Annotated in this window: 44 protein-coding genes (2 of these 44 running past the window's edge); 11 read left to right on the top strand and 33 right to left on the bottom strand. The window is 71.4% G+C overall.

The genetic code is table 11. The annotated features are described in order from the left end of the window. From DFR41_RS06295 to DFR41_RS06285, 3 genes are all read right to left on the bottom strand, one after another. Positions 1-784, bottom strand: partial view of an anthranilate synthase component I family protein gene (locus tag DFR41_RS06295; RefSeq protein ID WP_017760477.1) — the 5' portion only. 728 nt of this gene lie to the left of the window's left edge; 784 of the gene's 1,512 nt are visible here — the first part of the coding sequence; its start codon is at positions 782-784; its stop codon lies beyond the left edge, outside the window. 246 nt (positions 785-1,030) lie between these two features. After that, positions 1,031-1,726 (bottom strand): phosphoglycolate phosphatase, encoded by a 696-nt coding sequence (gph, locus tag DFR41_RS06290; RefSeq protein WP_017760476.1) that lies wholly within the window; start codon positions 1,724-1,726, stop codon positions 1,031-1,033. 61 nt (positions 1,727-1,787) lie between these two features. Further along, positions 1,788-2,462 (bottom strand): LuxR C-terminal-related transcriptional regulator, encoded by a 675-nt coding sequence (locus DFR41_RS06285; protein WP_017760475.1) that lies wholly within the window; start codon positions 2,460-2,462, stop codon positions 1,788-1,790. A 243-nt stretch (positions 2,463-2,705) separates the two neighbouring features. Here DFR41_RS06285 and DFR41_RS06280 point away from each other — a divergent pair, with 243 nt between their 5' ends. Together DFR41_RS06280 and DFR41_RS06275 are read left to right on the top strand one after the other, a co-directional pair. Then, positions 2,706-3,323 carry a DotU family type IV/VI secretion system protein gene (locus DFR41_RS06280; protein ID WP_114802062.1) on the top strand — a complete coding sequence of 206 codons (618 nt, stop codon included), beginning with the start codon at positions 2,706-2,708 and terminating at the stop codon, positions 3,321-3,323. 2 nt (positions 3,324-3,325) lie between these two features. After that, entirely contained in the window at positions 3,326-4,318 is a 993-nt protein-coding gene (locus DFR41_RS06275) for a type VI secretion system protein (RefSeq protein WP_170159319.1), read from the top strand. A 26-nt stretch (positions 4,319-4,344) separates the two neighbouring features. Here DFR41_RS06275 and tssJ read toward each other — a convergent pair whose 3' ends face one another. Further along, positions 4,345-4,878 carry a type VI secretion system lipoprotein TssJ gene (tssJ, locus tag DFR41_RS06270; RefSeq protein ID WP_114802060.1) on the bottom strand — a complete coding sequence of 178 codons (534 nt, stop codon included), beginning with the start codon at positions 4,876-4,878 and terminating at the stop codon, positions 4,345-4,347. A gap of 71 nt (positions 4,879-4,949) precedes the next feature. On the opposite strand from tssJ, the gene tssA reads away from it, so the two are divergent. The 4 genes from tssA to DFR41_RS06250 all read left to right on the top strand — a co-directional run bounded on the left by tssA (position 4,950) and on the right by DFR41_RS06250 (position 8,717). Further along, positions 4,950-6,011, top strand: coding sequence for a type VI secretion system protein TssA (gene tssA, locus DFR41_RS06265; protein WP_114802213.1), 1,062 nt, complete (start codon positions 4,950-4,952; stop codon positions 6,009-6,011). A 55-nt stretch (positions 6,012-6,066) separates the two neighbouring features. Then, positions 6,067-6,579, top strand: coding sequence for a type VI secretion system contractile sheath small subunit (tssB, locus tag DFR41_RS06260; protein WP_017759093.1), 513 nt, complete (start codon positions 6,067-6,069; stop codon positions 6,577-6,579). A 31-nt stretch (positions 6,580-6,610) separates the two neighbouring features. Further along, positions 6,611-8,104 carry a type VI secretion system contractile sheath large subunit gene (tssC, locus tag DFR41_RS06255; protein ID WP_017759094.1) on the top strand — a complete coding sequence of 498 codons (1,494 nt, stop codon included), beginning with the start codon at positions 6,611-6,613 and terminating at the stop codon, positions 8,102-8,104. Between the two features lie 121 nt (positions 8,105-8,225). After that, complete coding sequence (locus tag DFR41_RS06250) at positions 8,226-8,717, top strand: Hcp family type VI secretion system effector (RefSeq protein WP_043114613.1); 492 nt, start codon at positions 8,226-8,228, stop codon at positions 8,715-8,717. 114 nt (positions 8,718-8,831) lie between these two features. Here the strand turns inward: DFR41_RS06250 and DFR41_RS06245 are convergent, their stop codons facing one another. Together DFR41_RS06245 and tagH are read right to left on the bottom strand one after the other, a co-directional pair. Next, positions 8,832-9,605: a PP2C family protein-serine/threonine phosphatase gene (locus DFR41_RS06245; protein WP_017759096.1), complete on the bottom strand. Its 774-nt coding sequence runs from the start codon at positions 9,603-9,605 to the stop codon at positions 8,832-8,834. 52 nt (positions 9,606-9,657) lie between these two features. Continuing rightward, entirely contained in the window at positions 9,658-11,598 is a 1,941-nt protein-coding gene (gene tagH, locus DFR41_RS06240) for a type VI secretion system-associated FHA domain protein TagH (protein WP_114802059.1), read from the bottom strand. Positions 11,599-11,792: 194 nt separating this feature from the next. On the opposite strand from tagH, the gene DFR41_RS06235 reads away from it, so the two are divergent. Further along, the gene (locus tag DFR41_RS06235; protein ID WP_017757306.1) at positions 11,793-12,365 is read left to right on the top strand and encodes a hypothetical protein; all 573 of its coding nucleotides are present in this window, start codon (positions 11,793-11,795) and stop codon (positions 12,363-12,365) included. Between the two features lie 5 nt (positions 12,366-12,370). Here DFR41_RS06235 and DFR41_RS06230 read toward each other — a convergent pair whose 3' ends face one another. The 24 genes from DFR41_RS06230 to tssK form a co-directional block, all read right to left on the bottom strand. After that, a complete protein-coding gene (locus DFR41_RS06230; protein ID WP_114802058.1) occupies positions 12,371-12,766 on the bottom strand; it encodes a DUF4150 domain-containing protein in 396 nt (131 codons plus the stop codon). Positions 12,767-12,795: 29 nt separating this feature from the next. Further along, positions 12,796-13,476, bottom strand: coding sequence for a DUF3540 domain-containing protein (locus DFR41_RS06225; RefSeq protein ID WP_114802057.1), 681 nt, complete (start codon positions 13,474-13,476; stop codon positions 12,796-12,798). A gap of 17 nt (positions 13,477-13,493) precedes the next feature. After that, positions 13,494-14,552 carry a pentapeptide repeat-containing protein gene (locus tag DFR41_RS06220; protein ID WP_244917664.1) on the bottom strand — a complete coding sequence of 353 codons (1,059 nt, stop codon included), beginning with the start codon at positions 14,550-14,552 and terminating at the stop codon, positions 13,494-13,496. Between the two features lie 88 nt (positions 14,553-14,640). After that, positions 14,641-17,232 carry a DUF2169 family type VI secretion system accessory protein gene (locus DFR41_RS06215; protein WP_114802056.1) on the bottom strand — a complete coding sequence of 864 codons (2,592 nt, stop codon included), beginning with the start codon at positions 17,230-17,232 and terminating at the stop codon, positions 14,641-14,643. 6 nt (positions 17,233-17,238) lie between these two features. Continuing rightward, entirely contained in the window at positions 17,239-20,130 is a 2,892-nt protein-coding gene (locus DFR41_RS06210; protein WP_114802055.1) for a type VI secretion system Vgr family protein, read from the bottom strand. Positions 20,131-20,149: 19 nt separating this feature from the next. Next, positions 20,150-21,583: a tetratricopeptide repeat protein gene (locus DFR41_RS06205; RefSeq protein ID WP_170159318.1), complete on the bottom strand. Its 1,434-nt coding sequence runs from the start codon at positions 21,581-21,583 to the stop codon at positions 20,150-20,152. Next, entirely contained in the window at positions 21,580-22,083 is a 504-nt protein-coding gene (locus tag DFR41_RS27660; protein ID WP_170159317.1) for a hypothetical protein, read from the bottom strand. The genes DFR41_RS06205 and DFR41_RS27660 overlap by 4 nt, the downstream gene beginning before the upstream one ends. Further along, complete coding sequence (locus DFR41_RS06200) at positions 22,080-22,415, bottom strand: hypothetical protein (protein WP_017758253.1); 336 nt, start codon at positions 22,413-22,415, stop codon at positions 22,080-22,082. The genes DFR41_RS27660 and DFR41_RS06200 overlap by 4 nt, the downstream gene beginning before the upstream one ends. A 37-nt stretch (positions 22,416-22,452) precedes the next feature. Continuing rightward, positions 22,453-23,511 carry a M35 family metallo-endopeptidase gene (locus DFR41_RS06195; RefSeq protein ID WP_114802053.1) on the bottom strand — a complete coding sequence of 353 codons (1,059 nt, stop codon included), beginning with the start codon at positions 23,509-23,511 and terminating at the stop codon, positions 22,453-22,455. 44 nt (positions 23,512-23,555) lie between these two features. After that, entirely contained in the window at positions 23,556-26,270 is a 2,715-nt protein-coding gene (gene tssH, locus DFR41_RS06190; protein ID WP_114802052.1) for a type VI secretion system ATPase TssH, read from the bottom strand. A 42-nt stretch (positions 26,271-26,312) separates the two neighbouring features. Continuing rightward, a complete protein-coding gene (gene tssG / locus DFR41_RS06185; RefSeq protein WP_244917663.1) occupies positions 26,313-27,434 on the bottom strand; it encodes a type VI secretion system baseplate subunit TssG in 1,122 nt (373 codons plus the stop codon). After that, positions 27,431-29,323, bottom strand: a complete 1,893-nt coding sequence (tssF, locus tag DFR41_RS06180; RefSeq protein WP_114802051.1) for a type VI secretion system baseplate subunit TssF — start codon at positions 29,321-29,323, stop codon at positions 27,431-27,433. Before tssF ends, tssG begins: the two co-directional genes overlap by 4 nt. Before the next feature lie 9 nt (positions 29,324-29,332). Further along, positions 29,333-29,857, bottom strand: coding sequence for a type VI secretion system baseplate subunit TssE (gene tssE, locus DFR41_RS06175; protein ID WP_244917662.1), 525 nt, complete (start codon positions 29,855-29,857; stop codon positions 29,333-29,335). Beyond that, positions 29,850-30,716, bottom strand: a complete 867-nt coding sequence (locus tag DFR41_RS06170; protein WP_017762179.1) for a type VI secretion system accessory protein TagJ — start codon at positions 30,714-30,716, stop codon at positions 29,850-29,852. Before DFR41_RS06170 ends, tssE begins: the two co-directional genes overlap by 8 nt. 33 nt (positions 30,717-30,749) lie before the next feature. Further along, positions 30,750-31,304 (bottom strand): type VI secretion system tube protein Hcp, encoded by a 555-nt coding sequence (locus DFR41_RS06165; protein ID WP_017762180.1) that lies wholly within the window; start codon positions 31,302-31,304, stop codon positions 30,750-30,752. 37 nt (positions 31,305-31,341) lie between these two features. Next, positions 31,342-33,306, bottom strand: a complete 1,965-nt coding sequence (locus DFR41_RS06160) for a caspase family protein (RefSeq protein WP_114802050.1) — start codon at positions 33,304-33,306, stop codon at positions 31,342-31,344. Between the two features lie 11 nt (positions 33,307-33,317). After that, entirely contained in the window at positions 33,318-34,490 is a 1,173-nt protein-coding gene (locus tag DFR41_RS06155) for a hypothetical protein (RefSeq protein ID WP_114802049.1), read from the bottom strand. Between the two features lie 26 nt (positions 34,491-34,516). Further along, positions 34,517-35,296, bottom strand: coding sequence for a hypothetical protein (locus DFR41_RS06150; RefSeq protein WP_114802048.1), 780 nt, complete (start codon positions 35,294-35,296; stop codon positions 34,517-34,519). A gap of 3 nt (positions 35,297-35,299) precedes the next feature. After that, complete coding sequence (mltA, locus tag DFR41_RS06145) at positions 35,300-36,946, bottom strand: murein transglycosylase A (protein ID WP_114802047.1); 1,647 nt, start codon at positions 36,944-36,946, stop codon at positions 35,300-35,302. 44 nt (positions 36,947-36,990) lie between these two features. Further along, positions 36,991-38,943 (bottom strand): serine/threonine-protein kinase, encoded by a 1,953-nt coding sequence (locus DFR41_RS06140; protein ID WP_114802046.1) that lies wholly within the window; start codon positions 38,941-38,943, stop codon positions 36,991-36,993. Next, a complete protein-coding gene (gene tagF, locus DFR41_RS06135; protein ID WP_114802045.1) occupies positions 38,940-39,635 on the bottom strand; it encodes a type VI secretion system-associated protein TagF in 696 nt (231 codons plus the stop codon). The genes DFR41_RS06140 and tagF overlap by 4 nt, the downstream gene beginning before the upstream one ends. Continuing rightward, a complete protein-coding gene (gene tssM, locus DFR41_RS06130) occupies positions 39,635-43,243 on the bottom strand; it encodes a type VI secretion system membrane subunit TssM (protein ID WP_114802044.1) in 3,609 nt (1,202 codons plus the stop codon). Before tssM ends, tagF begins: the two co-directional genes overlap by 1 nt. Continuing rightward, positions 43,240-44,562 (bottom strand): DotU family type VI secretion system protein, encoded by a 1,323-nt coding sequence (locus tag DFR41_RS06125; RefSeq protein ID WP_114802043.1) that lies wholly within the window; start codon positions 44,560-44,562, stop codon positions 43,240-43,242. Before DFR41_RS06125 ends, tssM begins: the two co-directional genes overlap by 4 nt. A 54-nt stretch (positions 44,563-44,616) precedes the next feature. Then, positions 44,617-45,951, bottom strand: a complete 1,335-nt coding sequence (gene tssK, locus DFR41_RS06120) for a type VI secretion system baseplate subunit TssK (protein ID WP_114802042.1) — start codon at positions 45,949-45,951, stop codon at positions 44,617-44,619. Between the two features lie 504 nt (positions 45,952-46,455). Between tssK and DFR41_RS06115 the strand changes: the two genes are divergently transcribed. From DFR41_RS06115 to DFR41_RS06100, 4 genes are read left to right on the top strand one after another with little or no spacing between them, the layout of a single operon-like run. Further along, positions 46,456-47,019 (top strand): DUF3304 domain-containing protein, encoded by a 564-nt coding sequence (locus DFR41_RS06115; protein WP_170159316.1) that lies wholly within the window; start codon positions 46,456-46,458, stop codon positions 47,017-47,019. Further along, positions 47,016-47,306, top strand: coding sequence for a hypothetical protein (locus DFR41_RS06110; RefSeq protein ID WP_114802040.1), 291 nt, complete (start codon positions 47,016-47,018; stop codon positions 47,304-47,306). Before DFR41_RS06115 ends, DFR41_RS06110 begins: the two co-directional genes overlap by 4 nt. Next, positions 47,297-47,878 carry a DUF3304 domain-containing protein gene (locus DFR41_RS06105; protein ID WP_114802039.1) on the top strand — a complete coding sequence of 194 codons (582 nt, stop codon included), beginning with the start codon at positions 47,297-47,299 and terminating at the stop codon, positions 47,876-47,878. Before DFR41_RS06110 ends, DFR41_RS06105 begins: the two co-directional genes overlap by 10 nt. A 36-nt stretch (positions 47,879-47,914) precedes the next feature. Further along, positions 47,915-49,975 carry a T6SS phospholipase effector Tle1-like catalytic domain-containing protein gene (locus tag DFR41_RS06100; RefSeq protein ID WP_114802038.1) on the top strand — a complete coding sequence of 687 codons (2,061 nt, stop codon included), beginning with the start codon at positions 47,915-47,917 and terminating at the stop codon, positions 49,973-49,975. A gap of 137 nt (positions 49,976-50,112) precedes the next feature. Here DFR41_RS06100 and DFR41_RS06095 read toward each other — a convergent pair whose 3' ends face one another. The 3 genes from DFR41_RS06095 to DFR41_RS06085 form a co-directional block, all read right to left on the bottom strand. After that, positions 50,113-50,562, bottom strand: coding sequence for a lysozyme inhibitor LprI family protein (locus DFR41_RS06095; RefSeq protein ID WP_114802037.1), 450 nt, complete (start codon positions 50,560-50,562; stop codon positions 50,113-50,115). Positions 50,563-51,073: 511 nt separating this feature from the next. Next, positions 51,074-56,659, bottom strand: coding sequence for a beta strand repeat-containing protein (locus DFR41_RS06090; RefSeq protein WP_114802036.1), 5,586 nt, complete (start codon positions 56,657-56,659; stop codon positions 51,074-51,076). A 41-nt stretch (positions 56,660-56,700) separates the two neighbouring features. Beyond that, a protein-coding gene (locus tag DFR41_RS06085) for a ShlB/FhaC/HecB family hemolysin secretion/activation protein (protein ID WP_244917660.1) crosses the window boundary here: on the bottom strand, positions 56,701-57,671 show its 3' portion. Its footprint extends 685 nt past the window's final position; the window shows 971 of its 1,656 coding nt (coding positions 686-1,656); the start codon falls outside the window, past its right edge — the gene reads right to left on this strand; its stop codon occupies positions 56,701-56,703.

The following is a 57,671-nucleotide window of genomic DNA, read 5'->3' as shown; positions in this document are numbered from 1 at the left end:
TGTAGCGCTTGCTGATGCGCTGGCCCACCTGCACCTGCATGAAGTCGCCGGCGGCGATCAGCTCCTTGGCCCGTTCCACCGCCGCCAGGTAGTCGGCCTTGGCGAAGGGCCGCTCTGCCGGATGCGCCTGCGTGGGCTTGACCTGCGGCGCGGCCACCGAATAGCGCAGCAGCTCCTTGAGCTCGCGCAGCCGGCGCTTGCCGCGCGCATAGGCCTCGGGCTGCGACGGATCGGCATAGACGATCAGGTAGAGCTTGCCCGACAGGTTGTCGATGACGGCCAGTTCCTCGCACTGCAGCAGCAGGATGTCGGGGCAGCCGATGGTGTCGGGCGGACAGGTCTTCTCCAGCTTCTTCTCGATGTAGCGCACCGCGTCGTAGCCGAAGTAGCCGGCCAGGCCGCCGCAGAAGCGCGGCAGGCCGGGACGCAGGGCCACCTTGAAGCGCTTCTGGTAGGCCGCGATGAAGTCCAGCGGGTTGCCGCTGGCGGTCTCCACCACCTGGCCGTCGGTCACGACCTCGGTGCGGGCTTCGTCGCCGAAGCCGCTGGCGCGCAGCAGCGTGCGTGCGGGCAGGCCGATGAAGCTGTAGCGGCCGAAGCGCTCGCCGCCGACGACGGATTCGAGCAGGAAGCTGTGGCGTCCGCCGCCGGCGGCGCCGTGGCCATGGGCCAGCTTGAGGTAGAGGGAGAGCGGGGTTTCGAGGTCCGCGAAGGCCTCGGTCATCAGCGGGATGCGGTTGAAGCCCTGGCTGCTGAGGCTCTTGAACTCGAGTTCGGTGATCACGGGGTTTCTCCTGGCCGGCGGGCGCTCCTGTGGCCCATGCGGCGGTTCATTCGATCTGGGAGTGCCCGGCGATGGAGGCATCGGCCGGGCCAGGCGTGCGCAGCCGCGAGGGCCGCGCGATCAGGCGGTCAACGTCTTTGGCTTGCGCCAGGGCCAGGCTCCCCGGCAGCCTTGCCCCGTCTGGATGACGTGATGAATGAACATGAGAGGGCGCGAGTGTAGCCCAGGGCCTGCGAGCAGGGCCCGTCAGCGGGCCGGGCCGTCCGTGCCCAAGCGCAGGTCGGCCAGCGAATCCAGGTACGCATCGGCCGGCACCTCGCGCACGGGGCGTCCGTGGTTGTAGCCGTAGCTCACCAGCACCACGCGGCAACCGGCGGCGCGGGCGGCCTGCGCGTCGTTGCTGGAATCGCCGATGGCCAGCGTGCGGCCCGGCGCGCTGCCCAGGGCCTCGCAGGTGCCCAGCAGCGGCAGCGGGTCGGGCTTCTTGCGCGCGAAGCTGTCGCCGCCGAAGACATGGTCGAAGAAGCCATCCAGGCCCTTGGCCGCCAGCAGCGGGCGCGCGAAGGCCAGCGGCTTGTTGGTGAGGCAGGCCAGGCGCAGGCCCTGCGCGCGCAGCGCCGCCAGGCCCTCGATCACACCCGGGTAGACCGTCGAGTGCTGGCCGTTGATGGCGAGGTAATGGTGCTGGTAGCGCGTCCAGGCCTGCTCGAACAGGGCCTCGGGCGACGGCGCGCCCACCTGCTGCAGCACGGCGCGGATCAGGTGCTCGGAGCCCTTGCCCACCAGCGTGCCGATGACGCCGGCCTCGATGGGCGGCAGCGACAGGTCCTGCAGCATGCCGCCCAGCGCGGCAGCGAAGTCGCCCAGGGTGTCCACCATCGTGCCGTCGAGGTCCACGATGGCGGCGTCGAGCGAGGTACGGTCGAAGAAGGGGGCAGTCACGGCGGCAGGCAGGGTCGGTGTCGGGGCTGCGACTGTAGCGCCCGACCCGGGCGCCGGGCCCTCACGCCTCGGTGAGGGACTGCGCCGCCACCACCGCCTCGGTGCGGTTGCGCACGTTCAGTGCGCGGAAGATGGCCGCCAGGTGGATCTTCACCGTGCCTTCGCTGATGCCCAGGCTGCGGCCGATCAGCTTGTTGGGCTTGCCCTGCGACAGCAGCTGCAGCACCTCGACCTGCCGCTCGGTCAGCACGTTGCGCAGGTGCTCCAGCGTGGGCGCGGCCGCAGGGGCCGGCGCCGCGCGCACCAGCGCCTCGGTGCCGGCATGCGGTGCCAGTCCGCCCGGCAGGGCCGACAGCATCATGGGCGGCACGTACACGCCACCGGCCAGCACCAGCCGCACGGCCGACAGCATCACGTCGGGCGAATAGGCCTTGGGAATGAAGCCGAGCGCGCCTCGGTCGAGCACCGCGCGCATCATGGCCGGGTCCTCGTAGCCCGAGACCACGATCACCGGCACGGCCGGATGGCGGCGCCGCAGCTCGTCGATGTGGCCGTACTGCTCGGCACCGGGAATGTTCAGGTCGATCAGCGCCAGGTCGATGTCGTCGGTGGCCAGCGAGAACAGCTCGGCCGCCGTGGTGGCCACCACGAACGTGACGCCTTCTTGAAGTTCGGCCAGCTTGGCCTTCATGGCCTCGATGACCAGACGGTGGTCTTCGGCGATCAGGATTCTCATGGCGTGCTCGATGGAGATGTGCGCGCGCCGCATTCGCCCAGGCCTGCGCCCCACGATGCCCTGCGCCGCCGCTGCCCGCCCTCGCAGGCGCGAAAACCGGCAGGGTAGCGCCTAAGCCCCCCGCCAGCAAGGCGCCGCCCCTGCCCGAAAGGCATAGCTCCGTCGCCCTATGGTGGCCCGGCGATCGCCTCGCCAAGATGGCCTGCACATGCGATCCGGACCCACGGTTGTGCAAGAGGGCCCATGCCGCGCCTGTTCGACTTCTATGCGCCGCTGTTCTCGCTCGGGCTCGCCCTGCAGGCGCAGGATGCGGCCATGCGCGAGCCTGGGCAGGCCAGCCGGCTCGCCCGCGAGCAACTGATGCGCGCGCGCATGCAGGCACTGGACGCGGGCCACTCCCTGGCCCAGGTGGAGTCGGCCGCCTTCGCCGTCGTGGCCTGGCTCGACGAGGTGCTGGCCCGCTTGCCGGGGGCACCGGCCGACACGCTGCAGCTGGTGCTCTTCAACTCCACCACGGCCGGCACCGAGTTCTTCCATCACCTCGCCGTGCTGGGGCCGCACGACGCGGAGGTGCGCGAGGTCTACTGGTACGCACTGGCCCTGGGCTTCCATGGCCAGTACCACTTCGAGCGGGGCCAGGGCGCCGGCGTGCTGGCACGGCTGAAGGCCCTGCATGCGGCCCAGTTGCCGCTGGCGCCGATCCGCCCCTCGGCCTGGGGCGCATGGGCCTCGGTGCCGGGCCCGCCCCTGGCGGCGGCGCCCCGCGCGCACGACCTGCAGCCCTGGCGGATCGCGGCACTGGCCGCCGCCATGGTGGCCCTGGCCCTGGCCTGCGTGGTCCTGCCCTTCGTGGAGGGCTGACCATGCCCGCCTGCCTGGCCCTGGGCCTGCTGACGCTGGTCGCGCTGCTGCTGCTCGGGCGATGGTGGCGGCGGGAAGGCCGACAACGGTGGCGCCGCCGACGTCGCCTGGCACGCTGGATCCGCCACCAGCCGCCGCGCGAGCGGCCGGGCCGCGATGAACTCCGCGCACTGCAGATGGCGCTGCCGGGCGGCCGCGCCACCTGCCGGCTGCTGAGCATCGGCGATGTGCAGGCCGTGCCCTCCTCGCTGCTGGCCACGCCCGCTGGCGGGGCCCTGCCCTCCCACTTCTGGGAGGCACGCCAGGCCGGCGGCATCCTGCTGCTCGGCCTCACGCTGCCGGCCGACGCAGGCCTGGATGGGGGCGCGCGCCGCCTCGGCCTGTGGCCCCATGCCCTGCGCACCCTGGCTCATCGGCATCCCGCACAGCCCCTGCATGGCCTGGTGCTGTGCATCGCCGCCGCGGACCTGCTGCACGACGGCACCGGGCGCACCCAGCGCCTGGCCCGCCTCAGCCATCTCGCGCACCAGGCCTGCGGCGCGCTGGGCCTCGCCCTGCCCGTGCACCTGGTCGTCACGCAGATGCAGGCACTGCCCGGCTATGCCAGCTTCGAGGCGCTGCTGCCGGCCGAGGCCTTCCGGCAGCCCTGGGGCATGCGCCACCCCGGCACCGGCCGCGGCGCGCGGCCCGAGGACCTGCTCGCACCGGTGTTCGAGCCCCTCATGGATCGCCTGCATGCCCTGCGCCTGGGCATGCTGCTCGATGCGCCACCCATGCCGATGCGGCGCGACATGCACGAGTTCGTCGAGCAGGTCCGCAGCCTGCGTGCCGGCCTGTGCCAGTGGCTGGACATGCTGACCGACGGACCGCCGCCCTCGCCGCTGCCGCAGTGGCAGGGCCTGTTCTTCACGGCATCGCGGCCCGACGCGGCGTTCACGGCCGGCCTGCTGGGCCGGATGGCCCGCCTGCACGAGCCGCCGACGTCCATCCGCTGAACTTGCAGCGGCGCCCGCACTCCCCTTCAGGGGGCCGAGGGCTCGATGCGGATCTGCCGCGCGCCGAAGGTCACGTCGAGCTTCACCGGCTTGCCCGGCTCCACCGGCCGCACCTCGCGCCAGCGGGCCCGCTCCAGGTCGCGGTAGGCAGCCATGAAGGCGAGCGCCTTGGCATCGGCCGGCAGCGTCATCTCGATGCGGCGGCTGTCGCCGGGGCGCAGCAGCAGCTCTTCCTTCTGCACCAGGTCGCCACCCAGCGTGGCCTGGTCCTTGTCGAAGAGCGTGAAGAAGTCGGCCGCATCGAAGGACTGCGAGGCCTTCAGCGCATACACCCGCACGGTCACCGGCGAAGCCCGGCCGCGAGCATCGGGGTTGGCATCGGCACCGCCCTTGAGGTTCAGCACCACCGGCGTGACGATGGGCTTGGGCGGCGGGGGCGGCGGCGCCGCACAGCCGGCCAGCAGCAGCGGGCCGAGCACCGCGGTGGCAAGAAGACCACGCCCCAGCGAGCGCCGCGCAAGGCGGCCATAGGACGAACGTTGGGGGGATGGCGCCTGCATGCTATTTCCTTCGTTGCATTGACCCTGGGGTGGGCATCTTCGATTATCCCCAGCACTTTTTGACAGGCAACATGCTGACCCCGGACATCGTCGACGCACTGCTGGAGCCCATCGGCGAGGCATCGCCCTGCGGCGACGACCTCGAGTACGACCCCGACTTCATCGCGCTGGAGACCTCGGCCCAGGGCAAACCCGAGCAGCAGTTCGGCGACACCATCATCCCCGCCGTCGAGCCCGAATGGCCACAGGTGGCCGAGGCGGCGCAGGCCCTGCTGCGCCGGACCAAGGACGTGCGCGTGGCCATGCACCTGCTGCGTGCCAGCACCCGGCTGCAGGGCCTGGAGGGCTTCCTGGCCGGCATGCGCCTGCTTGCCGGCCTGCTCGACAGCCAGTGGGACCACATCCATCCGATGCTGGATGCGGATGACGACAACGATCCCACCATGCGCCTGAATGCGCTCGCGCCGCTGGCCGACGATGCATTGGTGGTGCGCGACGTGTACGACGCCTGGGTGGGCACGGCGCGCAGTGTGGGTCGCATCCGGGTGCGCGACATTGCGATCGGGCGCGGCCTGCTGGAGCCTGCCAGCGGCGACGCGGGCTATTCCGCCCCGCAGGTGCAGGGCGGGCTCGAAGAGATCGTCCAGTCGCAGCCCGAGGTGGCAGAACGGCTGGCCGGCATCGCGCCCGCCGTCAACGGGTTGCGCCAGGTGCTCAACGACCGCAGCGGCCTCGGCGAGGCCGTGGACATGTCGCGCCTGCGCGCCGTCGGCCACATGCTGGCCCAGACCGCACAGAACCTGGCCCCCGACGCCGCCGAGGCCGCCGAGGGCGATGCCGCCGCTGGCGAGGCCCACCCAGGCGCGGAGGCCGGCGAAGGCGGTGGCCGCGGCACCGCGCCCGCCCCCATCCGCGGCGAGATCCAGTCGCGCGCCGATGCCCTGCTGATGCTCGACAAGGTCATCGCCTACCTGCAGCGCACCGAGCCCGGCAACCCCGCGCCGCTGCTCATCGAGCGCGCCAAGAAGCTCATCGGCGTGAGCTTCCTGGACATCATCGCCAACCTGGCGCCCGACGCCATGAGCACGATCGAGCACGTGACCGGCGCACGTGCCCCGAGCGACGACGACTGAGTCGCCGCCGGCCCCGCCACACGCTTCACCCCCCACTCCTTCAAGGAGCTTCCGCATGTCTTCCAAGAGCAGTCAGAAATTCATTGCCCGCAACCGCGCGCCGCGCGTGCAGATCGAGTACGACGTCGAGTTGTACGGCGCCGAGAAGAAGGTGCAGCTGCCCTTCGTGATGGGCGTGCTGGCCGACCTGTCGGGCAAGCCCGCCGACCCGCTGGCGCCGGTGGCCGAGCGCAAGTTCCTGGAGTTCGACGTCGACAACTTCGACGCCCGCATGAAGGCCATGAAGCCGCGCACCGCCTTCGCGGTCGAGAACACGCTCACCGGCGAGGGCGAACTCAAGGTGGAGCTGACCTTCGAGAACATGGACGACTTCTCGCCCGGCGCCATCGCGCGCAAGGTCGACTCGCTCAACAAGCTGCTCGAAGCGCGCAACCAGCTGTCCAACCTGGTGACCTACATGGACGGCAAGGGCGGCGCCGAGGAACTGCTGGCCAAGGTGCTGGAAGACCCGGCCCTGCTGCAGTCGCTGGCCGCCGCCAAGAAGCCGGCCGAAGACAGCGCCGCCTGACACCCACCCGTCCCGGATCGAGGAGAACCCCATGGCAGAAGCACTTCAGCAGAATGCGCTGAAAGAGGTCGAGTACGCCGGCAGCGATTTCGCATCGCTGCTGCAGAAGGAATTCAAGCCCCGCAGCGACGAGGCCAAGAGCGCGGTCGAGACCGCCGTGCTCACGCTGGCGCAGCAGGCGCTGTCGAACACGGCGCTGATAGGCAAGGACGTCACGCAGTCGATCCAGGCCATGATCGCCGCCATCGACGCCAAGCTGACCGAGCAGATCAACAAGATCATCCACCACCCCGACTACCAGAAGCTCGAGAGTGCATGGCGCGGCCTGCACTACATGGTCAACAACACCGAGACCGACGAGAACCTGAAGATCCGCGTGATGGACGTCTCCAAGCAGGAGCTGGCCAAGACGCTGAAGAAGTTCAAGGGCGCGGCCTGGGACCAGAGCCCGATGTTCAAGAAGGTCTACGAAGAAGAGTACGGCCAGTTCGGCGGCGAGCCCTTCGGCGCCATCGTGGGCGACTACCACTTCGACCACACGCCGCCCGACGTCGAGCTGCTGGGCGAGATGGCCAAGATCGCGGCCGCCGCGCATGCGCCCTTCATCACCGGTGCCAACCCCAGCCTGATGCAGATGGGCAGCTGGCAGGAGCTGGCCAACCCGCGCGACCTGACCAAGATCTTCAGCACGCCCGAGTACGCCGGCTGGCGCACGCTGCGCGAATCGGACGACTCGCGCTACCTGGGCCTGTGCATGCCGCGCTTCCTGGCGCGCACGCCCTACGGTGCCAACAGCAACCCGGTCGAGGAGTTCGACTTCGAGGAAGACACGGCCGGCGCCGACCACAACAAGTACGCCTGGGCCAACGCCGCCTATGCGATGGCCACCAACATCAACCGCTCGTACAAGGAATACGGCTGGGGCTCGCGCATCCGCGGCATCGAGTCGGGCGGCGCGGTGGAGAACCTGCCGCTGCACACCTTCCCGAGCGACGACGGCGGCGTGGACCAGAAGTGCCCCACCGAGATCGCCATCAGCGACCGCCGCGAGGCCGAGCTGTCCAAGGCCGGCCTGCTGTCGATGATCCACCGCAAGAACTCGGACTTCGCGGCCTTCATCGGCGCGCAGTCGCTGCACAAGCCGGCCGAGTACGACGACCCGGACGCCTCGGCCAACGCCAACCTGGCGGCCCGCCTGCCCTACCTGTTCGCCTGCAACCGTTTCGCGCACTACCTCAAGTGCATCGTGCGCGACAAGATCGGCGGCTTCCGCGAGAAGGCCGACATGGAGCGCTGGCTGAACAAGTGGATCACCAACTATGTCGACGGCGACCCGACCACCTCCTCCGAAGAGACCAAGGCCCGCAAGCCGCTGGCCGCGGCGGAAGTGATCGTGGAAGAGGTCGAGGGCAATCCCGGCTACTACACGTCCAAGTTCTTCCTGCGCCCGCACTACCAGCTCGAAGGCCTGACGGTGTCGTTGCGGCTGGTGTCGAAGCTTCCCTCGGCCAAGGGCGGCGCCTGAGCCAGCCCGCGGTGCGCCATCTTTTTTGAAAAGACGCACCGCCCCTCGTTCTCCAGACAGCTTTCCCGCGGTTGTGCAGGAAGGCCCCCATCACACCCACCCCAACTGAAAGGTGCACATCATGGCAGTAGACATGTTCCTCAAGATCGAAGGCGAACCCGTCAAGGGCGAATCGAGGGACGCCAACCACAAGGAGGAGATCGACATCCTGGCCTGGAGCTGGGGCATGTCCCAGTCGGGCACCATGCACCAGGGCGGTGGCGGCGGTGCGGGCAAGGTCAACATGCAGGACATCAGCATCACCAAGTACGTGGACTCCGCCTCGCACGCCCTGATCCTGGCCTGCTGCAAGGGCACGCACTACGACAAGATGACGCTGGTGGTGCGCAAGGCCGGCGACAACCCGCTGGAATACATCAAGATCACGATGGAAGAAGTGATCATCGCCAGCGTCTCCACCGGCGGCAGCGGCGGCGAGGACCGCCTGACCGAGAACGTCTCCCTGAACTTCGCCAAGGTGAAGTTCGAGTACGACCCGCAGACGCAGAAGGGCGGCGGCAAGGGTGTCAAGACCGCCGGCTGGAACATCGCCGAGAACAAGGCCTTCGGCTGAGCCCCGCGCGGCGACCGCCTCAAAAAGAACGCCGGCAGATGCCGGCGTTCTTTTTGGCCCCTCGCGCCTGGGCAGCGCGGCACGGCGACCGGCGCAGGCGCGCGGCACGGCCGCTCAGGCCGGCATCAGCCGCGTGGCGTCGTCATGCCCGTCGGGCATCACCCACAAGGCGATGGCGGTGTAGTTGTCCTGACCGGGCTTGCCGCGCCCGACGATCTGGGCGTCGATCTGGTCCACCCATTGCCGCGGCGTGCGCGAGGCATGCAGGCAGGCGGCCAGGCCTTCGTCGCCCACCACCTCCCACACGCCGTCCGAGCACAGCAGCAGCGCATCGCCGGGCTCCAGGCGCATCCGGTCCGAGATGTCCACCTGGGGCGGCTCGGTGGCGGAGCCCAGCGCCGACAGCAGCACGTTGCGCTGCGGATGCAGGCGCGCGCCCTCGTCGTCGAGCATGCCGCCGGCCACCATCTGCTGCACCAGGCTGTGGTCCACGGTGCGCGCCACGACGGCGCCGCCACGGAACAGGTAGGCCCGGCTGTCGCCGCTGTGGGCCCACACCATGGCATGTTCCTCCAGGTCGATGGCCGCCATCACCAGCGTCGTGCGCATGGCGGCGAGCTTGCCGCCCTCGGCCTGGCGCGCGACGATGGCCTGGTTGGCCTGCGCGACGAGCTGGCGCAGCAGGCCCGGCGCCAGGCCGGGCTCGAGCGCAAAGCCTGCCAGCAGACTGGCCCGGGCCGTCGCCGCGGCCACGTCGCCCCCGCCATGGCCGCCCGCACCATCGGCCACCAGGCACAGCACATGGCGATCGTCGTACCAGTGGCCGTAGACGTCCTCGTTGTAGTCACGCCCGCCCTGGCGGGTCAGGGTGACGATCTCAATTTCCACGCGCGCTCCTCGTCGCAGTTGTCATCGTTGGGGCCTCCTGCCTCTCGGTGTCTCAGGTCGTGCCGCTGCCGGGCGGCTGCTTCAGCCGGGCCATCTGCGCTTCGTAGGCCTCCAGGAAGGCCTTGCCGAAGAGGCTGTGGAAGTCGTCCTCGGCCTCGGTGGCGATGGCGCCGTACAGCGCGGTGAACTGGTCCCACAGCTTGGCCTTGCGGTTGGCCGCGAACAGGCTGTCCAGCGCCGATCGCGCGGCGATCTTCTTCTCCAGTTCCTCGGGGCCGAAGCGGGCGATGAGCGCGGCCAGCGCCGCGCGCAGGCCGACCATGACGCCGAACTGATGCGCGCGCAGGTCGTCGTAGGCATCGCGCATGGCGGCCTCGGCGGGCATGAAGCCGCGCAGCTGCGGGCCCAGCAGATGGCCGAGGGCGACCTCGACAGTGGGCGAGAACTTGAGGGGGTTGTTGGCCTGCGCCGCGATCATCGTGACCTCGGCACGCACCTCTCGCTTGAGCTCCTGGCGCGTCAGCAGCAGCTGCAGCGTGCCTTCGGTGGCGCTGCGCAGCATGACGCCGATGCGCTCCATCAGCGCGGGCGTGAGCTGCGCGGGCGGCTGGTGCATGCCCCCCAGGCCCCGCAGGAAGGCCGCCAGCAGTTCGCCCGAGTCTGTGCCGGTGCCGGTGCCTGCGTCGAAGGCGCCGGCCGTCGGCATGGCAGGCGACGGCAGCACCCCCATGGCAGGCACCGGCGCGGCCGGCATCGCAGGCGCAGGCGCGGGCTGCGGCATGGCGACCGGGGCGGGCGCAGCGACCGCCGGCGCCACCGCCGCGGCCGGCGCAGGCGCTGGGGCAGGCGCCAGCAGATCGTCGAAGCCGCCGCCAGCGGCCGCCGACGGACCGAAAGGCTCGTCGCCCAGCAGGTCCGCAAAGGGATCGGGCACTGCCGCCGATGCACCCGCGACGGGCAGTGTCGGCGCCGCCGCTCCCGGCGCAGGCGGCGACGGCGCGGCCACCGGCGCGGGCGGCCGCGGCACCGAGGCGCGACCGATGCGGATCGGCTCGCCGGCCGTGTCGTCGAAGGTGGCGCCACCGTCGGCCGGGCGCGCGGCAGGCGCGGGCGCGCTCGCCCGCGGCGGCGTGAAGCCGAACTGCCCGATGGGCGCGTGGTCGCTGCGTGGCGCCTGGCTTGCCGCGGGTCGCTGCTGCAGGGCCGCCAGGGGGTCGGACGCGGCTGCGGCGGTGTTGGGCTGCAAAAGCGGATCGGCCAATGGGGACAGGGCCAGCGGATCGGCGCCCGCCGGTGCGGGACCGAGGCCGAACAGATCGTCGATGCGCTGCGCGTTGGCCGTGGGATTGGAGGCCGCGGGCAGGCCCAGGTCCGAGAAGTCGTCGAGCGGCGCCGACGCGGCCGGCAGGCCGCCCAGCAGACCGCCGAAGGGATCGCCGGCCGATGCGGGGGCCGCACGGGGCGCCGCGCCCAGTGGATCGGCGAAGGCTGCTGGCAGCTCGCGCCCTCCCGCGGCCGAGGGCGCAGGCGCCGCCGGCGGACGGGCCGGCGCTGCAGCCGGCGCAAGCCCCGCCAGCAGATCGGCAAAGGGATCGTCGTCGGGCAAGGCCGGCTTCGGTGCCGCCGGCGCACCGAAGTCGGTGGGCAGGTCCATCGCCGCGGCCTTCGGCGACGGGGCCGCCGCCAGCTGCTGCACGGCGAGTTCGAAGCTGCCGATCACCAGCCGCTCGCCCCCCACGAGCGCGGCCTCGTTGCCCGCACCCAGCGGCACGCCGTTGCACTGCATCGGATTGCTGCCACGGTCCACGATCACGTACTGGTCGCCGCGGCACAGCACCTGCGCATGCACGCGCGAGACGGTGCGGTCCGGGTCGTCCAGCACCAGCGTGTTGGTGTCCGCGCGGCCGATGGTGCCGCCCTGGGGGCCGAAGCGGGCGGCCATGGGCCGCCCCATCGGAGCGCCTTGACGGCCGACGACGACGATTTCGATCATGAATGGGGCTCCCGCTGCGCGCGAAGGCGGCGAGGCCGCCGCTCGCCGATGTGCGGGCCAGTATTCATAGGGCCCGACGCCTTGGCAATCTCGCCGGAAGAGGTATGCCGTCGCCCGTGCGCAGGGCTTTGGAAAACGCACCGCCCGGATCGTCTAATCGGCGCATGCCGCCGTTGCTTTCAAGGAGTCGAACCATGGGCCTCCTGACCCTCCTGTCCGCCTTGCTCGGCGCCTGCCAGGGCCGCGGCGGCGACCGTGAGCAACCCGGCGACACGCCGAACCCCGTGCTGGCCGACCTGCTGCAGAAGGCCATCGACGCCGAGATCGGCCGCATGAACCCCGTGTGGGCGCCCGGCCTGCTGCCCCAGGCCCCGCAGCAGGCCCGCGCCTGGCTCGGCGAGATCGACGAAGTGGTGGCGCGCTGCCGCTACGGCCCCGGCAACCGCACCAAGAGCAACCTGCTCGAGTACGACGTGCGGCTGCGCTCCGGCGAACAGATCCAGGACGTGTACAGCGGGCTGCGGTGCCTCTACGGCACGGCCCCGCCACTGGTGATGCGCGTGCGCTTCGAGACGGGCCAGGTGCGCGAGGTGCTGACCGATGGGCGCGAGCGCGAGGCATCGACGACGGCGGCGTCCAACGAGCTGCGGCAGTTCGCCCACAGCGTGGTGCGCCTCGACTGGGACCGGCGCGAGTCGCTGTACTTCCCGCCGGCCAAGACGCCGCAGGACATCGCGCGCGAGTGGACGCCGCCGCCGCCGCGCTGAGGCTCTCAGGGCGCGAGCAGCAGCACCACCGGCTGGCTCGGCACCACGCGCACGCCCGGGCAGTTGGTGCTGTTCTGCAGCGACATGCTGGTCAGCCGGGAGGCCGGCATGCCTTGCAGCAGCACGGTGAACGCGCCGGTGAGGTGCCGGCTCGGCCCCATCACCGTGCCCGAGGCCACGCCCAGCAGCACGCCCGCGTTGTCGCCATTGGTCATGGGAATGGTGGTGCCCAGGTTGTGCGCCGGCCCGCCCATGATGAGGATGGTCGGGCAGTTGGGGATGGCCATCGGCCCCATGGCGATGTTGGGATACGGCACCGGGATCGGCGAGGGCACCGCCGGTGTGAGGCAGACGTCGGGGAAGCCCATGTCGGTTCCCATGACCTGGCAGTTGGCGAACATGCGGCGCTCCTCGATGGGGATGAAAGGCGTCAGCCGAAGTGGATCTGCGCGCCCCGCGCCTTCACCAGCTTCTCGCCATTGACCAGCGCGTGCTCGCCCGACAGCCGCAGGGTCTGCTCGGCCTCGCAGTTCAGGTGGGTGGCATGCACCTGGTCCAGTCCCTCGGTGCGGCGCAGATAGTGGCGGCTGTGATGCTGCACACGCTCCATCACCGTCGACAGCACCGAGCCCACCAGCTTGAGCACGCCGGCGCTCACGCGCAGTTGGCGTCCGACCACGTCGGCACCGTCCACCGCCACCTGGGCCTGCGGCGCGGTGATGGCCAGGCTGCGGCCGGCGCGCAGGTCCAGCGCTTCGGCCTGCAACGACAGCGTGCCGCCCTCCGCCTGCAGCAGGGCGTCCCCGGGCAGGCTGAGCAGATGGGGCGCGTCCGATTCGTCGCGCTGCAGCACGTTCATGACCCACCACTGCGCGGGCGCCACGCGCAGGCAGGCCACCGTGTCGCCGGACCGCGGCGCCAGCAGGCAGCCCACCGCGCGCCGGGCCTGGGCCTGCAGGCCACCACTGACCACCGCCAGCCCTTCGGCACCGGATGCCGTGACCACGCCCACGCACCATTCGGCATCGATGGCCTTGGCCGCGCGAGAGGCCGTCGCGGCGGAGGGGCTGGGGGAAGAGGGACGCGCTGCCGCGCGGGGGCTCGGGGACATGGGGTTGCTCCTGGGATTCAGCCCGCGACGGGCTGCCATTGTTCGGCCTGGGCCAGATCGGGATCGGTCTCGAGCGCGCGTGCACGGTCGCTCATCTGCGCGCCCTCGGTGCGGGCACCATGCAGCACCGTGCGCATCAGGCCCGCGCCACGCAGGTCGGCCTGGGTCAGGTCCGCATGACGCAGGTCGGCATGGGCCAGCTCGGCGCCCCGCAGGTCGGCACCGGCGAGCGCGGCGCCGGCCAGGTGCACCTGGAACAGGTCGGCGCCGGCAAAGCAGGCGCCCGGCAGCTGCGCGCCGGTGAACAGTGCCTGTCGCAGCTGCGCCTCGCGGAAATCCACCTGGCTGCCTTCGGCCTGGCAGAAGAGCGCATGGCTGCCCCGCACGCGCGCGAAGCGGGTCTGGTCCAGCCTGGCCTGCTGGAAGTTGCATCCGGCGATCAGGGCTTCGCTGAAGTCCGCGCCACGCAGATCGGCCTGCAGGAACTGGCAGCCCTGCAGCGCCAGTCCGCTGAAGTCCATGCCGGCCAGCACCGCCCCGACGAAGGCCACGCGCTCCAGGCGGGCGCCGCGCCAGCTCATGTGCTGCATGCCGCACTGGTAGAGCGTCGTCTGGCGCCACACCGCCTCTTCGGCGGCCACGTCCAGCAGACTGGTCTCGCTGAAGGTGGCGGCGTCCAGGTCGGCCCCGCGCAGCACCGCGTGGTCCAGGCGCGTCTTGCTCACCAGGGCCATCGACAGCTGGGCCTGGCCCAGCTGGGCATGCGGGGCCTGGCACTCGGTGAGCACCGCGCCGTGCAGCATCGCGGACCGCAGGTCCGCATGGTCCATCCGGCAGCGGTTGAACACCGCCTTGCGCAGCAGCGCGCCCGCCATCAGCACGCCGCGCAGGTCGCACTGGTCGAAGACGCATTCGCGCAGGTCTGCCTCGCGCAGGTCGGCCTCGCCGAACTGGCACCGGCTGAAGATGCCGCCCCCCAGGTCGGCCCGGCCGTAGGCGCCCTTGCGCAGATCCAGTGCCTCGATCAGTTCGCCGACGGCCACGGCCGCGGACAGGGTGTGCAGGGACAGTGTCACAGCGGCCGCCCCCCATTCCGCGTCCGCCGAGGCGGCTGCGTGCGGCCCCGGCTCGGCCAGGTGCAGTGGCAAAGGAAGGCGCACCGGGTCATGCCGCCTCCTGCTGTTGCGGCGTCAGCCGCGGCCAGGTGCGTGCACGGGTGAGCAGTGCGCCCTCCAGCCGCACGTCGCCGTCGAGCCGCACGCGCGACAGGTCGGCGGCAAAGAGGTTGCTGCGGCGCAGATCGGCACCGCGCAGGTCGGCATGCTGGAGCACGGCGTCCTTGAGGTTGATGCCGGCCATCTGCGCACCCCGCAGCCGCGTGCGCCGCAGCAGGGCGCCCTGCGCGCTCGCCAGGCGCAGGTCGGCACCGGTGCAGTCGGCCTCGCACAGGAAGGCCCCGTCCAGCCGCGACTGCGCGAAGCGCGCGCCCGCCAGGCCCATGCTGCCCAGGTTGGCACCGACCAGCCGCGCCTGGCTGAAATCGGCGCCGGCGGCATCGCATTGCTGTGCGAAGACCGCGCCATCGAGCAGTGCGCCGCCCAGGCGGGCCCCGGCCAGCCGGCACCCCATGAAGGTGGCCTGCGACAGGCGGGCGCCCCGCAGGTCCACGCCATCGAGCGCGCATTCGATGAAGGTCGCGGCCGTGAGGTCGGCCTCGGCCAGCACCAGGCCCTGGAGGTCGAGCTTGTGGAAGGTCTGGCCCGGCGCCACCGCACCGGTCCAGTCCACCCGGCCCCACTGGCTCTCGAACAGCATCGCACCCGTCAGGGTGGCGCGCCGCCACTGCGTGTCGCCGAACCCGCAGTGCATCAGCGTGGCCTGCTCGAGCTGGGCCTCGTCGAAGACCGCGCCGGACAGCCGCGCCCGGCCCAGGTTGGCGCCCATCAGCCGGGTGCCGACGGCGACCACGCCCCGCAGGTCCGCATGCGCCAGCACGGCGGCCGTGAAGTCGGCGCCGGAGATGTTGGCCTGCGAGAGGTTGGCACTCTCCAGCCAGGCGCCGGAGAAGTCGCAGCCACGCAGGTCCAGGCCCGACAGGTCGGCGCCCGTCAGGTCCATCCGCGCGAACTGACGCAGGCCGACCGCCACGGCGCGCTCGATCTCGGCGCGCAGCGCGCGGGCGGGCGCAGGCGCCATGGGCGCGGCAGGCAGCTGGGCATGGGCCGACTGCAGGTAGCCCATGCGCTCGGCCGCCTCCTGCCGGACCAGGCCGGCGTGCATGCCTGGCCGGTCGAAGGCCCGGCCCTGGGCCAGCGCCGCCATCTCGGCCAGGCGCTCCTCGGCATTGAAGCGCGGCGGCCCACGATGCGCCAGCGCGGGCAAGTCCAGCTTCTGGCGGGCGGCCATCTCCAGCGCCTTCTCGGCCTGCGTCAACACGTCGTCGAGCATGGCCCAGTGCTGACGCTGCGCCTCCTTCTGCTGACGCTCCAGGTAGGCCACCAGTTCGGCCGGCCGCGTCGGCGCACGGTCCACCGGCGGCATCCGCAACCCCAGCGCGTCCGGATCCCTGCCGAGGGCGCGGGCCTGCGCCCTCGCCAGGGTGACTTCGGACTCCGCGCGGCGGCGCTGGGCTTCGGCCTGCAGCTGGTCGCCCGCGAAGGCCTGCTTGCGCAGTTCGGCGTCGGGGTCCAGGTCGTCCAGGCCCTCGGGCAACAGGTCCGCGTCGTTGAGCGCCTGCAGGGCCCCCATGGCCGGGTCGGCCCGCTTGTCCAGCACGGCGGCATAGTGGGCATCGTCCCGCGGTGCGCCGACGCGCTCCACGGCACCCAGCAGACAGCGGATGTCGCTGCCATCGTCGGTGGCGATCTCGGCCAGTCCCTGGAACAGGGCGATGGCCCGCTCCGCGTGCGGAAAGAACCACAGCGTGGTCAGCCGCAGCGGCACCTCGCGCAGCCGGGTCTCGCCGCCCGCCAGTGCGTAGTCGGCGAAGACGCGCGCCCGCAGCCCGGGCAGCCGGCCTTCCACGCGGGGCCGGGTGGGATGCAGGTGGTCGAAGGCGAAGGCCTCGTCGCCACGCAGCGGCTGCTCGAACCACTGGTCCGGCGGCGCCATGTTGAAGTGGCGCCAGTCCAGGTCGGGCGCGAAGCCGGGTGCATGCTCGCGCAGGTAGGTCTCGTCGTAGGTGCCGCGGTGCGCGGCGCGCCACGGGTGCAGGGGTTCGAGCGCGCCGAAGCCGGCGGGCGGCACGGCCTGGTCGGGCTGCTGCAGCCGCGCCGCGGGCGACTCGATGTTGGGCAGCCAGTGCACGCCGTCCACGGCCGTGCGGCCCCGGCCCGCAGGGTTGAGCGCGAAGTCGGCGCCGCCGTAGGCATGGGCCCAGTCCAGCGGCAGGGACTCGAAGGGCTGCGGGGCGCTGGGCCGATCGCCGTGCCAGTGCCGCTCGCCGAAGACCAGCAGCGTCTTCTGCAGCGGGCCCACCTGCGCCCGCACCGCGCAGGCGCCAGGGCGCGCGGGATCGGCATGGGCGCGGCCGTGCACCAGGAACTCGGGGGTGAGCTTGGCGATGCCCTCGTCGATCAGGGGCACGGCCATCTCCTCGGCCAGGAAGCTCCACATCGACTGCTCGCCCCACAGGGTGCCGCCTTCGGCCTGGGCAAAGGGAATGTGCAGGCTGGCCGTGATGCACAGGCCAAAGCGGCGGCGGTATTCGATGGGGCGCGTGGCGAGCCCCAGCGACATGGGCTTGTGGACCTGCATCGGTGCTCACTGCCCCCCGGGCGGCTGATAGGGCTTGGGCATCTCGGGCATGGCCGGCAAGTCGGGCATGGGCGGCACGCCCGGCTTGGCCGGGCCGTCCAGGCCTGCACTGGCGGGGCCGGCCTCCTCGGCGCCGGTCACCGTGTCCCACACGGTCTTGGCCATGCCCACGTCGGAGTTGACGCTCTCGCCCGCCACGACCACGGCCAGCGCACCGGGATTGACGGCGGCTGCGCCGCCTTCGACCGCGCGCAACCGGGCCGTCGTCGCCATGCGGTCCAGGCGGCCGGACAGATCGGTGAGGCCCTGGGCCTTCGCCTCCTTGGCGGCGTCCTCCAGCGCCTTGGCCGCATCCACGTACTGCTTGATCGTGGCGGCCACATCGAACGCACCGCGGATGACCGCGCCAACCCCCATCACGGCCGCCACGATGGCGCCGGCCTGCGACGCGGCCGCGGCGGCTGCCGCGCTCGGCGCGCCCGCCTGCAGGATCTTCATGGGGGAGATGTCCACCCACAGGGCCTCGGTGGTGAGGTTGGGCCCGGCGCTGTTCGCGAGCTTCACCGCGAGCACGTTCTCCATCTGGATGCCCGCGAAGTTCGAGATGCTCATCGCCAGCGCGTTCTCCATGCTCATGCCCATGAAGGTGGAGCGCGCGATGCCGATGTTGGCCTCGCTGTTGGTGCCGATGTAGCCGCTGGAGTTGGCGCCCAGCACCGTGGTGTTGGAGCCCACCGAGGTCGCGTCGATGTTGGCCACCGCCATCGTCGTCACGTTCGAGTTGCTGACGATCTTGACCTCGTTGGCCATGATGGCGTGCTTGCCATTGGTCACGTCGTTGTGGTCGCCGCCGGACTGGATCTTGGTGTTGCCGTTGGTGATGAAGGCCGTGTCCGAGCCCACCGACACCGTGTGGAAGCCGGCAATGCCCACGTCCATGTTGGCGCCGATGGCCGTCTTCTGGAAGCCGCCGATGGCCACGTCCTGGTTGGCCGTGACGATCAGGCCCTGCATGCCCTTGACCGAGGTCTTCTGGCCGGCGTGGTAGATGTTCTCCTGGAAGCCCGCCACCTGCGTGAGCTGCCCGCCGCCGCCGATGGTGTTGACCTGGCGCTGGCCGACGGTGTTCTCCTGCTTCTCGACCACCACCGTGGTCTCGTTGCGGCCGACCTTCGACGTGCGGTCGCGGTCCACCGTCTCGCTCTGGTCGCGGCCCACGCTCACCGAGTCGTCCACCTCCACCGAGGTCGACATGTTGCGCTCGGCATGGATGTTGACCAGCTCGGCGCCCTTCTTGTCCTCGAACATGATCTCGTTGTAGTTCGAGGGGCCGCCGCCGGGCGTGGAGCGCGTCTTGAAGCCGCTCTGCGTGGCGCTGGGATAGGGAATGGGCTGGTCGTCGTTGTAGACGCGGCCCATGATCAGCGGCCGGTCCGGGTCGCCATTGAGGAAGTCGACCACCACCTCCTGCCCGATGCGCGGCGCGAAGTAGCCGCCCCAGCCCTTGCCGGCCCAGGGTTGCGACACGCGGATCCAGCAGGTGGACTTCTCGTTGCTCTCGTCGTAGCGGTCCCAGTGGAAGTGCACCTTGACGCGGCCGAAGGCGTCCACGTCGTGCTCCTTGCCCTGCGCGCCCACCACGATGGCCGACTGCGGCCCGGGCATGCGCACGCGCGGCGTGAGCCGCGGCGGCTTGAAGGTGGTCTCCGCCGGCAGCGCCGTGAGCAGGAACAGGCCCGCCCCGCGCCGCCCGGTGTGCAGCAGCGGCTCCTCCGCCACCAGCCGGCCCAGTGCGTCCAGCACCTGGGCGTTGACGGCGTCGTCGGCCAGCAGCGCCGCCAACAGGCGCCCGGCCGCTCCGTCGCGCGGCGGCGCGTCCATGCCCTCGTAGCCGGGATGCATCAGCACCAGCGTGCAGCCGGCGATCAGGTAGGCGCCATCGCGGGTGCCGTCCGGGTCGCCGCTGAAGTCGAAGCAGCGGCCCACGGCCACGTCGGGCCAGGCCGTCAGCGCCCAGTGCTGCCGCCGCTCGGACACCATCTGGTCGATGCGTGCACCCAGCTTGAGGTTGAGCGCGCCGTTCTCGAAGTAGCCGCCCGGAAACTCGAACACCTCCAGATCGCTCAACTCGTGCTCGCCGGAGGCGTCGGCGTCCGACTTGAGCACCGTGCGGATCTTCTTGAAGTCGCTGTCGCGCGAGGCATAGCGGCCACTGCCCAGCGACTGCGCATCGCACCAACGCAGGATCTCGTCGAAGCGCTCCTCGCCGCCGCCCGTGGCCATGGGCAGCTCGTGCACCACCGGCAGCTTGTCGTGGGCGGTGCCGGCGCCGTCGGCCAGCAGCATGGTGCCCGGCGCGTCGTGCGCGTCGAACCAGTAGTAGATGCCCTCGTCCTCCAGCAGGCGCGAGATGAAGTCGTAGTCGCTCTCCTCGAACTGCACGCAGTAGGTGCGCGGCTTGTGCTCGCCGACCACGCCGCTGGGCTTGGTCTTCTTGAAGCGCTTGATGGCGCTGTCCTCGAAGGTGGCGTCCATCACCTCCAGCACGCTGCGGTCCTGGTGGATGCGGGCGTTGATGCGCTTGGTCAGCAGCCAGAACCAGGAGCGCAGGGTGATGCGGTACTCGAAGTAGCGCCCCACCGCGCCCAGGCGCGCGAAGCGCACCGCATGCCCCTGGCAATGCCGCTCGTGCGTGTTGCCCCCCGGGTCCAGGAACTCCACCACCACGTCGAAGGCATGGCCCAGCACGTCGCGCGCGTCCAGGTCGTTGGCCTTGGAGAGCACCGACAGCTCATAGGCCGCCGGCCGGCTCAGGCCCTCGTGGCCGACCAGGCCCCAGAACATGAGCTCGCCGTTGACGGGCGAGTCGCTTTCGATGCGGAATTCCTGTGTGGCCATGGTGGCGATGTCGGGTGGGTCAGCGACGGCGGGCGGCCACGAGCCAGCCCTGCACGGGCCGGGCGTTCTCGTTGCGCAGATGCACGGAATCGAAGGCCACAGGCTCCATGCCGGCGGCCTCCAGGTCGGCACGCACCGCTGCGCCGTCGTGGCTGTAGCGGCCGTGGGGGTTGAGGATGAAGCCGTCGGACGGGTCACCGGGCAGCGGCCCGTGCAGGTCCGGGTCGACGGCCTCCAGCGTGAAGATGAGCCAGCCGCCAGGACGCAGCACGGTCTGGGCGGCCTCGAACACGGGCGACAGGCGGCCGAAGTAGCACAGGGTGTCGGCCGAGACGATCACGTCGCGGCTGGCCGCTTCGCTCTGCTGCAGAAAGGCGGTGAGCTCGGCCTTGACCAGACGGTGATAGACCTGCCGCGGCTCGGCCCGGGCCAGCATGCCGGCCGAAAGATCCACGCCTTCAAGCGTGCGCGCGAACGGCGCCAGCAAGGGGCCGCACAGGCCCGTGCCGCAGCCGGCATCGAGGATGTCCAGGGCGGCGCGCGGGGCGCCCACACAGGCCGCCAGTTGCCCGGAGACCAGCGACGGTGCGCGGTAGTGCAGCATCGCAAGCTTGGCATCGAAGCTTCCGGCAAAGCCGTCGAACACCTGCTCCACATAGCCGTCGGCCGCGCGCTCGGGCACCTGCTCGCCGGAGCAGGCCGCCAGATGGTGGGCCGCCTCGGCATTGCCGGGCTCTTCGGCCAGCCACGCGCGGTACACCGCCACGGCTTCCTCCAGCCGGCCCAGGTTGAAATAGGCCATGCCCAGCAGGCGCTTGGTCTTCGCATGATGCGGCGCGCGCACGAGCGCCTCGAAGAACATGGCCAGGGCCTGCTCGGGCTGGCCCATCGCCAGCAGCAGGTTGCCGCAGTTCGCATAGGCATCGGACTGCCCGGGCGCCAGCTCGATCGCACGGCGATAGGCCTGCTGCGCCTCGGGGAAGCGGCCCTGCTCCCGCCTCAGCACGCCCAGGTTGTTGTGGAACGCGGACCGCTCGGGCGCCAGCCGCAGCGCCTCTTCATAGGCCTCGGCCGCCTCGTCCAGGCGGGCCCGCTCCAGCAACACGTTGCCCAGGTTGCTGTGCCAGTCGGCCACCGTCGGGTCTGCGGCGATGGAGCGCCGCATCAGGGCCAGTGCTTCGTCGGAGCGGCCCCGCTGGTGCAGCAGCATGCCGAGGAAGTGCAGGGCATTGGCGTCGCCCTCGCCGCTGCCGGCCAGGGCCCGGTAGATGCGCTCGGCCGCGTCCAGGCGGCCCTCGCGATGCAGGCCGATGGCCAGACGCAGCGCCTGCGCCGGGTCGACCTCCAGGGTCGGCGGTCCCGCCGTGGCCTGTGCCGCGGCGGCGGCGACCGCAGCCTTCACGCGCTGCGGCGGCCGTTGCGCGAAGGCGCCAGGAGTTGCGCGGCGATTCATGGCGTGCGTCGGCGCGTGCTGCTGCGCTGCTCCACGTCGACCCGGTACTGTTCGCCGTCCTCGTTCTCGATCAGCAAGGTGCCGTCCGGCTGCAGGCGCATGCTGCGGAAGAACACCCATTGGACGTCGGCCTCGCGTTGGGGATCGGCGGCCTGGCGATACACCGGCAGCGACCACAGCCGCTTGCCGGATGCTTCGTCGATCGCTTCCAGCACACCGCCGACCTGGGACCAGCCCAGGCTGCGCCCATCGGCCGCCTGTGCATAGCGCACGCCGTTGCGCGACACGGGCGGCACCACCGGCGGCGCGATGCGGTCGCCCTGGCCCGCGGGCGCCACGAGGGCAGCATCCGCCTGGGCCGGCGCCGCAGTCGCCGGCGCGGGTGCTGGCGCAGCGGCGGAGGGCCTGGACGCCGCAGCGCCTTCGGCCGGCCGACGGTCGCCGCAGGCGGCCAGGAGGCTGGCCGCCATCAGGACACCCGTCAGCCCGATGCGTGTCACGGCGCGGCCTTCACCGTACGCGTGTCCACATCCACAAGGAAGGCCTGGCCGTCCTCGTTCTCGATGCGCAGCCGTCCCGCCCCGTCGAAGGCCATGGACTGGAAGTACACCCATTGCACGTCGGCCTCCAGCGCCGGATCGGCCTGGTTGCCATAGACGACGAGCGACCACAGGGCCGCGCCCGTTCGTGCATCGGTGGCCTCGAGCACACCGCACTGCTGCGCATGGCCCAGCGCGCGGCCGTCGGCGGCCTGTGCATAGCGCACACCGTCGCGTTCGACGGGAGGAACCTCGGGAGGACCGATGCGGTCACCGGAAGCTTCGAACATCATGGTTTCACCTCGCTTGTGGGATCGGTGGCGGCGGCGCTCATTCCGAGACCTGCACCTTGGTGTAGTCGCCCTTGGTCATCTCGCCGGCGCAGTCCATGCAGAACATGGCCCAGCTGTCGGCGTTGGCCTGTGCCTTGGCGCCGGTGAAGTTGGGATCGGCCGCATCCGGCTTGAGTCCCTTGGCATGGTGGCGGTAGCGGTGGTCCGCGGTCTTGGCCACGCGGTGGCTCAGCTCGTGCACCACGATGCGCGTCCAGTTCTTCAGGCCCTGGAAGGTGTCGTTCTTTCCGAAGAAGGCCCCCTCGACATAGATCACGTCGATCGCCTCATTGGAGAACACGAAGGCATTGGTGCGCCGGGAAGAGTCGCTGCCGCGGTCCTTCGGCATGTCGGCGATCAGCAGGAAGTTGGAGCGGATGGACGCCGCCATGCCCTTGAGGCCTTCGTTCAGCGTGGCCGCGACCGCCTTGAGGTCCTCGTCCTTGGTGTTGGCATCGGCGAACCAGCGCCGCAGGATCGCCATGTGCTTCTTCTTGTCGGGCGAGGTGCACACCACCATGGCCTTCTGGATCCAGCGCAGGCCGTTCTGCGACGACTGACCCAGGTGCTTGCGGTCCTCGGCGCTGAAGTGCGAGCTCTCGTCATTGACGATATGGCCCAGCGCGTCGTAGTCCTTGCCCTTGAGGGCCTCGGCAGGCCAGTCCTTGTAGGCCTCGGGCAGCGAAAGCACCCACAGCTTGTGGCTGCCCGACTTCTTGACCATCCAGAGATGGCGCAGCATTTCCAGGGCCGCGACGCGCTTGGACACGCCCGCGGGAATGGCCTTGCTGCCCGCCGAAGGCAGGCTGGTCACGCCGGCGGCCGTCATCATGGTGGCCACGGGTTTGACGCTCTTCTTGGCACCGGCCTTGACCCGGCTGCGCAGGCTCTCGCAGGCGGCGTACTTGTCGGTGTTGTAGCCCCGGGCCGTGACGACCGCGCGGGAGTCCGAGATGACACTCACCCAGTCTGTCGAGCTGGGGAAGTCGCCGTCCTTCAGGTTCTCGATCAGTTCGCCGTGGCGGGTGGTGTAGAGATCATTGACGGTATAGGGCATGGTCGCCTCTCGAACTCCTGGTGTGGTCGGTGGAAGGGCCGGTGTCAGTCGAACCGGTATGCGAAGTTGTTGTTCTCCACCAGCACCCGGACACCGGTGATCGGCTCGCCCGCCAGCATGCGGTTGAGGAACTCGCGGCTGATGTCGGGCAGCATGGTGTTGGTGAGGATGGCGTCGATCATCCGGCCACCCGATTCGCTCTCGGTGCAGCGGCTGACGACCAGCTTGACCACGTCGTCGCCCACCTCGAACGGGATCTTGTAGCGGGCCTCGACGCGCTTCTTGATGCGGCCCAGCTGCAGCCGCACGATGCTGCCCAGCATCTCGTCCGACAGCGGGTAGTAGGGAATGGTCACCAGCCGGCCCAGCAGCGCGGGCGGGAAGACCTTGAGCAGCGGCTCGCGCAGGGCCTTGGCCATCGACTCGGGGTCGGGCATCAGCTCGGGGTCGCGGCACATGCTGGCGATCAGGTCGGTGCCGGCATTGGTGGTGAGCAGGATGAGCGTGTTCTTGAAGTCGATGGTGCGGCCTTCGCCGTCCTCCATGAAGCCCTTGTCGAAGACCTGGAAGAACAGCTCGTGCACGTCGCTGTGCGCCTTCTCCACCTCGTCGAGCAGCACCACGCTGTAGGGCTTGCGGCGCACGGCCTCGGTCAGCACGCCGCCTTCGCCGTAGCCCACGTAGCCGGGCGGCGCGCCCTTGAGCGAGCTGACGGTGTGCGCCTCCTGGTACTCGCTCATGTTGATGACGATGAGGTTCTGCTCGCCGCCGTACAGCGCCTCGGCCAGCGCCAGGGCGGTCTCGGTCTTGCCGACGCCCGAGGTGCCGGCCAGCATGAACACGCCGATGGGCTTGCTGGGGTTGTCCAGGCCGGCACGGCTGGTCTGGATGCGCTTGGCGATCATCTCCATCGCATGGTCCTGGCCGATCACGCGCTGGCCCAGCAGGGTCGGCAGCTTGAGCACGGTGTCGATCTCGTTGCGCTGCATGCGGCCGACGGGGATGCCCGTCCAGTCGCCCACCACGGCGGCCACGGCCTGGTAGTCCACCGTGGGCAGGATCAGTGGCGACTCGCCCTGCAGCGTGGTGAGTTCGGCCTGCACGTCCTTCAGACGCGCCAGCGCGGCCTCGCGGTCCACGCCCTCGGGCTGCTGCGCCTCGGCGGCGGCCTGGGCCTCCAACGTGCTGCCGGTGCCTTCCACGGGCTGCCCGCCGCTGCGCAGCTTGGCGCGCAATGCCAGCAGCTCGTCCACCAGTGCCTTCTCCTGGCCCCAGCGGCCTTCGAGGTCGCCCAGGCGGTCGCGCTCGGCGGCCAGCTCGGCATTGACTGCCTGCTCGCGCTCGGCCACGTCGATGCCGATGGCCTTCTCGCGGCCGATGATCTGCAGCTCGGTCTCCAGCGACTCGATGCGCTTGCGGCTGTCGTCCACCTCGGCCGGCGTGGCATGCAGGCTCACGGCCACGCGGGCGCAGGCGGTGTCCAGCAGGCTCACGCTCTTGTCGGGCAGCTGGCGCGCCGGGATGTAGCGGTGGCTCAGCTTGACGGCGGCTTCCAGCGCCTCGTCCAGGATCTGCACCTGGTGGTGCTTCTCCATGGTGCTGGCCACGCCGCGCATCATCAGGATGGCCTTGCGCTCGTCGGGTTCGTCGACCTGCACGTTCTGGAAGCGGCGGGTCAGCGCCGGGTCCTTCTCGATGTACTTCTTGTACTCGGCCCAGGTGGTGGCGCCCACGGTGCGCAGCGTGCCGCGCGCCAGGGCGGGCTTGAGCAGGTTGGCCGCGTCGCCGGTGCCGGCCGCGCCGCCGGCACCCACCAGGGTGTGGGTCTCGTCGACGAACAGGATGATGGGCTGCTCGCTGGCCTGCACCTCCTCGATCACCGAACGCAGGCGCTGCTCGAACTCGCCCTTCATGCTGGCACCGGCCTGCAACAGGCCCACGTCCAGAGCCAGCAGCTTCACGTCCTTGAGGGCGGGCGGCACGTCGCCGCGGGCGATGCGTTGGGCAAAGCCCTCGACCACCGCCGTCTTGCCGACGCCGGCCTCACCCACCAGGATGGGGTTGTTCTGGCGCCGGCGCATCAGGATGTCGACCACCTGGCGGATCTCGTCGTCGCGGCCGACGATGGGATCCATCTTGCCGCTGCGGGCCTGCTCGGTGAGGTCGGTGGTGAACTTCTTGAGCGCATCGCCCTTGCCCATCGCGGCGGGCGCGATGGCGCCGCTCTCCTCGCCGGGCGTGCCGCTTCCCATGCCGGTGCCGTCCTGCGCGCGCATCTTCGACTCGGCCGAGGCGTCGCAGATCTTCGCGAAGTTGGCGGCCAGGTCCTCGACCTTGATCTTCTCGAACTGCTTGGACAGCTGCAGCAGGGGGTTGCGCAGGCTCTGGGTCTTGAGCATGCCGACCACGATGTAGCCGGTGCGCACCTGGGCTTCACCGAACTGCAGCGTGGCATAGGTCCAGGCGCGCTCGATGGCGTTCTCGATGTGCGGCGAGAAGTCGCTGATGGCGGTGGCGCCGCGCGGCAGGCGGTCCAGCGCGGCCGTCACGTCCTTGGCCAGCAGCGAGATGTCCAGCCCGTAGTGCTGCACGATGCGGTGCAGGTCGCTCTCCTGGTTCTGCAGCAGCTGGGCGAACCAGTGCTCCAGCTCCACATAAGGATTGCCGCGCATCTTGCAGAAGACCGTCGCGCCTTCGATGGCCTTGTAGGCCAGGGGATTCAGCTTGCCGAAGAGGGCGGTGCGGCTGATTTCACTCATGGGTTTCTCCAGTAGAGACAGAACGAACGGCGGCGCGTGTTTTCACAAGGCCACATGGGCAGGGGCTGCCGCGGGCGCGGCGACGATGGAGGACAGGTGCGACGGACCGGCAATGCGCACGTCCACCGCATGGCGCTCGCGCGGACGGCTGCCGACCCAGCTGGTCCAGCCCAGGCGCGCGCCGCTGCCCAGGCGGGTGGGCGGCACCTCCGAACGCTGCAGCAGCAGGCGGGCGTCCCAGTCCAGCTCGCCGCCCAGGAGCTGCTGCACCCAGCGCACCAGCGGGCCGCGCGCGCTGCCGTTGGGCAGGAAGCGCAGGTACTGCTCGAGGGTGAGCGGACCGAGATGCAGGCAGACCTTGTGCTGCCGGTCCCACACCCGGCGGCCGAGCACGGCGCCCAGGCCCAGCGTGCGCGAGGCGGTGTTGGGATTGCTCGCGCCCAGGCGCGTCAACTCGTCACCGGGCAGCGTCATCCAGTGGCCCACCCAGCGCTCCAGCCGCACCGGCACCTCGAAGAAGCCCGACAGCACCTGCTCCACGCCCTCTGCGCTGTGCACGCGGCGCGCGAGCCAGCCCGAGAAGTGCAGGCGCGCGTCGTCGGGAATGTCATCGCGCCGCTGCCTTGCGGCGCCGCCGATGCCCACCAGCGCGCCCACGCGGCGGCGGAAGGGATCCTCGCCCGGCCGGTCCATGCCGGGCGCGGGCCGCGCCTGCGACCAGGCGCGATAGAACTGCAGCGCGAAGCGGTGCAGGAAGGTGTCGAGGAAGGCCAGCCAGGTGCGATCGCCATGGTTGAGCGCCCGCTCGCGGATGAAGTCCGACAGGTGCACCGGCAGCGGGCCGTTGGGGCCCACGTAGGCAAAGAAATGCTGGCGGATCAGCGGCGGCCGGCCATCGCCCTGCGGCAGCTCGAAGCGGCTGAGCCCGGCGGGCGCGAAGGCCAGCGAGGGTTCCTGCCCCACCCGCACCGGCTCGGCGGACGGCCGCAGCGCATGGCCCCAGCGCGGGGCCGACAGGTCGGTGGCTTCGAGCCGGCGCATCAGCGCGAAGTAGTCATAGGCCCAGGCCTGCTCGGCCCGCTCGGCCAGCAGCTGCGCCGCGCCGACGCGCGCGGAGGTGGGCGCGGGCGCGGCCGGCGAGTCGGGCGCGCCGCTCGTGCTCACAGGATCGGCCGGGTCCCGCACTGCGGCCTCCAGCGCATCAGCTCGCCGCGGCCGGCGGCCTGCAGCACGGTCTCGACGAAATGGTTGACCTCCACATGCCGCGCCAGCCAGCGCGACATGACGGCACCGAACAGGAACACGCTGCCGCCGTGAAAGGCCGAGGGCTCCACCTCCAGCGCCACCTCCAGGCCGCGGCCGAAGGCCAGCGGCCCGGGCAGCGGCAGGCGGCGCACCAGCGCCCGCGTGCGCACCGAGAGCAGCCCGCGCACCTGCGCCTGGCGCGCCTCGTCCGCATGGGAGGCATACAGCTGCAGCATCTCGCGCAGCGCCGCCGCGCCCTGCTGCGGCGAGCTGTCGGCCAGCGAGAGGTAGTTGAGCGCCAGATGGTCGATCACCTTCCAGCCCAGGCCGTCCTGCACCACCGGCGAGACCGGCCGCGAGGGCGCGCGCAGCATGCGCACGCGCCTGACCGGAAAGGCCTCCATGCAGTCGAAGTCGTTGTCGCGGCCCTGAGGCAGCAGCAGCGGCAGGTCGCGGTTGGTGACGAGCGCCGAGACCGCCAGCTGCCGCAGCTGCGTCGGAAAGGGCGCCTGCTGCGGATCGACGATCTGCAGGTAGACCTCCGAGCCGATGTGGCTGCTGCGATGGCCCTCGCTGCGCTGGCGCGCGGACAGCAGTCGCGGCTCGCGCGTGGTCGTGTAGTAGGCCGGATGCACATGGCGGCTGCCGTGGAAGGCCGCGTAGAAGGGCAGGAAGCGCTGCTCCTGCACGCCCTCGCCCTGCACCGTGCCGCTGTGGCCGATGACCTCGGTCACCGAATGCACCTCGAAGTCCTGCGGCCGGGTGCGGTCGGGCAGCAGGTGGAACTGGCTCACGCCCTCGCCCACCTGCACGCGGTCCAGCCGCTTGGGAAAGAGGTTGACGACCGGCACGCAGTGCAGCCGGACGTTGTCGGGGCCCACCAGCTTCTCCAGCGCCGCATCGCCGCGTGAGAACAGGATCACCACTTCGACCTCGGTCACCGGCATGGTGGCCAGCAGCGGCGCCAGCCCGGTGAGCCGCGCGAAGCGGAATCGCTCGGGGCAGGCGAAGTACTCCTGCACCAGCCGGAAGCCCGAGAAGCCGGTATTGGTGACCGGCAGCAACGCTTCGTCGTCGTCGAAGCCGCACTCCTGCACGGTGCTGCCGGGCAGCTCGCGCAAGCCAGCGCCACTGGCGCCGCCCGCACCCAGGGGCCGCAGCCACACGGCCACCGGCCGGTTGAGCACGCATTCATGCAGCTGCCAGGCCACGTCGTCCGCGCCGCCGAAGTGCAGCGACAGCTCGTCCATGGGGATCTGGCCGAAGTTCAGTCCGGCGGTGGCCTGCAGCGTGAAGCGCAGGCCGCCACGGATCTCGCGCGCGCGCGGATGCCGCGCGAGCGGCAGGTCGGGCGCATAGCTGAAGTACTGCGCCTGCGTGAGCGACACGGGCCACACGCGCAGGTCCTGGCCGGTGCGGAATTCGCAGTGCGTGTTCTGTCCGCCGGCCGCCCTGGCGCGCAGCGCACTGCCGCGCGGCAGCACCGGACCGCGGGCCAGATTGGCGTCTTCCAGTTCAACATCGAAGGCACACACCGTCATGGCCGGCGTGGGCGCCAGGAAGTGCGGATGGACGATGTCGAGCAGGTGGCCGGTGAAGCGCGGATAGTCGGCGTCGAGCTTGAGGTTGACCCGCGCGGCCAGGAAGGCCGTGGCCTCGATCAGCCGCTCCACATAGGGGTCGGCGACCTCCTGGCCTTCGAGGCCGAGGCGGTGGGCGATCTTCGGAAAGGTGCGTGCGAACTCCGACGTGCTCTCGCGGAAGTAGCGCAGCTCCTGCTCGTACAGGTTCAGCAGCCGGGGGTCCATGGTGTGCCCTCAGCGCGGTGGCGTGGCCTGCTCGATGTCGACGCGCCCTTCTTCCAGGTCGATGCGGCTTCGCATCAGGAACTCCAGCGGCACCGGCTGCGCCCACAGCATGCCGCGGATCTGCAGACCGACGCGGTTGTGGGAGTCCAGGGCGGAGCCTTCCATGACGAGTTCAACTTCCAGGGTGCGGGGCAGGATGCGGGGCTCGAACTGCAGGATCGCGTTCTTGAGCGCCTGTTCCATGCTGACACGCTGGATCGACGAGGTGAACTGGCCGGACAGCATAGGCAATCCGTAGTTCAGCACCGAGCGGGCCGCCTGCGGATGGCGGCGCTCGTCCAGGCCCCGCAATTCGCCGGTGGCATTGAAGAGCCACGCCAGGTCGCGCAGCACCGCGGCGCGCAGCGCCTGGCGGGTGAGCGTGCGCTGGTCGTCGCCCTCGCGCTCGCGGCCGGGCTCCAGGTCCACCAGCCGGTCGAGCAGCGAAGGCTGCAGGCGCTCCTGCGCACTCGCGATGTCGCGCGGCTCAGCCACCGGCGGCGCTGTCCTGGGTGGCGTCCTGGGCGTCGCCCTGGCCGGCCTCGGCCGCACCGGCGTCCATCACGACGTCGAACACGATCTCGCGCACGTCCATCAGCGCATGCTCGCCTTCATCGCTGCTGAAGCTGCGCTGGCCCAGGCCCGTCCACACCTCGGGCGCGCGCTCCTGCCATTCGGTCTTGCGCGCCAGTTGCAGCGCGCCGTCGCTGCTGGCCTGGCTGCCGTCGTAGCGCGTGGGGATCAGGGCCAGCGCCTCGCCGCCATTGGCGAAGGTCAGGTGCGCCGGCATCCACACGGCATCGCGCAGGTCCTCGGGCGCCTCGATCTTGACGGCCGCCAGGCGCGAGAAGGGCACCCAGTAGTAGCGGCCGTTGACGAAGGCCTCCAGCACCGGGCCCAGTCGCATGTCGCCGTCGGCCAGCCATTCGAAGGGCTGGCCGTCGAGCGTGCCCGAGGTGGCGGGGGCCGCGTCGAAGGCGCGCTCGCGCAGCTGCTCGCCGGCCGCGGCATCGCCCGCGCCGATGCGCAGCAGCGATTCCACCAGCAGCGCCAGCCATTCGTCGGGCTGGCCGAAGATCATGGGCGTGCGCTTGCCCGCGAACACCTCCGCGCGCAGGCCTTCGCAGCGGATGGCCTCGCCGTACATCTGCTTCATGGGGATGGCGGCGGCGTCCATCTCGGCCGCGACGCTGAGCTGGTTCAGCGCCCGCTCCCACTGGCCCAGCACGCACAGCAGCTGGGCCAGGAAGACACGCAGCTTCATGTCGGCCGGCCTGGCGCGCACCTGCGCGGTGAGGGCGGCCAGGGCGCCGGCGGGGTCATGGGCGGCCAGCAGTTCTTCGGGGGTGCTCATTCGGGGCTCCTTGGTGGACGGGGTCGGGGACAGTCAGCCCAGTTCGGCCATGCGCACGGCGCCGCGGCGCCCGTCGTTGAGCTGCGGGGCGGAGGCGATGCTCAGCTTGCGGTAGGCGAAGGCCAGGATCTCGCACGGGTAGCCCGCGCTGCCGCCGGTCACCAGCACGTAGTTGGCCAGGCGGGCGTCGCTGAGCGCGATCTCCAGCGTCGATTCCTGCTCCTTCGAGGAGTCGCCGGACGCCTTGAAGCAAGACAGCACGACCTTGGCATCGCTGGCCTGCGACTTGATCAGGTTGGCGATGGAGGCCGTGGCCGCGTCGCAGCGACGCACGATCAGCATGGCGTTCATGCTCAGCTTGGACTTGGTGCCGCCCGGCGCCGCATCGGCACGCACGGCGCTGAAGTAGCCCAGCACCGCCATGCGCTTCTTGCCATCGGCGAAGGGCCGGGTGGATTCGCCTTCGATCTGCGCGCCCTTGCTTTCGAGGGTCATGACGACGTCGATGTTGTCGCTGCGGTTGAGCGAGAGTTCGAGCATGCGCAGCGCCTCGTCGGCGTCGATCTGCTGGTCCTGGTTGAATGACATGGGGTTCCTCGTCGTCTTGGATGGGAGATGGACACGGTCAGGGCGCCCGGGCCGCGCCCCAGCGCACGGCCACGGCCAGCACCTGCCGCTCGCGGTCGGGCCGCGCCTGGCCGCGCACGCGCAGGTCCGCCAGCGGGGCGGCGCCCGACAGGCCGAAGAGGCGCGGCGCGCTCTGCGGCAGCGCGGGGCTGGCCACCACCAGCAGCCGGCCGGCCGCGCCCGCGGGCAGGTCGAAGCGCTTCATGGCGGGCGATTGCGGCTGGCCGCGCTCGAAGCGGTTGGCCTCGCCGGCCTCGCCCGGGTAGACGGACCACAGGCCGCCCTGGGCGTCCAGGGCCAGCACGGCCAGGTCCAGCGAATGGCCGCTGGCGTTGCGCACCAGCAGGCGCAGGCGCTGGCCCTCGGCAGGCGCGACCACGCTGTCCACCGGCAGGGGCCGGCTGGCCACCAGGCGCTCGCCGTCCCAGGTCTCGATGGCCAGGTCCAGCCCGTCCACGCGGCGGCCGTCGGCCAGTTGCTGCAGCCGCTCGAACCACTTGAGCTGGGCCATGAGCTCCAGCCGCCGGCGCACGGCGGCGTCGCTGGTCAGCGGTGGCGGCGCGGGCACGGCGCCGGTCCAGCGCGCCGCATCGGCCGAAAGCGGAGACAGCCGCTGGCCCGCGCGGCCGGCCGGCGCCCACAGCAGGTCGGCGTCGCCATCGACCGACTCGATGGCGGCCGGATAGTCCAGGCTGATGCCGGCAGGCAGCGCCCGGTCGGTGCGCACGCGCAGCACCAGCGAGGACGGCGGCTCCACCGGCGCCACGCTCCACAGCGCGCCGCCGGCGGCGTCCTGCAGGCTGTCGGGCACGGCCAGGCGCGATTGGGACAGCGTGCTCTCCTGCAGTCGCGCCGTGGCGCTGCGTGCGCTGCCGTCGGGCAGCACGGCGCTCACCGTGACCGCCTGCTGCGCCTCCAGCCCGTCGAGCAGGCCGGCGTCCAGCGACAGGCTCGCGCCGGTGCGCTGGGCAGGCCAGGCCGGCTGGGTGCTGCGCGGGCGGGTGCTGTTGTCGAAGAGGGGCAGGTCCAGGCTGCCCTCAGCCACCGGCGAGGGCAGCTCGCGCTGCGGAAAGCGCTGCTCCAGCTCGTCGATGACCGGCGGATAGGCCGCCAGCGCGTCGTTGAAGAGTTCGCGCCAGGTGGCGGGACGGCGCTGCAGGCCCTGGGCGAGGGCCCAGGTGAGCAGTCCGTGCGGACGGGCCTGCCGATCGCCGCGCGGCAGGCGCAGCTCGGGCGTGACCTGGTGGCTCTCCGAAGCGAAGAAGGCCACGTAACGGGCACGCGGCACGGCGGCGGTAGCCGGCGCGGCGGGCAGAGGGGGGACCGCGGCGCCATCGCCGCCGGTCAGCTGTTCGGGTCGCACGCCGCGCCAGCGCACCTCGTCGTCCGGCGGGCCGGGGTCGGGGGTGTCGATGGCACGGGTGCTGCGCGTCATGGAGGCGGCCGAACAGGTGTCGAACACCGCCCACACGAAGACGCCACGCGAGAGGAAGGCCTGGATCCAGCCGTCCACGTCGACGTCGCGCACGCCGCCGTTCAGAGCGCGGCCCCCGCCGATGGTTCCCCGCACGTCGCGCGCCAGGAAGTTCTCGGCCAGGCCGTCGGGCTCCTGGTAGCGCTTGGCCGTGTCGCGCAGTCGCGTGCCGTGGCCCGAGAAGTACAGCAGCACGAAGTCGCCCTGGCCCGAGCGGGCCAGCAGTTGCTGCAGCGCCTGGCCGATGGCCCGGCTGTCGGGCGGCTGCGCGCCGGGCACGCCGTCGGCGAGCGTGGCGATGTCGGCCGGCGCAAAGCCCTGCTGCTGCAGCACCTCGCGCATCAAGAGCACGTCGTTGCGCGGGGCCTGCAGCCACAGGTTCTGCGGCTGGAAGGGCAGCTCCGAGACGCCCACCAGCAACGCGCGCTGCACGGCCGCGGCCGGCAGGGCGGCCAGCGCGAGCAGCAGCAACAGGGCGAGTCGGCGCATGGGGACGGCTTTCAAGGCAGCTCGACCGCGTCCACCAGCGGCGAGGAACGCAACACCGCCAGCCCGTCCTGCGGCTGCAGCAGCCGCAGCGACCAGCGGCCCTGCCCGTCCGGCCCGGCGACGGCCTGGGCACCGGCCGTCTGCAGCAGGCGGGCGGCATCGGCCATGTCGGTGCCGGGCTTCCAGCGCACCCGCGCGTCGACCTGCGGCGCGGCGGGCGCGGTGGGCGGCGCATCGCGCAGGCGCATGGCGTCGTCGTCGCCGCCGTGCAGGGCGGGCAGCAGGCCGGCGTTCTGCACCACGAGCACCAGCGCCAGCACGGCCAGCGCCGGGCCCCAGGTGCCGCGGAAGCCGCCTGCGCCACCGCCCAGGCGGCGCAGGAAGCGGCCGAGCGGGCCGGCGTCGTCCTCGCGGCCGCCGCTGCGTGCCTGGCCGCCCGCCGGCGACGCCGCGGAACGCGCCTGCGTGCGCCCCGCCAGCCCGGCCGGCGCCGCCGACTGCGCCAGCCGCCGCGCGGCCTGCTGGTAGAGCCCCTGGTAGTCGGCCCGCGGATCGCCCTCGTCCGCCAGCGGCGTGCCGGTGAGCACCGTGAAGCAGCCGGCCACGCCGCGCAAGGCGATCTGCCCCGGCGCGGGCGGGGTGGCGGGCACGGCGCCCGCAGGGGCGCCCACGCGCTGCGCGGCCCATTCGTCGGCCACGGCGCGCACGGCCGCCAGCCGGGTGGCCGAGAGCTCGCCCAGCACGCGCGCGCACAGCTGCGGCGCGGGCACCAGCGTGACCGGGTTCCAGGCCTGCACCACGCCGAACAGCGGCTCGAAGGGCTCGTCCTGCGGCTCCAGCAGCACGTCCCAGGCGCCGGCCCAGTCGGCCTCGCCCGCGGCCAGCCAGCCCTGCCAGCGGCCGTCGGGCAGCAGGCGGTCGAGCAGCACGCCCAGCATGCGCCCGTCGCACAGCACGGAGAGCAACCGCCCGGGCGCCCAGCGCGCGCCGAAGCCGCGGGCGGCCAGGGCTTCGCGGCGGCGGGCCAGCTCGGTCAGCGGCAGCAGCAGGTCGGCCGGGGCGCCTGCTTCGGCAGCGGCAGGTTCGCCCTCGCGCGCCGGGCCCGCGGCGGGGCGGCGCGCCGGCGGGCCTTCCAGCGTGCTGCGGATGTGGGCCAGCGGGGGCCAGAGGTCGAGGGGGCGCATGGCATCCGTCCTGATGGTCTATGTCGTCAGGAGGAGGACGCCTCAGCACCCAGGATTTCGAAAGCCGCCCCGATCGCGTCCATGTTGCCGGGCTCGATGGCGATGCCCAGCGTCTGCGTGATCCAGCCGCCCAGCAGGGTGCGACCATAGTCCGCCGGCAGCGATTCGCGCCGGTGCACCAGGCCCAGCCGGCCGGCGCGGTAGTGGTAGGAGGCGATGGCATGGCGCGCGGCCACGCCCGACAGGGGCGCCTCGCGGCCGAAACCTTCGCACAGCAGCAGGCGCTCGGGCTCGCCCAGGCCGGCGATGAAGCGGCGCGCCGCCTCGGCCACGCCGGCCATGCTCAGGCCGTGTTCGGCCAGGCAGCCGGCGGTGTCGCCCGCGGCGCCGCGATGGCCGCGCAGGTGGGCATCGAGCTGCTCGTCGCTCACCTCCTCGCCCAGCGAGAGCTTGCGGCGGAAGCTGGTGGCCCGCGTGCAGTCGATCAGGTAGCGGCGGAAGTAGGCACACAGGGCGAAGGCGGTCGACGGCGCGCTGTGCGCGGCACGGTCGGTGGCACCCCCGGCGCCCTCCTCCTCGCCCTCTTCCGGGTCGGCGTCGAGCCGCAGCACCTTGAGGTAGATGAACTGCGCCACCAGCTCCTGCCGGCCCTCGCCCAGGGCCTTGAGCTCGGGCGGATGGCAGTCGCCCAGCGCCGTGCCGACGATGCCGTACATGCGCCCCATCTCGTGCGGCGCCAGCGTCTGCCGGCGACGCCACAGGCGCACCAGCTCCGCGCTGTCTTCGGACGAGAGGGTGTTCTGCATGGCCTACTGGTCATCCGCGCAGGTGTCGTCGTCCGGCACCACGCAGTTCGCCAGGCTGGCGCCGCGCGTGCGCACCGAGCCGCCGCCCGTCGTCGCCGCAGCCACCGTCAGGCCGCGCGGCAGCAGCAGCCAGAGCTGGCCGCGCTCCTTCATGCGGCGCGCCTGGTTGGCGGCCTGGCGGCCGTTGCCGAAGAAGTAGTCGGCCCGCACCGCGCCGCGGATGGCACCGCCGGTGTCCTGCGCGATGGTCAGGCGCTGCATGGGCGTGCCCGTGCCCGGCTGGCGCGTGGAGACGAAGACTGGAAAGCCCAGCGGCGCGCTGCGTGGATCGACCGCGATGGAGCGGCCCGGCTGCAGCGGCACGCCCAGGGCACCCACCGGGCCATCGGCGCTGGTGGGCACTTCCTTGAAGAAGACGTAGCTCGGATCCTGGATGCCCGTGCCGGTGGCCGCCGCGGCAGGCGTGCGCTGGCCGGGCACGGCCACCGGGCCGCTGCGTGCCGGCAGGGCGAGCGCGAAGCCGCGCGTGCGCACGGTGCTGGTGTCGGTCTCGTCGGCATCGTCGTCGTCCACCTCCAGCTCGACGGCCGAGCCGCGGGTGCGCACGGCCGTCTTGGCCTTGCCGTTGGCCGCCTTGGCCAGCGTGGGCCGGAAGGGCTGGCCGTTCTGCTCGGCATAGCCCACGCGCACGGTCTGGCCGTCGGGCAGGCGGATGCGGCCGGAGCCCTGCACCTGCATCTCGTACAGCTCGGTGGCGCTGCGCACGAAGGCCAACACCTTGGCATTGGGCACGCCCAGGCGCTCGATCTCGGCCCGCGTGTAGTAGGGCACCAGCTGGCGACCCTCGACGCGCAGGCGGGCCTTGCGGTCGACCGTGTCGCGCACGATCTGCGACAGGTCCAGCGCGTACAGGCCCGGCGCGCCCATGTCGCGCGTGGACAGCCCCGTCTGCACCACCACGTTGCGGCCGTTCAGCCGCGCCGCCACGGTGCCGTTGCCGGCGGGCAGGCGCCGCGTGTCGAGGAAGAGCATGTCCTCCGGCTGCGCATAGACCGGGTAGATGAAGGGCGGCGAGTAGCTGCGGTTGCCCTCGATCTCGGGCTCGAAGTAGCCGGTGACCACGCCGTCGGGCCGGCGGTCGTCGTCGCGGATCTGGTAGGCCGCGAATTCGCTTTCGTAGAAGCTGCGGATGGCCGGGTTGCTGGCGCCGTCCACCTGGCGTGCGCGCGCGCACACCTGCTGCCACTGCTGGCCGCGGCGCACCAGCACCTTGCAGCTGTCGAGGAAGGCCGACCAGCTGTCGACGAAGTCGTCGCGCTGCCAGCCGGGCACCACGTCGAAGGGCGTGGCGGTGTAGGTGGCCAGCTGGGTCGAGAAGGTGCGCGCCTGACCGGCCACGCTGCCGCCGGTGCGCGGCGGCGGCGCCGGCACGGCCACGGGCGGCGGTGCCGGCGGGGCCAGCACGATGGGCGGCTGCGGCGCCGCCACCGGCGCGGGTGGGGGCGGTGGCGGAGGGGGCGGCGTGGCACAGCCGGCCGCCAGCAGCGCCGCCAGCGTCAGCGCGGCGGTGCCGGCCAGGGACGCGGCACGGGGGCCGCCGCCAGGCGCGCGCGCCTCACGGGACGGGGGAATCGGGGCCAGGGCTTGCATGGATCACTCCTTCGGTTCACGCGCGGGGAAGACCATGAAGACGATCACTTCTCGACGATCTTGAAGCTCCCTACGCCGTAAGCGTCGGCACAGCCGGCGCTTTGCGGACAGACGGGCCGGCCCAGCAGCACGGTGGCGGCGGGGCCGGGGTTGGCGGCTTCGAGCGAAGCCAGGCCGGCGGCCGGAAAGAGCGGGAAGACGCCCTCGCTCTTCATGCCGGCATCGCTGAAGTCGCGTTCGCGCTCGCTCACCACCACGGCGAAATGGTTGGTGCCGGGCGGCCCGCCCGCCTCCATGGGCCAGGAGGCGCGCGGCAGCGCCATCGTGCTGCCGGCCGTGATGCGGTTGTGGCGGTCCAGCAGGTTGGGAAAGAGCTGGAACAGCTCGCCCCCGCTGGCCAGCAGGAAGACGTAGACGAAGCCGTCGCGGTTGCTGCGCACGTCGAAGGCCAGCTTGTCCTTGCCGATGGTGACCTCGGCCTTGCGGGCGCTGGCCGTGACGTCGAAGCCCGGCGTCGCGCCCACCGACAGCGCCTGCAGCGATTCGAGCGGCGTCTTGGGCGCGACGCGTGGCGGCGGCTCGGGCGGCGCCGGGGCGGGCACGGCGGCCGGCGCATCGGCCACCGGGGCCTGGGCCACGGTGGCGGGCGGCGGTGCCGAGGCGCCATCGCCGCGGCCGCTCCACCACAGCGCCGCACCGGCGGCGACGGCCAGGGCCGCCACGCCGCCGATCACGGGGACCAGCTTCGAGCGGGCCGGGGCGCCGTCCACTGGCGCCGGTGCGGGCGCCGACCGGGGCGGCTGCGTGCGGCCGGCGACGGGCGTGCGCGCCACGGCAGGCGCCGCGCCGCCAGCCGGTGCGCCGCGGGTGGCGGCGATGGTGGTCGTCTCTTCCAGGCCCAGTTGCTGGCGGAACTCGGCCATGGACTGCGGCCGGCCCTCGGGCCGCACCGCCAGGCCGGCGTCCACCGCGGCCAGCACGGCCGGGCTGTAGCGCTGCAGCAGCTGTTCGTTGCCGGCCAGCGGCACGTAGCTGTCGCTCAGGATGCGGGCCACCGAGGGCGGCGGCGCCCGGCCGCAGATGGCCACGTGCATCACGGCCGCCAGCGCGTAGACGTCGGTCCACGGGCCCTGCTTCATGTCGGGCATCTCGGCGTACTGCTCCACGGGGGCGTAGCCGGGCTTGAGGATGACGGTGATGGCCTGCGTCTTGTCGCTGATCACGCGGCGCGCGGCGCCGAAGTCCAGCACCACCGGCCGGCCCGAGCCTTCGAGCAGCAGGATGTTGTCGGGCGCGATGTCGCGGTGGAAGCAGTTGGCCGCATGCATCACGGCCAGCGCCTGGCTCACGCCGTCCATCACGCGCAGCAGCCAGCCCTCGTCCACGCCGGCCGGGATGTCGGCCAGCGCCTGGCGCAGCGTGTCGCCGCGGTAGAAGGGCATCACCATGTAGGTGGTGCCGCGCTCCTGCCAGAAGCGGTAGACCTTCAGCAGCGAGGGATGGTCGAACTGCGCCAGCAGCCGGGCCTCGTTGATGAAGGAGCGCATGCCGAGGTCGAAGGTCTCGCGGTGGCGCTCCGACAGCGGCATGATGGTCCCGTCGCCGGTGCGGGTGGCCAGCGAGGTGGGCAGGTATTCCTTGATGGCGACCACGCGCTCCAGCGTGTGGTCCCAGGCCTCGTAGACCACGCCGAAGCCGCCCTGGCCGATCAGGCGGGTGATCTCGAACTCGGCGATGGCGCTGCCCGGCGGCAGGGTGCCGGCATCGCCGCCGCCGGCCGGCGCGGAACCGGCGCCGGTGCTGGTGCGCGGCTGGGTGGGCGACAGGATGCTGCCGGTGACGACCCGCGTGGCGTCGCCGGCCGGGGCGCCGCCGCCCGTGAGGACACGGGTCGCATCGCCCGCAGCGGCACCGGTGACCACGCGCGTGGCCTCGTCGGGGCCGGGCGCGCCGCCGCCGAAGACGCGGGTGGGTTCGTCGGGACGGGGATCGCTCATTGCGCAGCTCCCTGCACAGTGCCTTCGGCCGGATCGTCGAAGCCGAAGAGCAGGTCGAACCGGGCGCCGCGCGGCAGGCCGGCCACGGTCAGCACCTGGGCGCCGGCAGCGCCGGCCTCCGGGTGGGTGAGCCACAGCGACTGCCCATGCGACACCGCGCCCGGAGCCGCGGCCATGCCCTGGCCTTGGCCCGACACCGGCGCAGAGGCCGCGGCATCGCCGACGGCGGCCGGGGCCGGTCGGCCGCCCAGCGCTGCCAGCAGGGCATCGACGGCGGCGGCATCGAGGTCCTGCTCCAGCGACTGCAGCGCGGCCTGCGTGGCGTCCTGCCACCAGGCGGCCACGGCCTGCCAGTCGCCCGGCTGCAGCCCGCCGTCGCGCAGACGGCCGGCGATGGTGAAGGGAAAGTAGCGTCCCACGCCATCCACCGAAGGCATCATCATGCCGATCCAGCCGGCGTCGCCCGCCACGCCCGGGGCCAGCACGAAGAACCATAGCGGCCCTTCCAGGTAGCGCTCGCGCCAGTCGCTTTCGTGCCGCAGGCGCAGCTGCATCAGGCCCTCCTGCAGCCAGCCGTCCCAGGCCGCGCGGAAGTCCGCCGGCAGGCGCCGGTGGGCGAAGTCGCCGATGCCCGGCAGCTTGCCGAACCAGCCCGGCAGTGTCTGCGGCTCGGCCAGGAAATGCGCCGCCATCAGAGGCCCTCCGGGCAGGAGAACTCGCGCAGCTCCTTCATCCGGATCGGATGCTGCACGCTGTTGGTCGTGACCTCGAAGCGCGCGCGCCGCGCGTCGAGCTGGAAGGTGATGAAGAACTTCTCGGGCCCGTCGCCCGAGGCCAGCTGGCCTCGGTCGAGCATCTTGAACAGCGCCCACGGGCCTTCGGTGACCTGGCCCGAGGTGCCGCCCGAGGTGGGCGGCGCGATGGTCAGGCGCACCTGGTTGGTGTTGCGCGGGCCGGGCCACTGCACGGTCATCGGCACGATGGGACCGTGCGCGTACTTGACCGTCTGGCCATCGACGTCGAGCGAGAAGCTGGTGATGCCCGCGTCCATCTCGACCGGCTTGAAGTCCAGCCGCATGCCGGGCGTGCGGCCGCCGCCGCGGAAGAACACCTGCTTGATGACGTCCGCGCGCTCGAACTGCTGCAGCGCCGCCGGCGAGATGGCGCCCTGCTCGGCGATGGGCTTGTAGCGCCACGGCCGGCGGCTGGTGTCCACCAGCTGCGCCAGCTTCTTCTGGAAGAAGTCGTCCATCAGCCCGCCGGGGCCGAACATCTGGCCGAAGTCCTCGGGCAGCACGTCGCGGTTGCTGCTTTCCACGAAGGGATAGCGGCCAGCGATGGCACGCTGGCAGAACTCGGTCACCGGGCGCAGGTCCTGGCTCAGGTTGCCGCGCTCGGCCACGCGGGCCTGGGCGGCGCCGGTGCTGCTGAGGTTCTCGATCATCGAGCGCACCGGGTCGGGCAGCCGGCCCGCATCGGACTTGAGCTTGCCGGCCACGTCGCCGGGCGGCGGCGCGCTGCGGCTCTTGACGGCCGTGTCCACCGCCGTGAGGTAGACATAGACCTCGTTGAAGAGCTTGAGCGCGTCGTCGATGGGCGCCGGTTGGCCGGGGGCCGGCGGCGTGACCAGCCGGCGCAGGCTCTCGAAGCGGTCGTCCACGATGGACTCGATGCTCTTGCCCACCGGCACCGCGCGCTGCGCGTCGCTGCCACTGCCGCCGAACAGCTCCTCCAGGCCCTTGCGCGTGTTGCGCACGGTCTCGGCGGCCTTGCCGACGGCGGACTTGTCGTCCTTGGCCGGCGTGAGCGTGGTCTGCTTGACCACCGCGCGCAGGAAGTTGGCCAGCGGCGAATCCACGCCCGAAACGATGCGGGCGATGTCGATGTTCTTCTCCAGACCGCCGGCGCGGATCAGGCGCACATCGGCCAGCAGGGCCTGCCACAGACGCGCGTATTCCTCCAGGTAGAGGCGCCGCACGCGGTCGGTGAGCTGGCCCAGCGCCGCGGCGTCGCGGGCGCGGTCGGCCGCGCTCTTCTCCTGGCCGAGCACCCACGGGTCTTCGGCGGCGAGCTGGCCGGTGACCAGTACCACCGCGTTCTGGAAGCGCTGGTGGTAGCCGTCGTAGGTGAACAGGCCCGGCACGCCCTCGGTCAGCGGCTTGCCGCTGGGCCGCTCGAACACCAGCGGCGCCGAGGGACCGGCGGCCTGGGCCACGGTGAAGTCGGGCATGTCCTTGCCCAGGCGCTGGCGCTTGAGGCGGCTGAAGATGCGCTGCTCGGGCGGGTAGCTGGCCAGCAGGCCGCGGGTGCTGCGCACCAGGTTCTCGTCCATGGGCAGCGGCGAGCGCGGCGGGCCCTGTGCGATCAGCAGGTCGAGCTGGTCTTCCAGCATCTTGCGGCGCTCGGGCGGCACGCCGCGGTCCAGCGTGCGCTCCCAGTCCAGCGTGATCCAGGCCTTGAGCGCCTCGGGGTCGAAGTGCTCGGGCTGGTGGATCATGAGGTAGCTCTTGAGCGCCTCGTACAGGTACTCCAGGTTGTCGCGCGGGGCACTGCGCAGCTGGTCCTCGATGCGGCGCGCCAGCTGCGGCAGGAAGGCCTCGTTGAGCGCGCGCTGGTGCGCGGCCTGCGCGGCGGCGTCCATCTTGTCGCCCTGGTACAGGCCCAGCGTCATCAGGAAGGGCGTGTCGCCCTCGCGGTTGACGGGCGTGCGCCACACGTCGCGCAGGTTGCCCAGCACCGGCGCCATGTCGATGGGGCTGCTGGCCTGCGTGGGCAGCGTGGCCAGCGACTGGCGGGTGGGCTCCAGCTTGGCCTCGACCGACTTCAGGTACTCGGCATTGCGCCAGGCCGACCAGCCCCAGCCCGCCAGCAGGGCCAGCGTGACCAGGCCCATGGCCGACACGCCCGCCAGGCGCAGCAGATGGCGCTTGCGCTCCAGCTTGACGTCGGCGCCGGCCAGGCGCTGCTCGGGGAACACCACGTCCTTGAGCAGCGTGGTGAGGAAGTAGCTGCGGCCACTGGACTTCTGCGGCGCGAGGATGGCGCGCTCGATGCCGAAGCTGCGCGCCAGGCTGCCCATCACGCGGTCGATGGGGCTGCCCTCCTGCGTGCCGCTGGTGAAGTACACGCCGCGCACCCACGGCGGCTGGGCGAAGCGCGAGCCGGTGAAGACCTGGTCCAGCAGGTCCGCGAGCAGCGGCCCCACGGTGGCGAACTGCGCCGGAAAGCCGAAGATGGCGCCGCGGCGGGTGCCGTCGGTCTCCTGCTGCATGCGCTCGATGAGGCCGTTGTTGACGCGCTCGTGCAGCAGCGAGAACTCGCGCTGGAAGGGCTGCTGAAGGCCGTGCTCGGCCAGGTGCGAGCCCTCGTCGGGCGACAGGGTGAAGCCGAAGACCTGCGCCCGCTGCTCCTTGCCCAGGTCGGCGAAGTACTCGGTGAAGCCGTAGAGCAGGTCGCTCTTGGTCACCAGCACGTACACCGGCAGGCGGGTGGTCAGGCGCTCGTCCAGTTCCAGCAGGCGCGCGCGCATGGAGGCCGCGAGTGCGCTGCGCGCCTCCAGGCCCTGGCCCAGCAGGTCGGCCACACTCACGGTGAGGAACACGCCGTTGAGCGGCCGTCGCGGGCGGGCCTTCTTCAGCAGATTGAGGAAGCCGTCCCAGGCGCTCTTGTCCTCGGCGGCATGGCTGTCCTGCGTGGTGTAGCGGCCGGCGGTGTCGATCAGCACCGCCTCGTCGGTGAACCACCAGTCGCAGTTGCGGGTGCCGCCCACGCCGCGGATGGCGCCGGCGCCGAACTTCTCGGCCAGCGGGAACGACAGGCCCGAGTTGACCAGCGCCGTGGTCTTGCCCGAACCCGGTGCGCCGATGAAGACGTACCAGGGCAGGTCGTAGAGGTAGCTGCCGCCCGACAGCGACAGCCAGTCGCGCCAGCCGGGCTTCTTGCCGGCGGCGGTGAGGCGCATCTTCTTGAGCGTGGCGATGGCCTCGCCGAAGCGGTCGGCCAGCACCTGCTGCTCGCCGTCGCCGGGGGCGTCGGCCTTGGCGGCGGCCGGCGCCCTCATCAGGCCGTCGGTCAGCGCGCGGCTGGCCCGGCGCACGCGCCAGCGGCGGATGGCCAGGCGCAGCAGCACCAGCAGCACGATCACGCCGATCAGGATGGCGCGCGCGAGTTCGCTTTCGAGCGGCACCAGCGCGCCGATCTTGATCAGCGGACCGATCCACCAGATCAGCAGGCCCAGGATGGCCAGGGCCACGACGGTGAGCAGCACCGGGTGGAAGATGAGCTTGAAGACGGCCTTCATTTCGCCGCTCCTTCAGGGGGTGCGAGCAGCACGATGTCCACGCGCCGGTTGCGCGCCCGGTTGGCGGGCGTGTCGTTGGCGGCCACGGGCTCGGCGTCGGCCTTGCCCTCGGCCTTCATGCGGGCCGGGTCGACCTGCGCCGCCAGCGCCTGGCGCACGGCCTCGGCCCGCGCGGTGGACAGGTGCCAGTTGGAGGGATAGCGCAGCGAGCGGATCGGCTGGCTGTCGGAATGGCCGGTGATCAGCACCTCGCCCTTGACCTCGGCCAGGGCCTGGCCGATGCGCACCAGCACCGGCATGGCCTGGGCCATGGGCTCGGCGCTGCCTGAGCCGAAGAAGGCATCGCCGCGCAGCCGCACCGTGCTGCGGTCGGCCTCGTCGGTGACGGTCACCAGGCCCTGCTTGACCTCGGCCTCCAGGAAACGCGCGAGCCGCGGTGACTTGGCGGGCACGGGCGCGGGCGGCGGCACCAGCTGGGTGTTGGGCAGGCGCAGGCCCGCCACGCGCGACCAGGTCGTGTCGGACAGGTTGCCCAGCCACAGCCGCAGCCCGAACCACACCAGCGCCAGCAGCAGCAGGAAGCCCGCGCCCACCACCCACAGCGGCACCGATTCGCGCAGCCGCGCGCTGCCGCCGCCCGCGCCCTGCCAGTGCGGCGACAGGGCCGGCTCCAGCGGCGGACGGTCCTTGCGGATCAGGTCCGCCAAGCGCTGGCGCACCGAGTCGAGCTGGGCGCGGCCGTTGTCGACCACGCGGTAGCGGCCCTCGAAGCCCAGGGCCAGCACGCTGTAGATGAGTTCGAGCAACTGGCGGTGCGTGGGCACGTCCTGCGCCAGGCGGGCCAGCAGCTGGAACACCTTCTCGCCGCCCCAGGTCTCGTTGTGGAACTGCACGAGCAGGCTCTGCTTGTTCCAGCCACCGGACACACCCCAGGGCGTGTTGGCCACGGCCTCGTCCAGCGCGGTGCACAGCACGTAGCGGGCGGCCAGCACGGTCTCGTTGCTGGCGCCGGCGCGACGCGCATCGGCATCGAACTGCTGCACCGCCTGCGCGGCCGAGGCCCGCAGCGCGCCCACGTCGGGCGGCTGCACCAGGTTGCGCAGCTTGCCCATCAGCACCAGCAGCCGGCCGGCGGCCGACACCAGCGGATTGAGCAGGCCCAGGTCGCCCAGCTCGGTGGGCAGCGGCTCCGCGCCCGGCGAGGAAGGCGGCGGCATCATCGGCGGCGGCGCATTGCCGCCCGCACCGGGCGTGCGCGGCTTGGGCTTGATGACGGTGCGTTCGGACTCGAAGGCCGCGAAGGGATCAGGCGTGCTCACGAGGGCCTCCAGAGAGCATTCGGCTACGCGAAGCGAGCAGGAAACGAGGGGCTGTCATCGGACCGCCCAGAAGGCGAGGTCCAACCCCGGGAAATCGCCCGCGATGTGCATCGCCATGCCGCCCGAGGCCTCCAGCTGGCGCCACAGGTCGCTGCCCTTGGTCTCCAGCTCGAAGTAGTTGGCACCGGCATGGAAGGGGATCTGCCGCGGCGCGACCGGCAGCGGCGTCAGGGTCACGCCCGGCAGCTGCAGGTTGACCAGGTCGCGGATGCGCTCGACCGGGCCGATCTTGACCTGCGTGGGAAAGCGCGCCCGCAGCGCATCGCCCGGCAGCTGCGACTGCACGGCCAGCACGAAGGTGGCGTTGCGCTGCAGTTCCACGTCGGGGATCAGCGCCACGCGCACGCCGTGCTTGCGGTCGTGCAGCTCGATGCGGATGGCCGACTGCTCCAGCACCATCGACAGGCTGCGGCGCAGGTCGTCCATCAGCGGGCGGAAGCTGGCTTCCAGGTCGTCGTGCACATAGGGCGGCAGGCGCAGGGCGCGGCGGCTGTCGCGGAAGGTGCCCAGGTCGCCGGCCAGCTCCAGCGCCTGCTCGTAGAAGCGCAGCGGATGCAAGAGCGGGCCGCGGGCGAAGTGCGCGAACACCGGCTCGTGGCGGTTGACGGTCTGCAGCAGCATGAAGTCGGCGATCTCGGCCACGCCGCCGGTGCCGCCCTGGGTCATGCGGCCGGCCAGGGCGTCGGCGCGCTGGCGCAGCAGGCCCAGCAGCTCGTCCACCCAGCCGCGGATGACGGCATGGGCCGCCACGTCCAAGAGCGGCGGCACCCAGCCGCGGTGCAGCGAGAGCTGGTTGTCGGTGCGGCGCTCGACGACGCGGGCGACCGAGAGCGTGGTCCAGGCGTCGGTGGCCTCGCCGGCGCGCATCAGGCGGGTGTGCAGGGCGCCGAGCTGCAGCAGCGCGGTGCGTTCGCCGGCGGTGTTGGCGTCGGGCACCTCGGACTCGAGCACGCGGTGGCGCACCAGCTCGTCCTCGTCGCCGCTCTCGGCATTGGATTCGCGCGCGCCCGCGCGGCGCACGGGCAGGGCCAGCACGATGGCCTCGTCGCGCAGCGAGGGCGGCACGTCGATGGGCTCGGGCAGCGGGTCGACGGCCGGCATGTCGAAGGGGGTGCCGTCGGCGAAGACGCCCACGGCGCGGGTGAGCGCGAGCTTGCCGAGCGACAGCGCCGCCGCGTCGATCTCCAGGGCGGAAAAGCCCCAGCCGCAGGGCGCCGTGCCGCGCAGCAGCAGGTGGCGCGCATGGTCTGCGTGGCGCTCGGCCTGTTGCAGGTGCTGCGGCTGCAGCAGCATGCCTTCGCTCCAGACCACTTTCGATCGCCAACTCATCGCGCGCACGCTCCTTCCAAACGACAGGGCTGCACCGCCCGGGCTTCTTTCTCAGCCCGGGCCGGGACGCGGACGGGGGCGCTCGGAACCTCGATGCGGCAAGCGAGGTGCAGTGTCCCGGGGGCGCCCGGTGCGGCAAATCCATCGGACGGAATAGGCGGGGGGCGGGACTCGTCCGAAGGGCCTAGTACCGCGGGGCAGCCCGCGGCTGTGCCCACTAATGCACGCGACGCCAAGAAAAGTGCACCAGTGCCCCTGCGGCGCAAACGGCAGACCGTCACGCGCCGCTAACCTCCCCGCGCTCGGAGCAGCCTCAAACCGAGGAGGTGCCCGAAGCCGTCAAGGGAGCCCTACTTGTTTGCACACCCAAATTGCCGGGGAGTCTGCGTTTCTCCTCCCGCTCCACACAAGAACGCTCGGCCGTCGGCAGTCCTGCAGGCACGTCTCGTCACAACGGGAAGCCCTTGTGACCAAAGTCCTGCCCTACGCAGTACCGCACGGGCTTTGTCCTGGCTGCTGTGCGCGCTGCTGCTGTGTCTGGGCGCGGTGGCGTGCAAGCCGTCGCAGTCGGGTGCGAAGAATGAGCAGCCGCTGAGCCCGGCAGCCGAGGCGGCGCAGCAGGCGGCCTCGCCGGCCTCCATCGGCGTCTCGCTGCGGGGCTACAACTTCACGGGCGAAGGGGTGGAGAGCTTTTGGGTCGATGGCACCTACGGCTCCAATGTCCCTTCATATGGAGGAGGTGGTGGTGAAACCTGTTGCGTGCGCCTGCCCTTCGCTTGGCACGAGGGTCAGGCCATGACGGTGAGATGGACCATGGGATGGTGGTCTACACCCTATGAGGAGCGCAAGCATCTGTCTTGGGAGGAGCAGTTGAACTGCTGCGCCAAGCATCGCACGCTGGAGAAGACGGTACCCGTGCAGCGCTACGACGAGCCGAGCGTGGTGCAGGTTTTCTTCCTGCCCAACGATGAGCTGGAGGTCTGGGTCTACGACGCCGGACCACAAAACCCCGAGCACCCGTCGAGACGCGGTTACCCCGTCGATCCGCGCCCCAAGTCCGCCGAGTGACCGTCATTCAGACCAACAAGAACAGGGAGCCTTTCTTCATGACCACCCCTCAGAGCCCGCTGCACGCCCGTTCGGGCAGTGATCCCTTCACCATCCAGGAAATGTTTGCGCGCAAGGCCGCTGCTGCGTGCGGCACCAGCGGCGGCTACACCTGCGAGAAGCCCATCCACGTGGGCATCTTCTTCGACGGCACCAACAACAACCTGGAGCGAGGCAAGGCCGAGCAGCCGCTCGGCTATGCCAACCTAAACCGCATGGAGTTGGCAAGGGAGTTCGCATGCGCGTGACGACCGCAACCCTTCGCTGGCTGCTGTTCGCGCTGCTGCTGTGTCTGGGCATGGCGGCGTGCAAGCCGTCGCAGTCGAATGCGAAGGATGAGCAGCCGTTGAGCCCGGCGGCAGAGGCGGCGCAGCGGGCGGCTTCGCCGGCCTCCATTGGCGTCTCGCTACGGGGCTACAACTTCACGTACGAAGGGGTGCAGAGCTTCTGGGTCGATGGCAGCTATGGCGCCAATCTGCCGCCCTACGGGGGCGGCGGCGGACAGACCTGTTGCGTGCGCCTGCCCTTCGCCTGGCACGAGGGCCAGACGATGACCGTGAAGTGGACCATCGGTCATTACACGGTGCCCTACGAACAGCGCAAGCACCTGAGCTTCGATGAGCAGGACAAGTTCTGGAGCGAACGTACGCTGGAGAAGACGGTGCCCGTGCAGCGTTATGACGAGCCGAGCGTGGTCCAGGTTTTCTTCCTGCCCAACGATGAGCTGGAAATCTGGGTCAGTGACTACGACCTTGGTCATCCAGACCACCCGTCGGGGCGCCGGTACCCCGTCGATCCGCGCCCCAAGTCAGCCGAGTGACCGTCATCCAAAGCAACAAGAACAGGGAGCCCTTCCATGACAACCCCTCAGAGCCCGCTGCACGCCCGTTCGGGCAGTGATCCCTTCACCATTCAGGAGATGTTTGCGCGCAAGGCTGCTGCTGCATGCGGCACCAGCGGCGGCTACACCTGCGAGAAGCCCATCCACGTGGGCATCTTCTTCGACGGCACCAACAACAACCTGGAACGCGACAAGGCCGAGCAGCCGCCCAGCCACACCAACATCGTCACCCTCTACGAGACCTTCAAGGACAAGCCAGATGACGGCTACTACCGCTTCTACGTTCCAGGTGTTGGCACCAGGTTCATGGAGGTGGGCGAATCCACAGAGAGCGACGATGGCAAGGCCTATGGCAAGGGTGGCGACCAGCGCATCAACTGGGCGTTGATTCAGCTGGTGAACTCGATCCACCGTGCTGTCTATGGAAAGCTGCTGCTGAGAGACTACGACGCAGGCGTAGAAGCCGGCCTGTGGCCGCTGCACAGCGCCAACAGCACCAACGCTGAGAGGTACGAAAAGCGCAAGTACTTCGGCGAAGGCTTGCAGCTCAGCGAGGACCGTGTGAACTATCAGCGTCGCCTGCTGGAAGATTGCACCGATGCGAAGGTTCGCTGCGAGACGCGCAAGGCCGACCTGGCCCGGCGCAAGGCCCGGTTGCAGAAGAGTGGCGATCTCACACCTGCACAGGCGAATGCGATCGATCAGGAGATATCGGGCCTCGACCTGCGTATCGCAGCGCTCGACCGCTCTGCAAAGACCCGTACGTTCCGCCCGCTGCTCGCACGCCTGACCGAGGCGCTGGAGCGCCGGCCGCTGCCCAAAATCAAGCTGATCAACCTCTCGGTGTTCGGCTTCTCGCGCGGCGCGGCGCAGGCCCGGGCCTTCTGCAACTTCCTGCAGGACATCCTCACGCCCGACCCCACGGGCACCATCAAGCAGCTGCGCGGGAAGGACGCGCCGGCCTACGCGCTGGCCGGCATTCCACTGCGGGTGCAGTTTCTGGGACTGTTCGACACGGTGGCGTCGGCGGGCATGGCCGATGCATCGCCCTTCTGGCGGGGCTTTGGCGGATGGGCGAACGGCACCATGGATATCCCGCACTGCGTGGAGCGCACAGTGCACTACGTGGCTGCGCACGAGTTGCGCTTGGCCTTTCCGTGTTCCAGCACGCGGCTGGGTCCCAGGAAGTACCCCAACAATTGTCTGGAGGTGATCTACCCGGGGGCGCACTCGGACGTGGGCGGGGGCTACAACCCGGGCGCGCAGGGCAAGTCGCGGGGCGGTCGCAAGGAGCTGCTGTCGCAGATTCCGCTGAGCCACATGTACCGGGAAGCGCGGCTGGCCGGAGTGCCGTTACTGAGCGACGCGGAGCTTCTGGGTGATGCCGTGGGGCGAGGAGCTCTCGCCGACATGCAGATCGCCCCTGAGACCGCCCGCCTGTATGACGCCTACCTGCGCGATTGCCCCGTCAAGCCCGACGTGGCCGAGACCATGATGAAGGCGCACACCCAGGTCTACTGGCGCTGGCGCGAGCAGGTGTCGGCAGACACGCGCTTTCAAGCGCTGGAGAGCCTGAACCATGCCTCAGCGCAGGAGCAGCAGGACTTGATCGAGAGCGAGGCGGACTACAGGCTGGACCGCAAGCTCGTGCGCGAGGCTCTGACGTTGGCGGCACGGCCAGGCCAGGCCGAAGGCCTGGATCCGACGTACCTGGAGATCCGCGACGCCCTGGCGCGACCGGCACCCTCGAAGGACGTCAGCGACTTCTTCGACAAGCTGGTGCATGACTCCCATGCCACCTTCTACATGCTGGGTCCGACCACGGCGTTGGACCGGCAGATGCTGTACGAAGCGCTGGTGGACAAGAAGGCCCGCGGTGAGCCACTGCGCAACGTCGAGCGGCGCATCCTGGACGGCGGTCGCAACTTTCCCGTCCTCACGGATGCAGACACCGAGGAACTGCTGGCCGCAATGGCCGCATCCGCGCGGCTGGCCCTGGTGGTGGGCGCCGGCCAGACCACCCGGCGCGAACGCGGCGGACACCTGCACTACCGGCGTGTCTTCGATGCGAGCTGACTGATGCCGAGCGCGTAAATCGATCCTTTGGAGAGCTAAGACATCGCTGGCTCAGTTGGAGAGAACGTCCAATGATTGAAGCGGCAAAGCCCGTTCGCCATCCGCAGCGCGCCGACACCGTATGACCAGATCTTGGACTACCTGGAGAGTAGGTCTGCCGCCATATCGAGCAACTGCTCGGCCCGCTTGTTGTTGAGCGCAGAGATGCAAGCGAGACGCGCGGTCTCACGCCCGTTGCCGGCGGCACCGCCGCGCAACGAGCGGGCCAAGGCGCATTGCGCGTCCCGGTACCTGCCGAATTCCTTGCCGCTCACAGCGAGCGTCGCTCTGGCTTGATCGACGTAGTTGGCGTCCTCGTCCCACTTCGACAGCGCAGCGATCATCTTGCCCTCGGCCTGCCGAAGCCGTGCACGGCTCGCTACCTCTTCCTTGACGAGGCACTCCAGCATTCCGGACTGGGAAAAATCGCTGCACGCCTCCAGCACAACCCGATCACGGACGGACGGCACGGGCGCCGCCGCAAACGCCGGGAATGCCAGGCATGCAGAAAGACATAGGCGCGAATTCAGCCAACTCACTGCATGCATGCCGCAGCCCTCTTCCGATGGATCAAAGTCTCATGAGTGCAGGAGCAGGCCGGCACGCTTCGGTTTCCGAACCTGCCATCCATATTGGAGATATCTGGCATCCGGCGGATGGTATGCGGCCACACGACCGTGAAGAAGATGTCGAGGCCCGGCCATGGATCCCCAGGTCGCAGCCGTCTACCCCACCCGCTCAACCTCGGCCGATCAGACCCGTTGTCCAGGCGGAGGGTGCCGGTGTGCGTGCGGAGGTGCCATTCGCGGCGCCGTGCAGTGCCCCAAGCGCGTCGGTGGAAAGCGAGCACCCGTCCGGTGAGGCAAGCCGGTCAGCGCGAGCGTGCGCCGGGAGCGCGCATGCCGGCGACCTCTGCCGGGTTACCGTCCCAGGCGCTCGTGCCGCCGACCGCCCGCATCAGTCCAACCCTGGGCACGAAGCACCTGCACCTGCACCTGCACCTGCACCTGCACCAAGTGCCAAGCGCCAAGCGCCAAGCAAAGCCTGATCCGCCAACGCTCAGAAGTCCGAACACCCGTTCTTGCGCTCCGTGTCCACGCAGCTCGTCAGCTGCGGCCGCGAGCGCACCCGCGTCCATTCGCGGGCCAGCACGTCGTCGCCCTGCTGCGCCGTGCGGCTGCCGCCCAGCGGGCCGGTGGCGTAGCAGATGGGCGGGCCGCCGATGTTGCGGTCGAAGGTGTAGGTGTTGACGTCCTCGCGGATGACGTCGGCCGGCGCCACCTTCGGCGGGCTGAACACCGACGGCGCCGGAGCAGGCGAAGGAGAGGGAGGAGGCGGCGGCACCGGGGCCGGCGTCACGCTCAGCCGGCCCGGCACCACGTTCAGCAGGTAGCCCTCGGCGGAGACAAAGCTGCCGTTGATGGCATACACCCCCACCGGACTGCCCGCATTGGCCGTCGTGCCCACCGTGCCCGTGATGCCGGCGCCCGTGTCGCCCAGGATCAGCCCGGCGATGCCGTAGCCGAAGGCCGGGTTGGCCTGGCCCTGCTGCCGGCTCGCGTCGGCGATGGTGATGGTGGCCGTGGGCCGCGCCGTGTAGATGAAGCGGTTGCCCGAGGTCGGGAAGGCCGGCACGCAGGCGCCCGCATAGGTGCAGCCGTACAGGTTGGGAATGGGCGAGGTGCCGGCCAGGCCGCCGCGCGTCTCGCCCACCCAGGTGGCCGCCCAGATGCGCCACGGGCCGCTGATGCCGCCGCCGACGTTCTGGAAGGTGTTGCCGGCCACGAGGTCGGTGCCCGCCGTGCTGGCGACCGAGGTGTCCAGCAGCAGGTCGCCCGTGGTGGCCCGCACCAGCACGTCGCTGCCGCTCAGCGTGCCGCTGGTCACGGCCTGCGCGGCATTGGCCGCCGCATCGAAGCCGGAGGCGGTGACGCTGCCCACACGCAGCGTGTTCACGTCCACGTAGCGGAAGCTGCCCCCGGCGCTGCCGCCCAGCGTGCTGGCCGCCACGTCGTTGGCCGCCTGGTCGAGCAGCACGTTGCCGACGGTCGATCGCGCCAGCAGCGTGGGCGCGGTGATGCCGCCTGCCGCCGTCTGCGTGATGTCGCGCGTGGCCAGCAGGCCCAGCGTGCCGCCCACGGTGAGCGGCGCCTGCAGCGCGATGCTGCCTTCGTTGTCGGCCTGCAGCGTGAGGTTGCCCGAGGCGCCGAGCGCGCCGGCCACGGTGATGTCGCCGGCCTGGGCGTTGCTGCCCACCACCACCGTGGGTGCGGACAGCCGCGCCCATTCGTCGGCGGAGACGGCGAAGCCGTTGGCACTGGTGCCGCCCAGCGCGATGGCGTCGGTGCCGCGCTCGCTGCCGGTGGCGGTGTAGCTGTCGGGGGTGCCGGTGAGGGTCACGGCGCCCGGCCGCAGGTTGAGCACCGTGCCGGCGCTGACCTGGCTGCCGTTGCCCAGCACCAGCGCATCGGCCGTGCCCGCTGCGCCGGCGCGCAGCACCACCTGGCCGGTGGACTGGATGCGCCCCGCAGGCGAGGGCACGCTGATGCCACCGGCATCGATGATGCGGATGCCGGCGCCGCCGTCGTTGCGCGACTCGCCGGTCACCGTGACGCTGCCGCCGCCGGTGCTGCCGATCTGCGCCTGGTTGCCCAGCCACACGCCGTCGCCGCCCGCGGCTGCGCCGCCGGCCAGCCGCAGGCCGGTGATCTCGATGCTGCCGCTGCCGGTCTCCACCATCGGCAGCGAGCCCGCGCCGCCGAACTGGGCGCCGATGGCCACGCCATGCCCGGGCGCATTGCCGCTGTTGGCCGCATAGCTGCCCACGCCCGTGATGCGCACATTGCCGCTGGTGGTATGGATGCCCGCGGTGGCCGTGTTGGCGGTGAGCTGCACGCCGGTGCCCAGCGTGGTGGTGCCGAGGATGTCGACGTTGCCGGTGGACGTCACGATGCGCGAGCCCGCCAGGTTGACGGCCGCGGTCACGAAGTTGCCGGTCGAGGTGGTGTCGGTGCGCCCCGTCAGCTGTACGCTGCCACCCGCCTGCGCGTCGCTGCCGCCCGTGTAGACGCCCGGCGACGTGAGCGCATTGCCGCCCCGGGTGTCGACCACGGCCGTGCCACCCAGGTTGATGCTGGAGGCGCCGTTGGAGTCGTTGGTCCAGGCGCCGTTCATGACGACATTGCCGCCATTGGTGTAGATCTGGCCGTCCCAGCTCACCTGGCCGCCGCCCACGGCCGCGCTGCCCGGCGTCGCCGCGGCGTTGAACACCACGTTCAGCGGCCCGCCCGCGCCGTACGAGGCGATGCTCGCGTCCGCATTCGAGCGCACGCTGCGGTTGGCGTTGAGCGTCAAGGTGCGCGCGCCGGTGCCCGCGTAGGCGATCTGCGCCGCGTCCAGGAAGATGTCGCCCTGGTCGGCGGCACCGCCCGTGCCCGTCCCGATGGTCACGTTGGAGCGCAGCAGCGCGTCGTTGATGTCGCCGTCCTGGATGGTCGAGGTGGCCACCGCGTCGTAGGGATTGGCCGGCAGGCTGCCGCTGGCATTGCCGTTGACGATGGTGATGTCGAAGGGGTCGACCGTCCAGGTGCCCGCATTGCCGGCATTGGCCCCGGCATTCACGCGGATGCCGGTGAGGTCGAAGCCGGCGCCGGAGGTCTCGATGCTGCCGCCGTTGCCGCCCGAGGCGCCGCCCTGCGCCGACAGCCGGCCGTGGGCGCGCAGCGTGCGGCCGCCCAGCAGCTGGATCTGCCCGCCGTTGCCGGTGGCCGCATTGGCATCGGCCCGCAGCACCACGTCGTTGGCCATGGCCACGGCATTGGTGCCCTTGACCACGATGCTGCCGCCCTGCCCCGCGCCGCTCGCGTCCATGAAGGTCGCCCCGGTATCGGCCAGCGGGTTCTGCAGCAGCACGTTGTTGGCCTCGATCACGATGCTGCCGCCCGTGCCCGTGGTGCTGGAGACATCCACCAGCGCATCCAGCCGCGGCCCGGCCAGCGCGACCGTGGTGGCGTCGGTACCCAGGCGCACGGCGCCGCTGCCGCCCTGAAGGTTGACGGTGCCGCCTTCGGCCCGCAGTCCGCCGCCCACCGCGCCGCCGATGTCGATGGCCCGCGCCGAGGCGCCTTCGACGATGGAGACCACGCCCGTGGTGCCGTCGCGCACCGCCGAGAAGCCGCCGCTGCCGGCGGTACCGGTCACGTCGATGCGCGCACCCGTGCCCGCCGTCACCTGGCCGGACACCATCTGCACGCCCTGCGAGGCCTGGGCCGTGCTGAGGAAGCCGGTGAATTCGTTGTCGCCACGCATGCCGTCGAGGTTGGCGCCGGTGCCCTGCAGCGTCACGTTGCCCTGGGCCTGCACGGCCGCACCGCTGAGCAGCACGCCCGCCGTGTTGCCGATGCTGCCCCCCGGCTGAGCGTCGGTCCAGCTGCTGGCCACGCCGGTGAGCGCCGCCGCACCGCCCGAGCTGAGCGTGGATGCCCCGTCCACCCGCACGCCGCTCGCGCCCACGCCGCTGGTGCCCGTGGCGGTCAGGCCGCCCGTGCCGGCCTGCACCGTGCTGCCGGCCGTCACCAGCACGCCTTCGCTGGCGGTGTAGGAGCCGCTGGTGGCCCAGCTGCGCCCCTGCCCGGCCAGGCTGACCTGGCCGCTGCCACTGGTCAGCACCTGGCTGTTGCCGATGTAGACGCCCGCGCGCCAGCGGTCGCTGGCAGTGTTGCCATCCGAATCGCCGCCGCCGACGGCGCGGCCATTGGCCGCGTCGCCCTGCCCGAAGAAGCGCACGTTGCCGCCATTGGCGCTGATGCGCGCGCCGTCCAGGCGGATCGCGCCGGCCCAGGCGGTGTCGTAGTCGGGGAAGGGCCGGATCGTGCCCGCCGTGGCCAGGGCCGCGCCGGTCGAGTCGGCATTGAAGTCCACGTTCAGCGCACCTTCGGTGGCGGTGATGGCGCTCCCTGGCCCCATGTCGATGCTGCCGGCCGAATCGATGCGCAGCGTGGTGGTCGGACCGCCGATCTTGAGGACCTGCGCCGCGCTGTCCGGTGTGTCGCCCTGCTGGAAGACCACGCCCCGCCCATCGCCCGTGGCCGCGCTCGACAGCGTGACGTCGGTGCCGCGGCTGAGCGTGCGCCCCAGCGACGCCGCCCCGACCTGGCCACCCTCCAGCCCGGTGATCGCCGAGTCGTAGGCCACGTCGCCGGCCAGCACCTGCACCGTGTCGCCCACCGCCAGCGTCAGCCGGCCGTTGGCGCCGCCTTCGCTGCCGCCGCCGGCATCCACGCTGGCCGGGCTGGCCACCATGCCGTCGGCGCTGGCCGTGATGCTGCCGCCCGCGCCAGTGCCCGCGCCGCGTGCATTGAGGGTACCGCCCAACTGCACGCTGTTGCGCTGAGTCGCGGCGGAGGGCGTGTCCTCGCCCGGCAGCGTCACCGCCTGGGCCGATCCGATCGCAATGCTCCCCCCGGCGCCATTGCCGGTGGCGCTCGCATCGATGGTGGCCGTGGGCGCCACGCCCACGTAGGTGCCGGAGAGGGTGACGGTGCCGCCGCCCGCGACGCCGCGCGCGTCCACCAGCGTGGCCGGGGCCTCCGCGGCGACGGAAGGCACCGCAGGCGGAGGAACGTCGGCCAGCACCACTTCGCCCCCCGCCAGCGTGATGCTGCCGCCCTTGCGACCGGCGTCGACGCCGCTCGCATCGACCGTCCCGCCGGTGACCTCCAGCCGGTTGAGCCGGCCGGCGCCCAGCACGATCTCGCCATTGCGCGATTCGAGGCTGCGGGCCTGCACCACGCCCGTGTTGTTCACCACCAGCTGGCCGGTGGTGGTCGAGGCGCCGAGCATCAGTGCCCGGCCGCCATCGGCCTGCAGCACGCCGGCATTGGCGGCCGAGGCATTGGTGGCCAGCGCGTCGGCGTTGATGACCACATTGGTCAGGCCATCGCCTGCGAAGTCCAGCGACACCTTGCGACCCGACACCAGGCCGGCTGTGCCGCCCGGGGCGCTGATCGTGCCGCCGGCCGCGTTGGTGGCGCCGGCCCCGATCAGCAGCACGGTGCCGCCCGCCGTCGCCACGATCCGCCCACGGTTGACCACGGTGGCCGCGTTGTCATCGGCACGCTCGAAGACCAGCACCTCGCCAGGGCCCAGCGGCGTGTTCTCGCGGCCGGCGGGCATGAAGCTGGCGTCGGGAATGTCGAGCGTGGTGGCGACCAGGCCACCCACGTTGACCTGGGCCGTCCCCGCGAACAGCACGCCCGCGGGGTTGACCAGGAACACGCGCCCGTTGGCACTGAGCTGCCCGGCGATCTCCGACGGATTGCCGCCGGTCACGCGGTTGAGCAGCACCGAGGCCGCCGTGGGCTGCACGATGTTGACGGCCGCGCCCGAGCCGATGGAAAAGCTCGTCCACTGCGCGATGGCGCGGGCCTGGCTCTGCGTCAGCGTCATGGTGCCGGCGCCAGGGTTCTGCGCCGTGATGGCGACGCCGCGCAGCGAACCGGCGCCCGGGGCGATCACCGGCAGCGTCAGCGGTGCGAGCTGGGCGATGGCCGAGCCGGCGCCCATGCACAGGAGCGACAGCGCCAGGGGCCGCAGGCGCCAGTGGCGTGCCGCGGCGGCGGAGGAGGAAGGGGGACGGGTGCTCATCGCGAGGCCTCGTGAGTGAAAGCGCCGGGTGCCGCGGCCGGTCAGAAGGATTTCTGCAGCTGCACGTACAGCCGCGGATTGCGACCGCCACCGTCGGTGACGGCCGCGGGCGTGCCGGCGCGCCAGGCCAGCGAGGCATTGATCGAGAAGTTGCCGGCGCGCACCCACTGCAGGCCGATGCCGGCGCCGCGCAGGCTGCGGCTGGCGGGCGTGGTGTCGAACAGGCCCGGGGTCTTCTGCGGCCGGCCGCGCGCGGCGTCGTAGAAGACGTAGGGCGTCAGCTCCGACGTGGCCGACCACCGCCATTCCACGGTGCCGATCAGGCCCTGGTCCACCAGCACCTCGCCCGAGGGATAGGCCCGCACGGCACGCGCGCCGCCCAGGCTCAGCTTCTCGGAGGCGTCGAGGTTCTTGCTGGCCCACTGCCCCCCCAGGGCCAGGTAGAGCGAATGCTCCGGCAGCACCGACTGCAGGCGCGAGACCTGGAAGGTGAGCTTGGAGAAGCTGCCCTCGGTGCGCGGCCCGCCCAGGGCCTGGTCGGCCGCCAGCAGGCTGGGCTCGCGGATCGACAGGCTGCCGCGGTAGGCCGTGCCCGAGCTGGCCCAGTAGCCGCCGCCCAGCCAGTCGTCGCGCAGCTCCCAGGTCCAGCCCAGGCCCAGGCCGTGCACCCGCTTGCGCCCCTCGAAGGCCAGCGTGGTGTATTCGTCCGTCAGCCGCTTGGTGTCCACCGACAGCCGCACGAAGAGGTTCTGCCGCCGCTGCCGGATCACCGGGTAGAAGAGCGAAATGTCGGCCACGTCGGCCTTGCCCTGCGCGCCCAGCACGGCGAATTCGCCGTCGAGCTGGTAGTTGATGCGCGCCAGCCCGGCGCCCAGGCGCAGGCCGCTGGTGCCCAGCGGCAGTTCGTAGGCGATGCGCCCGAGCTGCAGCGCGTCGTTGTTGGACACCATGGCCCGCAGGTCAAGGTTGTCGCCGATGCCCAGCGGGCTGTTCCAGCGCAGCGAACCGCCCA

It is taken from the genome of Pseudacidovorax intermedius (assembly GCF_003350475.1).
GTDB classification, from domain to species: Bacteria; Pseudomonadota; Gammaproteobacteria; order Burkholderiales; family Burkholderiaceae_C; genus Xenophilus; species Xenophilus intermedius.
The sequence above is the reverse complement of the archived record's forward strand: the minus strand, read 5'-3'. Positions and strand labels throughout refer to the sequence as shown.

Coding starts and splice junctions, on each gene's coding strand:
- tssJ (WP_114802060.1), bottom strand. CDS start 4,878: ATGCAGGCGCCATCCCCCCAACGTTCGTCCTATGGCCGCCTTGCGCGG.
- DFR41_RS06160 (WP_114802050.1), bottom strand. CDS start 33,306: ATGCGCCGACTCGCCCTGTTGCTGCTGCTCGCGCTGGCCGCCCTGCCG.
- tssH (WP_114802052.1), bottom strand. CDS start 26,270: ATGAGTGAAATCAGCCGCACCGCCCTCTTCGGCAAGCTGAATCCCCTG.
- DFR41_RS06280 (WP_114802062.1), top strand. CDS start 2,706: ATGCCGCGCCTGTTCGACTTCTATGCGCCGCTGTTCTCGCTCGGGCTC.
- DFR41_RS06285 (WP_017760475.1), bottom strand. CDS start 2,462: ATGAGAATCCTGATCGCCGAAGACCACCGTCTGGTCATCGAGGCCATG.
- DFR41_RS06200 (WP_017758253.1), bottom strand. CDS start 22,415: ATGATGTTCGAAGCTTCCGGTGACCGCATCGGTCCTCCCGAGGTTCCT.
- DFR41_RS06250 (WP_043114613.1), top strand. CDS start 8,226: ATGGCAGTAGACATGTTCCTCAAGATCGAAGGCGAACCCGTCAAGGGC.
- DFR41_RS06150 (WP_114802048.1), bottom strand. CDS start 35,296: ATGCAGAACACCCTCTCGTCCGAAGACAGCGCGGAGCTGGTGCGCCTG.
- DFR41_RS06235 (WP_017757306.1), top strand. CDS start 11,793: ATGGGCCTCCTGACCCTCCTGTCCGCCTTGCTCGGCGCCTGCCAGGGC.
- tagH (WP_114802059.1), bottom strand. CDS start 11,598: ATGATCGAAATCGTCGTCGTCGGCCGTCAAGGCGCTCCGATGGGGCGG.
- DFR41_RS06095 (WP_114802037.1), bottom strand. CDS start 50,562: ATGCATGCAGTGAGTTGGCTGAATTCGCGCCTATGTCTTTCTGCATGC.
- DFR41_RS06100 (WP_114802038.1), top strand. CDS start 47,915: ATGACAACCCCTCAGAGCCCGCTGCACGCCCGTTCGGGCAGTGATCCC.
- DFR41_RS06155 (WP_114802049.1), bottom strand. CDS start 34,490: ATGCGCCCCCTCGACCTCTGGCCCCCGCTGGCCCACATCCGCAGCACG.
- DFR41_RS06215 (WP_114802056.1), bottom strand. CDS start 17,232: ATGCAGGTCCACAAGCCCATGTCGCTGGGGCTCGCCACGCGCCCCATC.
- DFR41_RS06275 (WP_170159319.1), top strand. CDS start 3,326: ATGCCCGCCTGCCTGGCCCTGGGCCTGCTGACGCTGGTCGCGCTGCTG.
- tssB (WP_017759093.1), top strand. CDS start 6,067: ATGTCTTCCAAGAGCAGTCAGAAATTCATTGCCCGCAACCGCGCGCCG.
- tssC (WP_017759094.1), top strand. CDS start 6,611: ATGGCAGAAGCACTTCAGCAGAATGCGCTGAAAGAGGTCGAGTACGCC.
- DFR41_RS06205 (WP_170159318.1), bottom strand. CDS start 21,583: ATGAATCGCCGCGCAACTCCTGGCGCCTTCGCGCAACGGCCGCCGCAG.
- DFR41_RS06170 (WP_017762179.1), bottom strand. CDS start 30,716: ATGAGCACCCCCGAAGAACTGCTGGCCGCCCATGACCCCGCCGGCGCC.
- tssK (WP_114802042.1), bottom strand. CDS start 45,951: ATGAGTTGGCGATCGAAAGTGGTCTGGAGCGAAGGCATGCTGCTGCAG.
- tssA (WP_114802213.1), top strand. CDS start 4,950: ATGCTGACCCCGGACATCGTCGACGCACTGCTGGAGCCCATCGGCGAG.
- tssM (WP_114802044.1), bottom strand. CDS start 43,243: ATGAAGGCCGTCTTCAAGCTCATCTTCCACCCGGTGCTGCTCACCGTC.
- DFR41_RS06230 (WP_114802058.1), bottom strand. CDS start 12,766: ATGTTCGCCAACTGCCAGGTCATGGGAACCGACATGGGCTTCCCCGAC.
- DFR41_RS06195 (WP_114802053.1), bottom strand. CDS start 23,511: ATGCCCTATACCGTCAATGATCTCTACACCACCCGCCACGGCGAACTG.
- DFR41_RS06210 (WP_114802055.1), bottom strand. CDS start 20,130: ATGGCCACACAGGAATTCCGCATCGAAAGCGACTCGCCCGTCAACGGC.
- DFR41_RS06225 (WP_114802057.1), bottom strand. CDS start 13,476: ATGTCCCCGAGCCCCCGCGCGGCAGCGCGTCCCTCTTCCCCCAGCCCC.
- tagF (WP_114802045.1), bottom strand. CDS start 39,635: ATGGCGGCGCATTTCCTGGCCGAGCCGCAGACACTGCCGGGCTGGTTC.
- DFR41_RS06165 (WP_017762180.1), bottom strand. CDS start 31,304: ATGTCATTCAACCAGGACCAGCAGATCGACGCCGACGAGGCGCTGCGC.
- DFR41_RS06090 (WP_114802036.1), bottom strand. CDS start 56,659: ATGAGCACCCGTCCCCCTTCCTCCTCCGCCGCCGCGGCACGCCACTGG.
- DFR41_RS06105 (WP_114802039.1), top strand. CDS start 47,297: ATGCGCGTGACGACCGCAACCCTTCGCTGGCTGCTGTTCGCGCTGCTG.
- tssF (WP_114802051.1), bottom strand. CDS start 29,323: ATGGACCCCCGGCTGCTGAACCTGTACGAGCAGGAGCTGCGCTACTTC.
- DFR41_RS06140 (WP_114802046.1), bottom strand. CDS start 38,943: ATGAGCGATCCCCGTCCCGACGAACCCACCCGCGTCTTCGGCGGCGGC.
- mltA (WP_114802047.1), bottom strand. CDS start 36,946: ATGCAAGCCCTGGCCCCGATTCCCCCGTCCCGTGAGGCGCGCGCGCCT.